Annotated in this window: 52 protein-coding genes and 1 riboswitch (2 of these 53 running past the window's edge); of the genes, 11 read left to right on the top strand and 41 right to left on the bottom strand. The window is 44.0% G+C overall.

Going from position 1 to position 57,671, the window contains the following annotated elements; genetic code table 11:
- The 20 genes from MKX41_RS29335 to MKX41_RS29240 form a co-directional block, all read right to left on the bottom strand.
- Positions 1 to 144, bottom strand: the 5' portion of a protein-coding gene (locus tag MKX41_RS29335; protein WP_340974284.1) for a glycosyl hydrolase. It extends 1,377 nt beyond the left edge of the window; the window shows 144 of its 1,521 coding nt (coding positions 1–144); the start codon lies at positions 142 to 144; its stop codon lies off the left edge, out of view.
- A gap of 153 nt (positions 145 to 297) precedes the next feature.
- A complete protein-coding gene (locus MKX41_RS29330; protein WP_340974283.1) occupies positions 298 to 1,848 on the bottom strand; it encodes a glycosyl hydrolase in 1,551 nt (516 codons plus the stop codon).
- A gap of 12 nt (positions 1,849 to 1,860) precedes the next feature.
- A riboswitch (cyclic di-GMP riboswitch) is annotated at positions 1,861 to 1,940 on the bottom strand.
- A gap of 136 nt (positions 1,941 to 2,076) precedes the next feature.
- On the bottom strand, positions 2,077 to 3,450 hold the full coding sequence (locus MKX41_RS29325) for a sugar phosphate nucleotidyltransferase (RefSeq protein WP_036676586.1): 1,374 nt from the start codon (positions 3,448 to 3,450) through the stop codon (positions 2,077 to 2,079).
- 663 nt (positions 3,451 to 4,113) lie between these two features.
- Positions 4,114 to 5,454 carry a UDP-glucose dehydrogenase family protein gene (locus tag MKX41_RS29320; protein ID WP_339245147.1) on the bottom strand — a complete coding sequence of 447 codons (1,341 nt, stop codon included), beginning with the start codon at positions 5,452 to 5,454 and terminating at the stop codon, positions 4,114 to 4,116.
- 4 nt (positions 5,455 to 5,458) lie between these two features.
- Entirely contained in the window at positions 5,459 to 6,559 is a 1,101-nt protein-coding gene (locus MKX41_RS29315) for a glycosyltransferase (protein WP_036676592.1), read from the bottom strand.
- Positions 6,560 to 6,620: 61 nt separating this feature from the next.
- On the bottom strand, positions 6,621 to 7,760 hold the full coding sequence (locus MKX41_RS29310; protein ID WP_036676593.1) for a glycosyltransferase family 4 protein: 1,140 nt from the start codon (positions 7,758 to 7,760) through the stop codon (positions 6,621 to 6,623).
- Positions 7,760 to 8,947, bottom strand: coding sequence for a glycosyltransferase family 4 protein (locus MKX41_RS29305; RefSeq protein WP_340974281.1), 1,188 nt, complete (start codon positions 8,945 to 8,947; stop codon positions 7,760 to 7,762). Before MKX41_RS29305 ends, MKX41_RS29310 begins: the two co-directional genes overlap by 1 nt.
- Complete coding sequence (locus MKX41_RS29300) at positions 8,934 to 9,791, bottom strand: glycosyltransferase family 2 protein (protein WP_340974279.1); 858 nt, start codon at positions 9,789 to 9,791, stop codon at positions 8,934 to 8,936. Before MKX41_RS29300 ends, MKX41_RS29305 begins: the two co-directional genes overlap by 14 nt.
- A 26-nt stretch (positions 9,792 to 9,817) precedes the next feature.
- Positions 9,818 to 11,203, bottom strand: coding sequence for an oligosaccharide flippase family protein (locus tag MKX41_RS29295; RefSeq protein WP_340974277.1), 1,386 nt, complete (start codon positions 11,201 to 11,203; stop codon positions 9,818 to 9,820).
- Entirely contained in the window at positions 11,169 to 12,647 is a 1,479-nt protein-coding gene (locus MKX41_RS29290; protein ID WP_340974275.1) for an O-antigen ligase family protein, read from the bottom strand. The genes MKX41_RS29295 and MKX41_RS29290 overlap by 35 nt, the downstream gene beginning before the upstream one ends.
- Positions 12,644 to 13,417, bottom strand: a complete 774-nt coding sequence (locus tag MKX41_RS29285; RefSeq protein WP_036676606.1) for a WecB/TagA/CpsF family glycosyltransferase — start codon at positions 13,415 to 13,417, stop codon at positions 12,644 to 12,646. The genes MKX41_RS29290 and MKX41_RS29285 overlap by 4 nt, the downstream gene beginning before the upstream one ends.
- Positions 13,414 to 14,760: an O-antigen ligase family protein gene (locus tag MKX41_RS29280; RefSeq protein ID WP_036676609.1), complete on the bottom strand. Its 1,347-nt coding sequence runs from the start codon at positions 14,758 to 14,760 to the stop codon at positions 13,414 to 13,416. Before MKX41_RS29280 ends, MKX41_RS29285 begins: the two co-directional genes overlap by 4 nt.
- 9 nt (positions 14,761 to 14,769) lie before the next feature.
- Positions 14,770 to 15,705 (bottom strand): glycosyltransferase, encoded by a 936-nt coding sequence (locus MKX41_RS29275; RefSeq protein WP_339268993.1) that lies wholly within the window; start codon positions 15,703 to 15,705, stop codon positions 14,770 to 14,772.
- A gap of 25 nt (positions 15,706 to 15,730) precedes the next feature.
- Positions 15,731 to 16,423 carry a sugar transferase gene (locus tag MKX41_RS29270; protein WP_042124430.1) on the bottom strand — a complete coding sequence of 231 codons (693 nt, stop codon included), beginning with the start codon at positions 16,421 to 16,423 and terminating at the stop codon, positions 15,731 to 15,733.
- 30 nt (positions 16,424 to 16,453) lie between these two features.
- Positions 16,454 to 17,344 carry a UTP--glucose-1-phosphate uridylyltransferase GalU gene (gene galU, locus MKX41_RS29265; RefSeq protein ID WP_042185171.1) on the bottom strand — a complete coding sequence of 297 codons (891 nt, stop codon included), beginning with the start codon at positions 17,342 to 17,344 and terminating at the stop codon, positions 16,454 to 16,456.
- 149 nt (positions 17,345 to 17,493) lie between these two features.
- On the bottom strand, positions 17,494 to 18,135 hold the full coding sequence (locus MKX41_RS29260; RefSeq protein ID WP_042185169.1) for a CpsD/CapB family tyrosine-protein kinase: 642 nt from the start codon (positions 18,133 to 18,135) through the stop codon (positions 17,494 to 17,496).
- A complete protein-coding gene (locus MKX41_RS29255) occupies positions 18,119 to 18,859 on the bottom strand; it encodes a YveK family protein (RefSeq protein ID WP_076283895.1) in 741 nt (246 codons plus the stop codon). Before MKX41_RS29255 ends, MKX41_RS29260 begins: the two co-directional genes overlap by 17 nt.
- Before the next feature lie 265 nt (positions 18,860 to 19,124).
- Positions 19,125 to 19,760 (bottom strand): response regulator, encoded by a 636-nt coding sequence (locus tag MKX41_RS29250; RefSeq protein WP_042185164.1) that lies wholly within the window; start codon positions 19,758 to 19,760, stop codon positions 19,125 to 19,127.
- A gap of 25 nt (positions 19,761 to 19,785) precedes the next feature.
- On the bottom strand, positions 19,786 to 21,432 hold the full coding sequence (locus MKX41_RS29245) for a sensor histidine kinase (protein WP_042185158.1): 1,647 nt from the start codon (positions 21,430 to 21,432) through the stop codon (positions 19,786 to 19,788).
- Positions 21,433 to 21,749: 317 nt separating this feature from the next.
- On the bottom strand, positions 21,750 to 22,604 hold the full coding sequence (locus MKX41_RS29240) for an AraC family transcriptional regulator (RefSeq protein WP_076283894.1): 855 nt from the start codon (positions 22,602 to 22,604) through the stop codon (positions 21,750 to 21,752).
- An 84-nt stretch (positions 22,605 to 22,688) separates the two neighbouring features.
- On the opposite strand from MKX41_RS29240, the gene MKX41_RS29235 reads away from it, so the two are divergent.
- The gene (locus MKX41_RS29235; protein WP_340974270.1) at positions 22,689 to 24,599 is read left to right on the top strand and encodes a family 20 glycosylhydrolase; all 1,911 of its coding nucleotides are present in this window, start codon (positions 22,689 to 22,691) and stop codon (positions 24,597 to 24,599) included.
- Between the two features lie 41 nt (positions 24,600 to 24,640).
- On the opposite strand, the gene MKX41_RS29230 is transcribed toward MKX41_RS29235, so the two are convergent.
- Entirely contained in the window at positions 24,641 to 24,934 is a 294-nt protein-coding gene (locus tag MKX41_RS29230; RefSeq protein WP_076299135.1) for a hypothetical protein, read from the bottom strand.
- 103 nt (positions 24,935 to 25,037) lie between these two features.
- Here MKX41_RS29230 and MKX41_RS29225 point away from each other — a divergent pair, with 103 nt between their 5' ends.
- Positions 25,038 to 25,973: a hypothetical protein gene (locus tag MKX41_RS29225; RefSeq protein WP_340974267.1), complete on the top strand. Its 936-nt coding sequence runs from the start codon at positions 25,038 to 25,040 to the stop codon at positions 25,971 to 25,973.
- 94 nt (positions 25,974 to 26,067) lie between these two features.
- Complete coding sequence (locus MKX41_RS29220) at positions 26,068 to 26,307, top strand: NHLP leader peptide family RiPP precursor (RefSeq protein ID WP_170880314.1); 240 nt, start codon at positions 26,068 to 26,070, stop codon at positions 26,305 to 26,307.
- Positions 26,308 to 26,323: 16 nt separating this feature from the next.
- Here MKX41_RS29220 and MKX41_RS29215 read toward each other — a convergent pair whose 3' ends face one another.
- Positions 26,324 to 28,243, bottom strand: a complete 1,920-nt coding sequence (locus MKX41_RS29215; protein WP_076299133.1) for a sensor histidine kinase — start codon at positions 28,241 to 28,243, stop codon at positions 26,324 to 26,326.
- Between the two features lie 105 nt (positions 28,244 to 28,348).
- The gene (locus MKX41_RS29210; RefSeq protein WP_340974262.1) at positions 28,349 to 30,247 is read right to left on the bottom strand and encodes an ATP-binding protein; all 1,899 of its coding nucleotides are present in this window, start codon (positions 30,245 to 30,247) and stop codon (positions 28,349 to 28,351) included.
- A 224-nt stretch (positions 30,248 to 30,471) separates the two neighbouring features.
- On the opposite strand from MKX41_RS29210, the gene MKX41_RS29205 reads away from it, so the two are divergent.
- Positions 30,472 to 30,870: a hypothetical protein gene (locus tag MKX41_RS29205; protein ID WP_076283888.1), complete on the top strand. Its 399-nt coding sequence runs from the start codon at positions 30,472 to 30,474 to the stop codon at positions 30,868 to 30,870.
- A 92-nt stretch (positions 30,871 to 30,962) separates the two neighbouring features.
- Here the strand turns inward: MKX41_RS29205 and MKX41_RS29200 are convergent, their stop codons facing one another.
- Entirely contained in the window at positions 30,963 to 32,168 is a 1,206-nt protein-coding gene (locus MKX41_RS29200) for an MFS transporter (protein WP_076283887.1), read from the bottom strand.
- 204 nt (positions 32,169 to 32,372) lie between these two features.
- Between MKX41_RS29200 and MKX41_RS29195 the strand changes: the two genes are divergently transcribed.
- Complete coding sequence (locus tag MKX41_RS29195) at positions 32,373 to 33,056, top strand: peptidylprolyl isomerase (protein ID WP_076299216.1); 684 nt, start codon at positions 32,373 to 32,375, stop codon at positions 33,054 to 33,056.
- Positions 33,057 to 33,138: 82 nt separating this feature from the next.
- Here the strand turns inward: MKX41_RS29195 and MKX41_RS29190 are convergent, their stop codons facing one another.
- The 3 genes from MKX41_RS29190 to MKX41_RS29180 all read right to left on the bottom strand — a co-directional run bounded on the left by MKX41_RS29190 (position 33,139) and on the right by MKX41_RS29180 (position 36,276).
- Entirely contained in the window at positions 33,139 to 34,245 is a 1,107-nt protein-coding gene (locus MKX41_RS29190; RefSeq protein WP_340974260.1) for a Glu/Leu/Phe/Val family dehydrogenase, read from the bottom strand.
- Positions 34,246 to 34,428: 183 nt separating this feature from the next.
- Positions 34,429 to 35,361 carry a manganese-dependent inorganic pyrophosphatase gene (locus tag MKX41_RS29185; protein ID WP_076283885.1) on the bottom strand — a complete coding sequence of 311 codons (933 nt, stop codon included), beginning with the start codon at positions 35,359 to 35,361 and terminating at the stop codon, positions 34,429 to 34,431.
- A gap of 117 nt (positions 35,362 to 35,478) precedes the next feature.
- Positions 35,479 to 36,276 (bottom strand): AAC(3) family N-acetyltransferase, encoded by a 798-nt coding sequence (locus MKX41_RS29180; RefSeq protein WP_340974258.1) that lies wholly within the window; start codon positions 36,274 to 36,276, stop codon positions 35,479 to 35,481.
- A gap of 167 nt (positions 36,277 to 36,443) precedes the next feature.
- Between MKX41_RS29180 and MKX41_RS29175 the strand changes: the two genes are divergently transcribed.
- The gene (locus tag MKX41_RS29175) at positions 36,444 to 37,421 is read left to right on the top strand and encodes a ring-cleaving dioxygenase (RefSeq protein WP_340974256.1); all 978 of its coding nucleotides are present in this window, start codon (positions 36,444 to 36,446) and stop codon (positions 37,419 to 37,421) included.
- A gap of 58 nt (positions 37,422 to 37,479) precedes the next feature.
- Here MKX41_RS29175 and MKX41_RS29170 read toward each other — a convergent pair whose 3' ends face one another.
- The gene (locus MKX41_RS29170) at positions 37,480 to 38,181 is read right to left on the bottom strand and encodes a YjjG family noncanonical pyrimidine nucleotidase (protein WP_042185133.1); all 702 of its coding nucleotides are present in this window, start codon (positions 38,179 to 38,181) and stop codon (positions 37,480 to 37,482) included.
- A 168-nt stretch (positions 38,182 to 38,349) separates the two neighbouring features.
- On the opposite strand from MKX41_RS29170, the gene MKX41_RS29165 reads away from it, so the two are divergent.
- Positions 38,350 to 39,285 carry an MraY family glycosyltransferase gene (locus MKX41_RS29165; RefSeq protein WP_042124401.1) on the top strand — a complete coding sequence of 312 codons (936 nt, stop codon included), beginning with the start codon at positions 38,350 to 38,352 and terminating at the stop codon, positions 39,283 to 39,285.
- A 157-nt stretch (positions 39,286 to 39,442) separates the two neighbouring features.
- On the opposite strand, the gene MKX41_RS29160 is transcribed toward MKX41_RS29165, so the two are convergent.
- The 12 genes from MKX41_RS29160 to MKX41_RS29105 all read right to left on the bottom strand — a co-directional run bounded on the left by MKX41_RS29160 (position 39,443) and on the right by MKX41_RS29105 (position 52,829).
- Positions 39,443 to 39,964: a mismatch-specific DNA-glycosylase gene (locus MKX41_RS29160; protein ID WP_042185130.1), complete on the bottom strand. Its 522-nt coding sequence runs from the start codon at positions 39,962 to 39,964 to the stop codon at positions 39,443 to 39,445.
- A 35-nt stretch (positions 39,965 to 39,999) separates the two neighbouring features.
- Positions 40,000 to 40,557 carry an RNA 2'-phosphotransferase gene (locus tag MKX41_RS29155; protein WP_340974255.1) on the bottom strand — a complete coding sequence of 186 codons (558 nt, stop codon included), beginning with the start codon at positions 40,555 to 40,557 and terminating at the stop codon, positions 40,000 to 40,002.
- 42 nt (positions 40,558 to 40,599) lie between these two features.
- Complete coding sequence (locus MKX41_RS29150) at positions 40,600 to 43,221, bottom strand: polynucleotide kinase-phosphatase (protein WP_340974253.1); 2,622 nt, start codon at positions 43,219 to 43,221, stop codon at positions 40,600 to 40,602.
- On the bottom strand, positions 43,221 to 44,603 hold the full coding sequence (locus MKX41_RS29145; RefSeq protein ID WP_340974252.1) for a 3' terminal RNA ribose 2'-O-methyltransferase Hen1: 1,383 nt from the start codon (positions 44,601 to 44,603) through the stop codon (positions 43,221 to 43,223). Before MKX41_RS29145 ends, MKX41_RS29150 begins: the two co-directional genes overlap by 1 nt.
- Before the next feature lie 42 nt (positions 44,604 to 44,645).
- Positions 44,646 to 45,449 carry a nucleotidyltransferase domain-containing protein gene (locus MKX41_RS29140; RefSeq protein ID WP_149646447.1) on the bottom strand — a complete coding sequence of 268 codons (804 nt, stop codon included), beginning with the start codon at positions 45,447 to 45,449 and terminating at the stop codon, positions 44,646 to 44,648.
- Positions 45,450 to 45,816: 367 nt separating this feature from the next.
- On the bottom strand, positions 45,817 to 47,841 hold the full coding sequence (locus MKX41_RS29135) for a hypothetical protein (protein ID WP_340974251.1): 2,025 nt from the start codon (positions 47,839 to 47,841) through the stop codon (positions 45,817 to 45,819).
- Positions 47,816 to 48,718 (bottom strand): ABC transporter ATP-binding protein, encoded by a 903-nt coding sequence (locus MKX41_RS29130; protein WP_340974250.1) that lies wholly within the window; start codon positions 48,716 to 48,718, stop codon positions 47,816 to 47,818. The genes MKX41_RS29135 and MKX41_RS29130 overlap by 26 nt, the downstream gene beginning before the upstream one ends.
- Positions 48,711 to 49,100, bottom strand: a complete 390-nt coding sequence (locus tag MKX41_RS29125) for a GntR family transcriptional regulator (RefSeq protein ID WP_076283874.1) — start codon at positions 49,098 to 49,100, stop codon at positions 48,711 to 48,713. Before MKX41_RS29125 ends, MKX41_RS29130 begins: the two co-directional genes overlap by 8 nt.
- A gap of 168 nt (positions 49,101 to 49,268) precedes the next feature.
- A complete protein-coding gene (locus MKX41_RS29120; protein WP_445671333.1) occupies positions 49,269 to 50,021 on the bottom strand; it encodes an amino acid ABC transporter ATP-binding protein in 753 nt (250 codons plus the stop codon).
- Positions 50,022 to 50,036: 15 nt separating this feature from the next.
- Positions 50,037 to 50,696 carry an amino acid ABC transporter permease gene (locus MKX41_RS29115; RefSeq protein WP_042185116.1) on the bottom strand — a complete coding sequence of 220 codons (660 nt, stop codon included), beginning with the start codon at positions 50,694 to 50,696 and terminating at the stop codon, positions 50,037 to 50,039.
- 29 nt (positions 50,697 to 50,725) lie between these two features.
- Positions 50,726 to 51,496 (bottom strand): amino acid ABC transporter substrate-binding protein, encoded by a 771-nt coding sequence (locus MKX41_RS29110; protein WP_340974247.1) that lies wholly within the window; start codon positions 51,494 to 51,496, stop codon positions 50,726 to 50,728.
- A 211-nt stretch (positions 51,497 to 51,707) separates the two neighbouring features.
- Positions 51,708 to 52,829, bottom strand: coding sequence for a polysaccharide deacetylase (locus MKX41_RS29105; RefSeq protein WP_076283871.1), 1,122 nt, complete (start codon positions 52,827 to 52,829; stop codon positions 51,708 to 51,710).
- Positions 52,830 to 53,313: 484 nt separating this feature from the next.
- On the opposite strand from MKX41_RS29105, the gene qoxA reads away from it, so the two are divergent.
- The 4 genes from qoxA to qoxD are packed head-to-tail and all read left to right on the top strand — an operon-like array spanning position 53,314 to position 57,179.
- Positions 53,314 to 54,309, top strand: coding sequence for a cytochrome aa3 quinol oxidase subunit II (gene qoxA, locus MKX41_RS29100; protein WP_076283870.1), 996 nt, complete (start codon positions 53,314 to 53,316; stop codon positions 54,307 to 54,309).
- A 38-nt stretch (positions 54,310 to 54,347) separates the two neighbouring features.
- Positions 54,348 to 56,291, top strand: a complete 1,944-nt coding sequence (gene qoxB / locus MKX41_RS29095; RefSeq protein WP_042185110.1) for a cytochrome aa3 quinol oxidase subunit I — start codon at positions 54,348 to 54,350, stop codon at positions 56,289 to 56,291.
- Complete coding sequence (gene qoxC, locus MKX41_RS29090; RefSeq protein WP_076283869.1) at positions 56,288 to 56,884, top strand: cytochrome aa3 quinol oxidase subunit III; 597 nt, start codon at positions 56,288 to 56,290, stop codon at positions 56,882 to 56,884. Before qoxB ends, qoxC begins: the two co-directional genes overlap by 4 nt.
- A 1-nt stretch (position 56,885) precedes the next feature.
- A complete protein-coding gene (gene qoxD, locus MKX41_RS29085) occupies positions 56,886 to 57,179 on the top strand; it encodes a cytochrome aa3 quinol oxidase subunit IV (RefSeq protein WP_179085737.1) in 294 nt (97 codons plus the stop codon).
- Between the two features lie 74 nt (positions 57,180 to 57,253).
- Here qoxD and MKX41_RS29080 read toward each other — a convergent pair whose 3' ends face one another.
- Positions 57,254 to 57,671 carry the end of a methyl-accepting chemotaxis protein gene (locus tag MKX41_RS29080; RefSeq protein ID WP_340974243.1) on the bottom strand. Its footprint extends 1,289 nt past the window's final position, so 418 of the gene's 1,707 nt are visible here — the last part of the coding sequence; its start codon lies beyond the right edge, outside the window; it ends in the stop codon at positions 57,254 to 57,256.

Genomic DNA, 57,671 nt, shown 5'->3' with positions numbered 1-57,671 from the left:
GCTTGGTATAGCCGGAGGAAGAGCGGAAGAAACACTCATAGCCTTCGGAAGACCCTTAACCTCTCCCCAAGGCAGCAAGGAAAAAATAATAAACACCGGTAATATAGTAAACAACAATCTGTTTTGCTTATAATATTTACGCAAATAAATCCTCCTTTCGGTAGCTGTACTGCCTCCACAGGTGCTAAATAAACATACCTGTTATCGGACAATCGTCTTCTGACCTAATGAGGACTATAGCTTAGTAGCTCTGCAATAACGCAGAGCCACTAAGGATCGACCTTTAATTTTCATCAATCAGGAGACATCCGGAAGATAAAGTGCACTTGCTGGAACTGTCTCTTTAGCTTGACTAGCACTTTCCCACATCAAGCGGACTCTCGCATCGCCTTCATTTTCGTAATACTCCACCTTGATATCGTATAGCTGGCCAGCCTTCAGCGTTATATTACCCTTACGCTCAGTACCACTTTGCTTAGTCCAACTATCAATCACGGATTGCCCATTCACCCACACACGGATGCCATCATCTGAGGTAGTGTAAAATGTATATTGCTCATCATATAATGGCTTAATTTTACCGCTCCAACGTATGGAGAAACGATCAACCCCGAGGGCGGCATCCGGCGATCCTTGCCGCCAATTGAAATCGATAATTGCATCAGTTCTAGTAAGAGCTGCTGTTCCCGATAGCTGTATGTTGTTGTAATATTCTCCTGCAAGCCCCTTCACAAGAGGAATTGCTGCCTCACCCTCTTCTTCGGGAGGTGCCGGCGCTGGTGCAGCGCTAGGTGTCGGTACCAGACTAGTATTTAATTTATCTCTAGTTAAGGTATAGTTGCTATTCATAAATGTTTTAATTGTATCTGCACTATTATTCTCGTAAAGCATTTTTCCCCAGCTCATCATATACGTCCATTTACTTTGTGATTGCTGAAGCTTCTCCAGATTAGGCATTTCACCATTCTCCCCGATCGCAATCGGTTTGCCTGCGGCTAGACTCAACAAGCTGTCATAGTATTTTTGCTGGTAATCATTTTCGTATATATCTGCTGCCAGAATATCTACTTTATCAGCACCTGGATAAGTTAGCGCATAAGGATCTGACCAAACATTGGGAGCATTCGGACTCCATACCCATAACAAATTATTTAATTTATGAACGTTAACAAAACGGTCATACATAATATTCCAAAGTTTAGAAAAGTTATTTTTCTTCCCCCACCAGAACCAGTTCCCGTTCATTTCATGATAGGGTCTCCAAAGCACCGGAACATTGGCATCGCGCAAGCTTTTTAAAGAGACTGCCACCTTATCAAGTTCAGCGATCAGATTGTTATATTGCTTGGTACCCGGTGTAACGTAACTATCGAACTCATTCTGACTAAGTGTTTTTTTTACATTATCCCAGTCATAAGAGGTGCCCGGCAGGTTAGCATGAAAAGTCATAGCTACGATCCCGCCCGCTTTATTCCAGTTGATGGCGCTGTTCACCACATTTTGACGCTGCCAGGCCATCGTTCCTTCTGACTGACCGCTGATCGCGCCCAGTTCATAACCGTGAAGAGCGGCATATTGTCCGCTGGTTCCCTTCAGCATATTGTTAATTTCATCTGGACTTTCTAAATAGTCATGTTGACCAGCAATAATACCTTTTCCTGAGATCGAGTAAAAATAGTTAAGCAGCTTTACGGCTTCAGGTGAGGCTCCTGGGGTAACTGGCGTTCCAGAATTTGAAGCAGCTATGACAACAGACGGCGAAATTCCAACAGTAAGCGGAAGTGCAGTCAGAAACAAGACGAGTGACAGAAATGCGCCAAATAATCGATACGTACGGTAAGCTTTCAAAATAATCTCCCTTTCGGTAGCCAGGCTGCCACTCTTTCGAAGGCCCTATAGCTTTGCGTCCCTACCTTTCGATAGGTTTGCCTTTTCAATTTAAGAGAAATAATCTCTCTTACCGTAAGTATCGACGACAATTAATGATATATTTAGTGTTTTTATGACTTTTTTTGATAATTGAGTCAATTTACCTGTTTCAAGAAATTTTGGATTGGTTAAATAGATAGGTTAGACCTATGAAATGAATTGTTGTAGTTCTATATCATTCCAGTCTAAAGTAATACGAATGTTATCTTCTTCTACTAATTCAGAACCCGTCTGTACCTCTATAAACTCGACATCCGTCAAAGCAAGGATCGCGTGCTTCGTTCCTTCCGGTATACGTACCACGTCCCCAGCCTTCACATTATGTTTTTTCTCATTCAGAACAATACTTGCTTCGCCGCTGACGATTGTCCAAATTTCACTACGCTTGCGATGTAATTGATAGCTGATATTATTCCCCTCGGATATAAAAATCCGTTTGGTCAGCACTTCATTGCCTTCATCATATTTCACATAATCAATAACTTTGTAATGGCCCCAGCGGCGTTCCTCGTACATCGGTCTTTGTTCAAAGGTCTTCAGCACTTCTTTAATCCGTGGGCTCTCAGCTTTATGGGTAACTAGAATCCCATCCGGGCTAGCCGCAATGATCAGATCCTTCGCACCAATTACCGTAATCGGAATATCCAGCTCATTAATCAAGCAAGTCCCCTCAGAATCCGCCGTCACAAAACCTTTTCCTACATGCTTGCTGCTCATTTCCTCTGTCAGCGTATTCCACGTTCCAAGATCCTTCCAGAATCCATCATACGGCTGTACTACAATATGTTCTTCTTTCTCCACCACTTCATAATCAAAGCTGATGGAAGACAATAGCTTATACTGCTTCTGCAATTCTTCATATCCTAAAGGCAACCCTTTACGCTGCAAAATATCTAACAAGTACCCTAAGCGGAAGGCAAACACTCCACAATTCCACAAGGCATTTTGCTCGATGAGCTGTTCTGCTTGTATACGGTCTGGTTTCTCTTGAAAGTGACTCACCTTCATAAAACCATTTCCCCCCGCCTCTTCGGTGGTAGGAATAATATATCCGTATTTCTCTGAGGCATGTTCAGGAACAACACCCATTAGTGCCAGATTTGCTCCACTTTCCAGCATGGTCCCCTCAAGCATAGCTATGGTATCGAAAAAGGATGCTTCTACATAAGGGTCAACAGGCAATATTGCTACCGTTTCCGCTGGAGAAACACCTGCCACTGAATAAAGATAGGTAGCTGTTAAGGCGATAGCCGGAAAAGTATCCCGACGCTCCGGTTCAACGATAATCGGCACATGACTTCCCAGCTGGCTTTGTATCATTTCTACTTGGCCACGGCCGGTGGCCAGATAAGATGATTCTGCCATCCCTGCTTCCTCCAGCTGTCTCCAGACACGTTGTACCATGGATTCTGGTTCACCCTGAGGGCTTTCAAGTACCTTTAGAAATTGCTTTGAACGTGAGTCGTTGGACAACGGCCATAACCGTTTACCTGAACCGCCTGATAGAAGTACCATTTTCATAGAATGAACCCTCCTTAATATATGGAAATGAGCATAATTGAATTGTTATCAAAACGTATAGCTTCCGCTTAGCCTTAGTTCGAGCGGATGCATTTTTAAAAAAATTTATTAGGTATGAACCACTCCAAGGGATTTTGGACTTCCGATCGCTGTTATCCTCAGATTTCCTGATTTGAACCGCCGCCAGCGGTAGAAATCCGAGGATAAAGGCGAACACTCCGTTTCTACAGTTCCAAATTCCCTTTCCGTTCTTTACCTAACCAACTTCCTCTAAATGCTTGAACCGTACTGCACCGGGCTGTACCAGCCGGAAGGCAGCACGTTTTTCTAAAGATTTGCTTCTGCTCCTATGGAGGCAGCAGCCAACGCAAGTACTACTACAACAACAAGGTTATCTGCTACTGCGATAAACAATCAGAGTACTCTAACTTTATAAATTGCTTAAAACTTATGATAAGGGAACGGAGTGACGGAGGGGAATTTTGGAACTGTAGGAGCGATAGCGTCCGCCTAAAAGCTTTCCGTAGGAAAGCTCACTTCGTAAGCATAAGCTTTTCCGGATTTCATCCGCTATTAAGCGATATAAATCAAGAAATCTGGAAACAAGAGCGGCTGGAAGTCCAAACATTCACCGCAGTTGCGACTGACACTTAACACAAATGATTAAACCGCTCCAGCCACACTAGCAGAATAACCGCTCAAGCCACCCATCTGCGGGCGGCCGACAGAATGATAAACGAGGCCGGTACCCTCGATTTGCTCCTTGGAATACACGTTGCGTCCATCAATCAGCACCCCATTGCGCATGCTTTTCGCCAGCTGATGCAGATCAATCTCCTTCAGTAGGCTCCAATCGGTCAAGAGGCATACGGCATCGCTGCCCTCAGCCGCTTCCTCTGGAAGATTGCACCAGCGAAGCTGCGGATGATCATATTGCTGCCTGAAATTTGTAGCTGCGATTGGATCATATAGTTTGACTGTTGCCCCCTCAGCCACCAGTGCCTCAACAATCTCTCTGGCTGGAGCTTCGCGGACATCATCAGTATTAGGCTTGAAAGCAAGCCCCCATATCCCAATCGTCGAACCGCGCAGGCTGCCAAGTGATTCATGCAGCTTGGAGATGATCATAAACCGTTGTCCCTTGTTCACTTCGACTACAGATTTCAATAATTTGAATTCGTAATCGACGTTGCCCGCAATTTGAATGAGTGCATTAGTGTCTTTCGGGAAACAGGAGCCTCCATAACCGATGCCAGCCTGCAGGAAGGATGACCCGATTCTTTGGTCCATACCCATTCCTTGTGCTACCTCGGTTACATCAGCTCCCACTTTTTCACAAATATTGGCGATCTCGTTAATAAAGGAGATCTTCGTGGCCAAAAATGCATTTGAAGCATATTTGATCATTTCAGCACTGCGTATATCTGTTACAAATACATTTTCAGTGAAACCCTTATGAAGCTCGCGCATGGTTGGTTCCAGCTCTGGATTATCAAGACCAATGACAATTCTGTCGGGATGGAGGGTATCGCGAATCGCTGACCCTTCACGTAAAAACTCGGGAGCAGACACGATATCAAAAGAATGATGGGTAAACTTAGAGAGCATTTTGGAGATTTTCTCATTTGTCCCTACGGGAACTGTAGATTTAGTCATTATAATTTTGTGCCCTTCCATCGCTTTAGCGATTTCAGCAGCTGCACCCTCAATGTAGGTTAAGTCAGCTTCACCATTAGGCAGCGATGGCGTACCTACAGCAAGAATGATAATATCTGAATGCCGCACCGAATCCTGAAGATCTGCAGAAAAAGATAACCGTTCCTCACGAAGATTCAGTTCAATCAGTTCCTCGATTCCCGGCTCATAGATGGGCGATTCCATCTGTTTCAGCTTCTTAATCTTTTCCTCGTCCTTATCCACACAGATGACATGATGTCCGCCCAGTGCAAAGCACACGCCAGATACAAGACCCACATACCCAGTACCGATTACTGTCAGCTTCATACAATCATCCTCCTTTTAGAAAATTGACGTAGGCCTGCTCAACATACTGCTTGAACTTAACCATAAACGCCTGCTCATCGAATTTACGTGCATGCTCCATGATTTGATCGATATCCCAAGCGTAGGACTCTACCTCATAAATAGCCTTAAGCAGATCCTCCACTTCTTGATGCTGAAAGAACACACCATTTACATAAGGAATAATAGTATCCAGTGCCCCACCTGCTTGATAAGCAATTACCGGTCTTCCTGCAGCGTTCGCTTCCAGCGGTGTAATTCCAAAGTCCTCTTCTCCTGGAAAAATGAACGCTCTACACTGTGCCATCATTCCAGTCACTTGCTCATCTTCTAGCCGGCCCAGAAACGATACATTATCCTTAGCCATGCCTTCGAGACGCTTGCGATCTGGTCCATCCCCTACGATATAAAGCTTAAGTCCGTTACGGTTAAAAGCCTCTACTGCCAGATCAATCCGCTTGTAGGAAACAAGCCGGGAGACAATTAAATAATAGTCACCAATGGTTGAAGAGCTTGTAAACCGGGCTGTATTAATCGGTGGAAATATGACATCTGCATCCCGGTGATAATAATTCTGAATCCTCGTCTTCACTACTGATGAATTGGCTACGAACTGATTCACATTTTTGGAAGTCCGTTGGTCCCACGTTTTGAGCTGCTGCATGTATACCTTAAGCATTTTTTTGAACAGCCCGGAATTCGACTGACGTTCCATGTAGGTGTCATAATCCCATGCGAAGCGCATAGGCGTATGGCAGTAACAAAGATGAAACGTATGTTTAGGAACTTGAATACTTTTCATAAAAGCACTGCTGGAACTCAGGACGATATCGAAACCGCGAAAGTCCAAATCACGGATGGCCATTGGATAAAGTGGCAGCACCCCTTTAAAATTGGTCTTTACCCCCGGAATCTTTTGCAGCCAGGAGGCACGGATATCCGCATCTTTGAGATTGTCAGTAAGGCGGCTTCCGTTAAAAACCGTTGTGTAGATTGGAGCCTCGGGATACATGTGATGAAAGACTTCCACCACTCTTTCCGCGCCGCCCATTTGGATTAAGTAATCGTGCGCTATCGCAATTTTCATGTGAATCATCCTCAAAGTTTTATGGAGCATCATCTTCAGAATTACCGCGTCATCTCATCTGTCAGGTGCCCGCCAACAAACCTTTATAGTAGTCAACGATGTCCTTGACCGTATTCTCGATAACAAAATGCTCTTTCACTCGTTTCATCCCATTGTCCGCCATCCGCCGTCTTTCCTCTGGGTGATCCAGCATCCATTTAATGGAGTCTGCCAGTATCGCCGCGTCACCAGGCTCTATCAGTAGCCCTGTCTCACCTTGAACTACAATTTCTACCGGCCCGCCTTCATTGGAGGCGATCACCGGCAATCCCGCTGCCATTCCTTCAACGATAACTTGGCCAAAAGGCTCAGGAGTTACCGAAGTGTGAATCAGTAAATCAGCAGTATTCATAAGGCCTTGGATATCATCCACATGCCCTAGCATGCTTACATTAGTAAGCTCGTCGTTTTTTATCTTTTGCAGCAATTCCTGCTTATAAGCTTCTTCTCCAAACAGAGCGTCTCCGGCCAGCCAGAATTTCACACGAGGTTCGTTCTTAAAGCTTTTTGCGGCTTCCAGCACAATATGCTGACCTTTCCAATGCGCCAATCGACCAACTAGCAGTACGTTAAAATCCTTCTGGTCCCGCATACCGATTCCATTACCAATCGCTTTAGCAAAAGCGGAGTATACGACCAGCGTTTTTTTCGAACGCGGCAACTCCAAAGCATTCAGCGTAGAATGTGAATTTGCGATGACTCCATTTGGGAGCAGACGCGACAGCAAACGAATTCCTTTGGCAACGATTGGCTTTAAATAAGGAGCTCCAATATGATCCCGGATGTGCCAGATCAATGGAACGCCCGCTATTTTTGCAGCGATGGCTCCGTATAATGCAGATTTTAGGGAATTGGTGTGCACGCAATCTACCTTCTCCGCTTTTAAAAGCGGCGCAAGCTTGCGACCATAAGCCAACAGCTTGAAGGCTGCAGCAGGTGCTCCCAAGTTGACTGCATTTCTACCACGACTTCTGATGCTCTCATCCAGCGGAATAATACGGACATCCATTCCTTTTTCACGTAGCCGTTCAGCCAGGGCACCATCCTCAGCCAGGATTACCAGGGGATCGATCTGTTCTCCAATATGGGTAAGGATGTTAAACAGGGCTACTTCTCCACCACTCCATTTAGCAGTGTGATCTATATAGGCCACTCTAAGCATTACGTGGTCACCTCCTCTCCTAAGGCTTGCAGGAACACGGATTCTACTTGATCCGTAACATGCTCCCAGGTATATCTCTCCAGTACATGCTCTCTGCATTCATCCCGGCTCGGAAGCAGCTTTCGATTGCTAAGCATATGGATCATGCCTTCAGCCATGTGGTCGCTACTTGAACTCTTAAATAGCAACTCCGGCCGGAAGCCTTGCAAAATTTCCTTATTGCCGCCAATCGGTGTAGCCATCACTGGCAATCCTGAAGATAAAGCTTCAACGGTAATTAAACCAAAGCCCTCCAATGCCTGTGAGGGAACCACGAACATATCCGCTGCCTGATAATAAGAGGCTAGCTCATGATCGGGAATGTAGCCTAGCAGTCTTACCTTATTGCTTAAGCCATAGTCGGCGATCTTTTCTTCCAGTTCTCCCCGCAACGGCCCTTTACCACCAATCAGCAGAATTGCATTCGGGAAACGCTCCGCAACTTGCTTCCAGGCTTCAAGCAGCTGGAGTAGTCCCATTCGATTGACCAACCGCCGGACAGTCAGCACGGTTGTTGCTCCCTCAGGTAAATTCAAGCTTCGTCGAATCGCCAATCGATTCGTAGCGGGAATAAAACGTTCCACATTAGCTGCGCCTGGAATCACTAAAATTTTGTGTAGAGGCACTCCGTGCAGCTTATGGAGAATGTCCCGGAACGTCTCACTAAGCACGATGAACTTATCCGCTAGTTTATAGGCTCTATGTTCAATGGATTTGGCGATGGTTGTTTTGACCCGGTGCTTAATGCCTTGACCTTCGATTTTCATTTCTTCATTCCATGGGCCATGAAAAGTCATCACTACAGGAATCCCACGTTTCTTTGCTTCCAAGGCTGGACCAATACCATAAGGAGCAAAGTGAGTGTATAAAATATCTATACGGCCACTGCCCTCTCCCATCAGATCGGCCGCCTTACGCTGGAAAGCATCCTTACGTTTCCAGATCCCATCTTTTGGATCTCCGGCATTGTGAATAATCAATTCCTCAGGGGTAGCAGGCGTTTCTTGACTGCAAATCAGCGCATGCACCCGATTACGTGAGGAGAGTTGCTCGCAAACGGATTTGAAATACGTGTTAAGCCCACCCGGCTGTAGCGACGGCCAGCTAAGGCCAGTCGTCATAATGTTCAATCCGTCACTGTACGGCATAGCTTCTCTCTCCTTTATTCTCCTTCTCGGTCTGACTCGTCTTCGCATTGTGCTGAGTCAGCTTTCCCGATCTAATTAATTCGTAATGCTTGAAGCCGACCATGAATTCATACATGACCCAGAATACGGATACACCGAAACCTGACATTCCCTTCTTGAACAAACCGTGTAAGAAATACTTTTGCAGGAAACGGGCTGGCGGTCTTAACAGCAGATGACTGACCCGAAATCGTTTGCCCTTGGCATACGCACTTTCAGCTTCCAAGTCAGTATACTTATTGAAACGTGCCACATGATCGTTAATACTGCGGTAACCATAATGCCAGAGGGTTCCTGTCAAACGTATAGTTCGTTCTTCAGAAACCTCGGGCATCTCGTGCACCAAGCTGTTTCGAATTCCATACGCTTTGCGGTTGTAAAGGCGCACTAGATATTCGCCACGATCCAGCCATCTGCCCATAAAATCACCGATCCGGTAGATAGAATAGGCAACCGATTGATCCTTAAGCCTCGGTTTCAGTTCAAGAATACTTGCGGCCAACTCGTCGCTGACCACTTCGTCAGTATCAATAAGGAAGACCCAATCATGAACCGCGCGTTCTACTCCGAACTCCCTCTGTTTCGCATATCCGGGCCATGGGTTGACGTATACACGACAATTCAAGCTTTCGGAAAGCTGAACTGTCCCGTCTTTGCTGCCTCCGTCAATCACAATCACCTCGTCGGCGAATAACCTGCAGGATTGTATGGCCTTAGATATTCGAACTTCGTCATCCTGAGCGATGATGACAGCCGATATTGGATAATTGCCTTGGCCGCCTACCACGCTTTTTACTGAATCCATGAAGGTTTCCTCCTTTGTCTTTCGCATTATCCATTCATATCCATCGGTTTCTTGCGAATGTAAGAATTCATCGTCGTCTTCATCCACTGGATGTCCTCCCGGGTAATGAGCAGCCGGGGTAGTTTAACTTTTAAGGTGTACTTTATATTGAGAACAATGAAGAAGAATCGCAGGATTGCTGATGACAGCATCGCTATCCCTGCTCCGAGTAAGCCAAACTTAGGGATGAGCAGGAACAACATTGGGATAACCAAGAGTAAGCCAAAACCTTGAAGCATCGAAACAATTTTCGGCTTGCCTAACGCCATAAAGGCCTGCGCCAGAATGATCGTCCCCCCGCTAATAGTCACTTCAAGGAGCAACAAGCGAAACACGGTTAATGCCGCATTGAAGTCTTTGCCGTACATCAACGGAATTACTAAAGGGGCTAAGAGCATCAGGACTACTCCGCCAAGCATGGTGAAAGTCGTACTTATGCGAAAGGCTTTGAATGTTAACTCAACTGCCTGTTCTTTTGACAGCTCAGAGGCCTTGGGAAACAGTACGATAGTAATCGAGCTTGAGAAAAAATTAACCATCCGCGATAGACTCACAGCCACTACATACAGCCCCAGATCAGCAGGTCTTAACAAACCGGCAATTAGGATCTGATCGATATAATAAGAGAAATTGCCAAGCAAGTCATTGCCGTAGGAACCAAGCCCGTAAGTAAACAATCTTTTTAAATTCTGATAGGCCCCTCTCATCTTCACCTTATAGGTGCGAAGCAAGGAAATCGTCATTCCGATAAATACCGGCGCTCCAGGAAGGAGATAGGCAACTGCAGTTGTAAAAGGATTCATCTGATCCAGCGCGATCAATATCCCAATCATCGTCAGTGTAAGCAACGGCACTAGATAGCGAATCCAATTAAACCTCTTGTATTCACCTCTGAATTGAAAAGCTGCATTGTTAATTTGAGAGATCACTATAATCGGACACAGAATCATAGACCACTGAGCAAAGGTCACGACCTCCGGACTGAAGGATTTCAGCCAATAAGGCAAGACCACGATACCAATAATCATCGCTATGACCCCAAAAATGATACCCAGCAGCAATGCCATTCGATAAAGCACTCCGGCATCCTCCGGGTTTTTCTTAGCGTTATAAATCAGAGCTGATGGAATCCCAAAGCTCATGCTAAAGGCCAGAAACTGTGACCAGTTAATCATTGCCGTCTGTTCCCCACGTCCTGTCGGTCCAAGATAACGGGCGGTCAGTACACCCGTTAACATGTTAATCAGTAGGATCATGACACTGACAAACATTGTCTTCACGGCTGCCGAGCTATTATCCTTACTCTTCGCGAACAATCTAAAAGATGACCAGATTGTTCTAGCGGGGAGAGATTTTGCATTCAATTGCTGCATACGGTGTTCCCTTCCTTCTACTTTGTGTAATCTCCCTTGCGCTGAGGCCAAGACCGATCAGCATCCAGATTAAGTATCCCTTGAGTCCGGGAAACCCATTATCTGATACCAAACTGACTATCGCACCGGTCCAAGTAGCAAGAGCAAGTCGGGCGTATGGCTGCAATTGGTCCCTGCTGATTACTCTAGCGAATATCTGTTTGACAACTGCGCCTAAAGCTCCGAAGAAGAAAACAGCACCCAGAATACCAAAGGTAAGCAGTAAGGCGATAACTCCGTTATCCATAATTCCGTACTCTCCAAGCTCGCCGTCATTACCAAGCTTAGTCCCTTGGCCTACACTACCGATTCCCTGACCTACTGGATTGGCGGCGACCATCGGCAACATGTTTTGCCATAAGCTTAGCCGTTCATTATAAGAGTGATCTTCCTGAACAGAAGAAAGTGTCTCTACCCGAGCAACCAGTCCTTCGGCGCCAGGCAATTTTGGCACAACCCAGAACAACGCAGCAGCCACAAAAACTAATTGGATCAAGGTTTTCCACTTTCCCTTAGAAGGAGAGGTTCCAATATACATGAGCAGCATCACCAGGAGTATCAGCCATGCCGCACGTACCAAAGTAGTCAGCAGGCAGATTACAACTAGCAGAACGCCGATCCAGCGCAATGTTCCCCGCCATTTTTTCTCCAGTATCATCGGAACTAAAGCAAACGCTAAGAATGTTGCAGCTGGTCCAGGCGAATTCAGCGTAGAGAACACTCGGATTTCCAATGGATATGGATTTCCGATGGACATCATATCCGCATGTTTCATCCAGAACACATCCCAAGGTGGCACCGTTAAATACTGAACAATCCCGTAAATGGCAACTAGGACTGCAATATTGGCAAAAGCGGTAAGCAGTCGATCGATATCCTTCGGCTTGAACTTCGTGACGGCAAAGTACGGCAATAACAGCAGTGGCACAATATAACTCGCTAAGTCATAAACTGAACCCATGCCATTCTTAGCCAAACCGATTAAAGCACCATAACCCAGTGCTACTGCGAACATTAACATGATCCGCGTGGAGGCTTTTTGAATATTATGAATCTCCTTCAGCAGCGGAATAATCAAGGTTACACCGGTTAACAAGGGAGCTAAGCTCAGCAAGGATACAGAGTGATACACTCCTTCTGACCAGTCAGCAATGCGGCGCAGCTCTGGAGCTACGGCCCAGATTAGCAAGGTATAAGCAACCAGCATTTTCGGTCTAAGTATGGCTAACAAGAAAGCCGGGAATAGGATGGCTGAGAGAATGACTCCCTGCAGACTGTTCGATGAACTCAGCATCGCACTGGAGAAGCCGATGATCAGCGGAAGAGAGACACCTGCAGCAGCAGTCCCCCCTATTAATCCAGCTGTCTTGATGAACCTAAGTGATGGGGGCGTAAATACACTCATTCCAAGCCTCCTTCCTTCACCTTATCCCGCTTACGCAGTTCCTTAAGTAATAAAAGTAGAAATTGTGCATCATCCACAAGATATCTTTTCCAGAGCCGGCCCGGCTCCTGGCTTAGCCGCCAGAACCATTCGAACCCTGTTTTTTGCATAAAGCTAGGCGCTCGTTTCACTGAGCCTGACAGAAAATCAAAGGTCGCTCCCACTCCGATCGATATCGGAGCTTGATAAGAGGTATAGTGGCGGTAAATCCACTTTTCCTGCTTAGGCGCTCCTACACCAACAAACACGATATCTGGCTGGCACTCTGTCAGCATTTCTATAATGCGTTCATTCTCCTCCTCATTGTGCTCGAATCCATAGGATGGAGAATAACAGCCAACCACATTTATTCCGGGATGCGCTGTTTTCAAATTCATCGCTGCCCGTTCCGCCACGCCTTCAGCTGAGCCTAAGAAGAACAGCCGGTATTTCCTTTGCTCAAAGGCGTTGCCCAATCGATTAAATAGATCCGCGCCGGATACCTTCTGCTTAAGCGGCTTGCCTAGCATTTTGGATGCCCAGATCAGTGGCATTCCGTCAGCAACAACTGCGCCTGCCTTCGAATATACCGTTTGAAATTCTTTATCCTTACGAAGCTTGATCACATGATCTACATTGCAAGTGAGGATATAAGACTGATTCCTCTCCTGAATGGTTTTATCAATGTAATCAAGCAAATCCATGAAATCATAGTTATCAAAATTGACATCGAACATGTTCACTTGACTCATCGTATCACTTCTTTTTGTGGGGAATCGGTTGGCTGTGAAGATCGATACAGGCAGTTCAGGTACCAACAGAACGGAATAATAAATTGGACCGTCGACAGCGTGTTATCGGAGAATGAGTAGATTAAAAACGCTGCAATAAATAACAGATAATAAGGTTTGATCGGCGGAGCCAATGCTCTGTACACCAGAATAAATACAGCCAATAAAGAGAACATCAACAGAATAGCGCCAATATATCCCCCATCGAAGTAAAAGCGGATATACTCGTTGTGCGGAACTACAAAACCCTTATACAATGTTCCATCATTTGCTACCGTCACTGCTCCAAGCCCTCTACCAGACCAAGGAGAGTCCGCAGCCTTGTTTAAGAAATACTCCCATGCCTCTGACCTTCCTGATAAATCAACAGCCGTATCTGTCTGTCTCTCAAAGGAACGTTTCTCAAAATTATCGAGCTGCCAGAAAACGGCGACCATAATCAGGAAAAATGCACCCATCAACGGAATTAGCAGATAGGTTCTGCCCTTCAAATATTGGCGGAGAATATCATAGAAGTAATAGAGAACGGTAAGTCCAAGTGCCAATATAGGCCCTCTTGTTCCTGTTCCAATCAAGATAAAGAAATTTAGAACTAACATGATATAGAAAAAGCGTGCTTGCTGCGGATTCCGCTTCACCTCTATAAATGGAATCGCTACTCCCATAAAGGCCAGCATCGCTAGATGCGCAGGAATATTAGCCCCCTGAATCCGTACAGCGCCTGTATACTCGATGTTGAGAAAATTATGAACATGCGCAAGCTGCAGCAACAAACCAACCACTACACTAACAAGGGGAAGCATACAGATAATTTTGATTTGCAGCTCAGCTACATTCTTTTTCCAGTTGATTAATAAAAATACGAATGGAATGGATAGACCGATAAAAGCTTTAACTGCAATGGATGAGGTCATTTCCGGCAGCCAGATCGAAGACCCAAAGGTAATCACCAGCAGCGCTACCATTGCCCACAAGGGGTGACTCAGACGAAACCGCAAGCCATTGACCAGAATACAAGGAACAAGCAGCATCACGATAACCAATTTATAAAGGGACAGTATCTCCATTCCGAACATGCTGCCATCATATAAAAAGTTAATCGATATTGCCGTCGTGATTAGAACGAAATAACTGATCAGTTCAGGCCGTGAAATTGAGATTCCCAGCAAAATAATCAGAAGCACGGCAGCTATCGCAATCATCGGCTGGTAGATGACCGCCGTTCCAAAGAACAGGGCCGACATGAGATAGAGCATCCCGTATGGCAAAACATTTAATTTGGAGCCCCACTCAAAATTTGTCATATTAATCCCTCACCCCGCTGCGGAATGCCTCTCCCGATTGAGAATCATATGAAGCGTTCCACGAATACTCTCCAGCCTGCATTTGTTCAAAAGCCTTCTTCCTTTACTTCTTGAGAGGATAGAATCAGCCAGGATATACACGAGCTTAGCGGCTGTCTTTCCCACTAGAAGCAGCTTGCCTTTTAGTCCTTCGCTTTTCATAGCGTTAGAGATGCCTTGGCTATAATAGCGCCTCATAATCCAATCTTCCGTTAAACGGGCCGCCGGAACGAAATGGTCAACCGCCATTTCCGGATGGTAGAGGATGGAATGCCCTTCTTTTTGAATCTGTCCGAATAACCAGGTCTCTTCACCGGAGAGCAGAGAATCACCCTTTCTTCCGAGATCTAGGGGAAAAAGACTGATGTCGAATACGAGCTTCCGCATCGCCATATTGGCCCCACAAGGATGAAGTTGCTTGGGATATTCCTTAATCCGGCTACCTAAATCAACAATCGTGTACGGAAGCTCAAAGGGTTTAATCAACCATTCCGGACGTTTACTTTCAAATATCGGAGCGATTTTGCCTCCCATAGCCATGACCTCCGGTTTACTCTCGAAAGTACTGACAATCGTTGTTATCCATCGCTGGCAAGGTATCGCATCATCATCGAGAAAGGCAATCAGCGGCGATTTGGAAGCCAGAATTCCTGTATTTCTAGCCGCTGAAAGCCCCTGCATCGGCTCCATCATGTAGCGGATATTCACATCAGCTCCATGCTTTCCTATAAACTTTTTGACGCAAGCTTCAGTATCATCCTTGGAACAGTTATCCACAACAATGATCTCCGCCTGCTCTAAGTGATCTAGCTTTAAAAGTGACTGAAGCGTCTTGATCAATAAAGGTGCTCTGTTGTAGGTACAGATGATAATGGAAAGCTTAGGAACGTCTCCGTATTCACGCATCGGCATTCACCTAATTTCCACATTATTAATAAGCATCTTTTGAACCGAGTAACATCAGTCCGGTTTTAGCAATGATTTTTAGATCCAGCATGGTGCTCCGAATATGGATGTAGGTTAAGTCCAGCTGTACCATTTCGTCGAAGCCGACACTATTTCGGGCATTTACTTGCCAATATCCGGTACAGCCTGGTGTAACCGTCAAACGCTGTTTGTCATATTCCGTATACTGAGCCACCTCTTCAGGCAGCGGAGGACGAGGACCGACCAGACTCATTTGACCTATCAGCACATTCCACAGCTGAGGTAGCTCATCGATGCTCGTCTTGCGCAGGAATCTCCCTATCTGTGTGATCCGTGGATCGTTCTTAATCTTGAACATGGCACCGCTCACTTCGTTATAGGCCATCAGGTTTTCTTTTAACTCCTCAGCGTTACTAACCATGGATCTGAACTTATACATCGGGAACTGCTTTTCATTCTTCCCAACCCTGTTTTGCCGAAAGAACACCTTTCCTTTCGGATCCTCCAGCTTGATCAGAATCGCCACGACAACAAATAATGGCATTAACACGAGAAGACCAAGAGCGGAAAAAAAGATATCGATCATCCGTTTCATTATCAAATAGGACTCCGCTTCTTTCCTTCTCTCATCGGTATGCAGCATGTAAAGTTTCGGCAGGACCGCCTCGTAGTCTTCCGGCAGTTTTTGCATGCTCATCCTCCTCATCTAAAATTTTGCGAACTCAACTTAACTACTCAAGCTGGTTTGTCCCATTTTATTCAGCCATTCCGCCATTGCATCCATCACCGGATAGCGCAAATCTTCACTTTGCAGTGCAAATTCAAGTGTTGTCAAAATATATCCAAGCCGCTCGCCGACATCATATCTTGTTCCGTCAAAATTATAGGCATATACCCGTTCGCTCTGATTCAGCTTTTGAATGGCATCTGTCAACTGGATCTCTCCGCCAGCGCCTTCTTCCATCAAATCGAGATACTTAAAGATCTTCGGAGTAAACACATAACGGCCCATGATCGCCAGATTGGAAGGTGCCGTACCTAGTGGCGGCTTCTCTACAAAATTGTTAACCCGATACAATTTACCGTCCTGCAAATCCGGTTCAATAATACCGTAGCGATTCGTGAATTCATCAGGAATCTCTTGAACTCCGATAACCGAGTTTTGTGTTTCTTCATATTGATCGATCAGCTGCTTAAGGCAAGGTACAGCTCCTGTGACGATATCATCGCCTAACATGACACCGAATGGCTCATCTCCGATAAACCGTCTTGCACACCATACGGCATGCCCCAGACCCTTCGGTTCTTTCTGGCGGATATAGTGAATTTCTACCTTGGCTGAACGCTGAACCTCTTTAAGCAGATCCAGCTTTCCATCTTCCAGAAGCCTAGACTCCAGCTCAAACGCATTGTCAAAATGATCCTCAATGGCTCTTTTACCTTTACCGGTAACAATGATGATATCTTCAATACCGGAAGCAATAGCCTCCTCAACAATGTATTGAATGGTCGGTTTATTGATAATCGGAAGCATTTCTTTAGGCATGGCTTTCGTTGCAGGAAGAAAGCGCGTACCTAGTCCTGCCGCGGGTATGATTACTTTTTTTACCTTTTTCATCGCACTTTACCTCCTAAAAGTTTTGTGAGCATTAGCTTCAATGATTTGACTTCGTACAAAACTCACTTCGAAAGCCTAAACTTAAGTTTTGTGAGCATTAGCTTCAATGATTTGACTTCGAGCAAAACTTACTTCGAAAGCATAAACATTTACTTCGCCTGGTTCATGGCAATTCCGATTAGATTAGAGCCGGTCTGTTCAAGCAGCGTCTTCGCTTTGCGAATCGATTCCCGTTTAGACTTTCCGTATCTGGCCACCAGGATCACACCATCCGCTTGAGGCGCCAATATCCGAGCATCACTGAAGTCGACTGCCGAAGGAGAATCCAGCAGGATCAGATCGTAGTTTTCTTTTAGTTCCTCGAGCAAAGCGGTCATTTTAGGGTTACCTAGCAAATCCGGCGGACTAACATGCGTTTTACCCGCCGGGATGACCGAAAGATTGGCCAAATTTCCGAGGACAGCGATGTTATCCGCCTCCTCTTGCCCACTTAAATAAGCCGCAAGCCCGTCACTACCCTCTACTTCAAACACTGTATGAAGACCGGGATGTCGCAGATTGCAGTCCACCACCGCTACCTTCTTGCCATCCTGGACGAAAGACACCGCTAGATTTGACAAAATCGTCGTCTTGCCTGCTCCAGCTTCTGCTGACGTAAAGAGTAGCACTTTTCCTCCGCTACCCTGCGCTATTCCAAGCTGGCGTATATATGTGCGTAGCGATCGGAACGATTCCGAGATATGCGAGGATGGATTAACATCCGTAACCAGACTCTTATTTAGCCGCAACATAAGCACCCTCCTTCACTCTTGTGTTGCCGCCTGCTGCCTTACCCAAATCGCGTTTACGAATGGTTGCGATCGAAGCAATTACCGGAAGACCAAGGTCATATTCCGCTTCCTTTTCAGACCTTAATGTGCCGTTAAGAGTTTCCATCAGCAAAATAATTCCTAGGGCTGCCATAAGCGATACAACAAAGCTGATGATGAGATTCATCGCAAACCCGCCGTTCGAGGGCCCTGGAACATCAGTCGGATCGGCCGGTGTCAGCAAGGTCACATTGTCTACCCTCATCAGCGATGGCAATTCACGAATGAATGTCTGCGAAACCGCATTTACGATCCCGGCAGCTTTGGTGTAGTTTTCATCCTGAACATTGAGGTTGATCACCTGGCTCTTCTCTGAAGTTTTAATCTCAAGCTTCTGACTTAGTTCATCAGCCGTCAGACCAAACTCCGGGTGATTTTCTATTACGCTTTTCATGATGGTCGGTGATTTCATAATTTCCTTGTAACTCTCAATTAAATTCAGGCTAAAGCTCAAATCGTTAAGATTGTTGCTCTCGGGAGCCTTGGCAATATTGTTGACAAGCAGCTGTCCGGAAGCGGAATAGACGGGTTCAACGAAGTTTTTACTAACGTAGTAAGTCGTAGCACAGGAGATCAAAACGAACACCATGATGAGCCAAAACCTTTTTTTAATCAGGTTAATGTAATCCAGAATCGTCTTTTCCACAGTAACCCTCCTTCCGCTAAAATTACATTCTGAAAGCATTCATGAAAGTTTCAGTTGTTGCTTTAATTCTATCAATCCACACCATTCGCCACATGGCTCATATCATCACTTTCCTCTTCACTTTGGAGTAAGACGTTGTACTCCTTAAGAGGGGGGTGAGGTATACTTTAGCGCCATATTTAGGGCTAATTTAAGTTTTGACGCACAAAAAAACACGGACATCGAGTCCGTGTTTATGTACAATGCTTATAAATTAGTTCAACTTTCACTCATAAGACATTTCATATTTGGTCAATCCGACAGCATTTGCGTAAAGCGCTGCCTGTGTACGATCTGCCACCTGTAATTTCGCTAAAATCTGACTGACATGCTTTTTCACTGTAAATTCACTAATAAAAAGACGTGAGGCAATTTCTCTGTTGCAAGCGCCCTGTCCTAGTTCGATTAAGACTTCCTTCTCTTTCGGGGTCAATTCATCTGTCGGACTGCTTTCACTCATTCGCATCTTATCTTCCATCAGACCAGGATCATAATACTTTCTTCCTTTATGGACCAACTGGATAGCAAATAGTAACTCTTCTGGCAATGCCTCTTTCAGTACATATCCGTCTACCAGCACTTCCTCAGCTTTCAGAAAATCCTCTCTGCTTGCAGATGATGTCAGCAGAATAAACTTACTAACGATTCCACGAGCACGCGCTTTCTTGATGACATCAAGTCCTGATTCATCCGCTAGCTTAAGATCAATGAGTACAAGGTCAGGCTGCGTCTCCTCAATCACAAGAAGCGCTTCTTGGCCGTTCGTCGCCTCTCCAGCAAACTTCACATTCGGTTGCATCGAAATAACGGATGCCAGCCCTCTTCTAACTAGAGGATGATCATCTACAATGACGATTTTCATTAGAAACGACCTCCCGCCCTAAAGTTTATGCATTCTTTAATTCAGCTACACCCACAGGAATGGAAATCAAGATTCTCGTTCCCATATTTTCATTACTGGACAGCTGGAAGTCGCCACCTAGCGACTGCGTCAAATATTGCATATTCTTCATGCCAAGCCCACTCGCACTATCTTCGGATTCAATCCATAACAAATCAGTATCAAAACCAACACCATTATCACAAATCAATAATCGAATCCAAGTCGGCTTCAGAGACAGTTCTACATCCACTCGACTGGCAGCACCATGCCTGATGGCATTACCAGTGGCTTCGGAGATAATCCGAAAAAGCGCTTTGTGGTAAGGATAAGGGAGACTGAAATCATCTCCCGTTATTTTTAATTCAATATCAACATCATTTAATCTAGATAAGCTCTTTAAATGTGATCTTACCATACCGAGCCATGTAGGCCCGCCACTCTTCTTGGAGCTAAGACTGTAGATCGTGATCCGCAGTTCTTTAGCAACCTTTGTAGCAGAGTCATGAATAAGCTCAATTTGTTCTTCTAGCTCATGATCTGACATTCTCTTCCACGATTCCTTCAGCGAATGCGTCGCATACACAATACCAAAAAGGCTTTGGGATACACTGTCGTGCATTTCATCCGCAATCCGGTTCTGTTCGTTCGTGATGATCAACCGGTTCTCAATCACACCAAGCTCATGCCTTTCAAGAATATTCGCACTTAGCTCAGATAAGAATATCAATTGTTGAATATACCATCTGCGGCCTTCCAGCCCCTCTGTAGACTCCAGCTTGAGTCCAATCATCCCTACAAATCGGGTGCTCATCCGTACAGGCATCAGCAGGAAATCTCCTAATCCCGGAAGATTTCTAAAAATAGGCTCTCGCTGCAATCTCCATTCATGTTCATGTTTGCCCAGTTCTGAGAATAAGAACTGTTCCTCTTCCTGCTGCCAGCCGGTCTGCCTGCTCTGCGGTGCTGGTTCTCCGCTTTTCTTGGCGAACCAAAACAAAGCCTTATCTAGCTTCGTTAGCTTAACAACATAATCGGTGATCACTTGACCGATATTCATGAAATCATGTTGGCTTGAGGTTTCCACGATATGGTACAGCGATTTGATATGCTCCATCGTCTCTTTCGTGCGAGCATTCGATTCTTCACGTTGCCGCTTCATCCGATTAACGATCTGCATTATTATAACCGTAAGTACCAGTGTTAGAAACAGATTCCCATTTACAAATACAATTTCCAAAAAAGTTTTGTTCGCAGAATTGATAAAAAAATAACAGAGCACCGCAAAAATACTGATGTAACTTAAAAGCAGCGACCATCCAAAATAAATGGACAATGAGCCTGCAGCAATCAATACAGGGTTTAGCACATAGAGCCTAAAGGAACTCTCGTACCCACCGGTAAACAAAGTCAATGCAATAATTCCCACCATCTCTATACTAACAGCCAGGACGAGAGTCTTTGGCCTGCTTCGTAACCTCCGATAAAAAAATGAGAACGTTTGTGCAAACAGAAAGAGTATGGCAATAACAAGGGATTTATAAATTACGGAAGGTCCCGTTTTATCTAGAAGATACATGAGCGATGTGAGGGACAAAGAGAAGTACCTGTAATACTCAATCAGTTTGTCTTCTGCAGTTGGTTTGATTTTCATCCCACCACCCTATTCTCCAGTTTTTTTGGAAAATGCGAGATTGTACTGTGCTCGATAAAAGCATCATACATGAGAAAAATCACAATAACAAGCTGACATTTCCCATGTTTGCGCTTCCATTTGAAAAATAGTTACAAAAAATTTATTATTTTTTTAGAAGATTTTATACCTAAAATTTGTCATTTTATCCACTATAGTTATAAAGAACTAACGTATTTATGTAATATTAATCCATAATTTTTAACATATCTCATAAAACGACAACAATTATATAATTATAACAATTCACATTGGGACTCTAGTAGTATGATGTCGATTTAAATGTTACTACGACAAAGCTGTGGCGCAATCCCCATATATTTTTTAAATAAACGTGAAAAATAGAATGGATCATTATAATGAAGCATGCCCGATATTTCTTTTACTTGTAATGGGGTATTTAGAAGCAGCTTTTTGGCCTCAGCCATTTTAAGACGGTGAATATATTCATGAAGCGGATACCCGCTACTACGCCGAACAAGACGACGAAGGGTAGACATCGAGATATGATGTTTTGCCGCAATTTGCTCTAGGTCCATTTCACCATAAATGCATAAATTCAGGTCCTCCCGAATCTGACGCATATAATCTGCCTGAGCATTCCAACTTTTTTCTTCTATTATAAAAGAACACTCCAATAGCATCCTTTCAACGAGTAGTGCGGCCCGATCCGCATCTGCAGGTTCTCCACTCTCCATTCGTTGTAGTACCTCTTCAAATAAGGTCGAAAGACCCATGATCGAATTCGCTTGGAACACATTCCCGCCAGCGATTAGACCCGACTCTAGCCATTCCGATACACGTGTCCCATTAAAATTAATATAATATTCATCCCAGCTCCCTCCAGGTGGCGGGCCGAAATTGTAACTGTATCCGGGGCGAAAAAAGAATAAGCTGCCTTCACGCACCTGCTGTTCTTTCCCCGAAGTCTCCATATAGGTGCCACCACCAGATACTATGTAAACAATAGCCCAGTGTTCAAAAACTACGCCTGAACGGAATAACGTTCTTCCAGGCAAATGGCCGGCTTGTCCTACTCTAATATTTTTAAGCTTCAGCTTAGAGGACTCAACCTTCGGATCAATAATTCGTATTGGATATGGACTGATCATATAATCCATGCGCTTGGACATTATAGACATTCCCCCCTCTGTTTAGTAGTGATAAGGTTATTGTGAAGTTGATCATATTCTACATGAATAAGAGGTGTCCACGCTATGCTTAATCATTCTACACTACTGCTTCTGCCTAATCCGCGTGAAATCACATTGTCACAGGACTCATACCGTTTCCCAATAAGCGGAAGCATTGTGCTTCCTAGTACGGGAGAGGAAAGTTCAATGCCTGCTGCACAAAAGCTGCAAGCTGTGATTAAACAAGCCTTAAATCTTCATTTGACCTTATCTATTGGCACACGTCCAACGGTCGTATCCGCTTGTATCTTTAGCTATGTGCCGTCATTATCTGAGCAGGCATACGAAATAGTTGTTGATCAGAACGGTATCGTTGTCTCCTATAGCTCACCTGTCGGTGCCTTCTACGCAGTAGCCACTCTGAAACAAATCATTGAACAAAGCGGCAGATCTATTCCTCATCTGCATATTCGCGATGAACCTGATTTTGGAGCTAGAGGGATAACCGTTGATATCAGCCGCAATAAAATTCCAAAGCAAGAAACCTTGTACCGAATCATTGACCTTATGGCCGATCTGAAGATGAACCAGCTTCAGCTATATATAGAAGGTACGCCGTTCGCGTACGAATCTTTCCCTCAAGTGTGGGAGCTTGAGACTCCAATCACAGGAGAGGAAATCTTGCTTCTAGATGCCTACTGTAAGGCGCGTTATATTGAGCTTGTTCCAAACCAGAACAGCTTTGGACATATGGAAGGCTGGCTTTCCCGTCCTGAATTCAATGCTTTAGCCGAAATTCCAGAGGGATTTATGCTTCCCAAGGAATTGTACATGGGGGATGTATATCCAGAAGGACTATTCATGCATCCCGGTACGTTTGATACCGAAGATCCTGCCGTGCTCCCTCTGCTAGAAAAAATGTTCGATGATCTGCTTCCTTACTTCTCCTCTAATCAATTTAATGTAGGCTGTGATGAGACGTATGAGCTTGGTCTTGGCAAAAGCAAAGCGCTGGCTGAATCACAAGGCAAAGGTCAGATCTATTTATCTTTTCTTCAGAAGATTTATGAGCTTGTTACGAAACGCGGCAAGACGATGCAATTCTGGGGCGATATTATTATCCAACATCCCGAACTGATCCCTCACCTGCCTAAAGATATTATTGCTATGGAATGGGGTTACAGTGCGGAACATCCTTTTGAGTCGGATACCCTAAAATTCCGTGAAGCAGGCATTCCTTTCTATGTCTGCCCAGGTACCAGCTCATGGAACTCCATTACAGGGCGCAGCGACAATATGTTTGCCAATCTGCGTAGTGCAGCTATTCATGGCAAAAATAATGGTTCTATCGGCTATCTCATTACCGATTGGGGTGATCACGGGCATTGGCAGCATCTCCCAATCAGCTACACTGGATATGTTTATGGTGCTGCGCTTTCCTGGAATGTAGATAACAATCTAGATGTAGACACTGCAAAATATTTAAATACATTCATCTTCGCGGATCGTTCCGAGGGTATTGGTCAATTACTTCTCGATCTCGGCAATTACTATCAGCTTGAGTCCGAGATTATTCGTTCAAATGATACGGAAATGTCCCTGCTTCTTCGTACTAATCTCGACAATTTGTTAATTGTAGAGAAACTTACCGAAGAGCATTTCAACAATCTCGAAGAATACATGCTCTCTATCGAGGCACGTCTCTCGGGGCTTGATCTTCAATGTGCTGATGCTGATCTTGTTCTTAAGGAACTGAGTAACGGAATCCATTTTGTGAAGCACGCTGTGCAGCTTGGAAGAATTAAACTGCAGCTGGCATCCGCGCCAGATTCGATTGACCCTAATCTGATTACGGAGCAAATCAATGATTTGAATGTTCTACTTCATCAATATCGTCTATTGTGGACCGAGCGCAACCGACTCGGTGGCTTAGATCAAAGTATTTGGAGACTTCTACGTCTTAGAGGTCAATACGAAGCATTGAAATCGAAGTAATTTCCTCATCCTAGCTGCAATTGGCGAGTCGAACGTTGAATTTAATGTTTCCGACTCGCTATGCGCAGCTCTTCATATTGATTTTCAAGCATTTCCCGCTCCCGCTTTTCATGCTTTTCTCTGCCGATTCCCTCTTTCATGCTTTCCTCATCCTCATAGATTTGCCACAGATCAGAGAACAAATAATCTTTGATTTCTACTGTTTTTCCATTCAATATCCCATTGGTCCAAATAAGTCCCGCAGAGGTACGCATCACAATGCGGCCGTCTGGCGTTTCAGCCTTTTGCCCCATTCGAATAGTCATAAGCATTTGTCCAAAAGTATAACACTCCATTCGTCCTTAAACCTCCTAAATTTTAGTTGTAATGGAATAAAGAGAAGGATATAATCAGGGCGAAAGAACCAGTTTTTTGCAATTTTATTGTAGGAGGGATGCAATGGATTGGCTAAATGATTACGAAAAAGAACTCCGCTTAGTATTTCAAGAAAGTAGAAAGATTATCTCCGAATTTCCTGAGCCTCTAAATTCACAAGGCATGTCCTATCTTGAACATTTTAACGTATTCAATGCGGAAAGCCACAAAAATTACATATGTTATCTATTACCCTTTTGGCTTCAGAAAAGCTGTGGGCTCTCAGCAGAAATTACCCGTCAAATGTCGATGGGCAATGTCTTCTTCATGCTATATTTTTTCATACAGGATGACCTGATGGACAGCAAAGAATCCTCTACATACGAAAGATTACCTTTAGCGAACCTACTCTATGTTGAATTTTTGAATATCTACAGACTTTTATTTCCGAATGACTCCTCTTTCTGGACATCGTTCAATCGTTATATCGCTCAATGGGCAGACAGTGTTAGTAATGAAACCACCAGTGATTATTTTCTTAATGATCGGATCAAGATCCCTTATAAAGCCAGTCCACTCAAACTATCCAGTACCGCTGCCCTTCTGCTATCTGGTAAGGATTCTCTTGTACCGCAGTCTGAGGAAGTGATCGACTCTGTTCTACTTACACTGCAAATGCTTGACGACTATGAAGACTGGAACGTAGATTTATCAGAAGGCAGCTATAATTGTCTCCTCTCACTCACACGAAGCTATCTATCCACTGATAAAGCAACCACACTCACATCAAAAGAGGTCGAATTCTTCCTGTTTACAGCAAACGGACTACGTACCTATGCTGAGCTAGCGCAGGATACGCATCGCAAAGTAATGGCTTCCAGCTTAGATATACCTCATCTCCTAGCATTCCACTCCATGTTGGTGACGAACTTACAACAGATCTCAGATTCTATCGAAGCAGAAAAGCAGCTTTTACAAGGTGGAGGCTTGTTTTATTATTTGTCAAAAAATATACAATAAATCTATTATTTTGTAATAAAAAGAATAGATTTAGCACAATTGCTATGTTATATTATTAAAGGTAAATATATACATTTTGGAAAGGGTGATTATTATGTCAGAAGCAGTTCTTAGAAATCAAGTCATTCAAAAGGCATGGGAAGATCCAAGTTTTAAGCAAAGACTACTCGCAGATCCAAAAGCAGCTCTCCAAGAAGCGCTAGGCGTAATCATTCCCGACAGCGTTACCTTGAAAGCCGTTGAAGAAGGTTCAAATGAATTCTATCTTGTAATCCCACCAAGTCCATCATCAGATGTATTGAAAGCAACCGCAGCACCACGCGGTTCTTGGTAAGACAGCAGGATTAACCTCATAGGGAGTAGGAATCATCCGGAGCTTCTGCCAATGGCAGTATGGTAATGGATTCGGTTCCTACTCCTTTTTTGCTTGTAAATCTCACTTCACCTTGCATAGCTTCAATGATGCGGAAGGTGACCATCAATCCTAAACCTGTTCCTTTATTTTTCTTGGTGAAATATGGTTCTCCGAGTCGGTGCAGAACATCAGGGTCCATTCCTTCCCCGTTATCTTTGATGTGAATAATCACTTTATTATCTTCACCGTACACCGACATATAAATGAACCCTTCTTCACTGAATGATTCAATGCTGTTCTTGATAATGTTAATGAACGCCTGCTTAAATTTCGAGGAATTTCCTTTTACCCATAATTGGCCGGATACATCCAGAATCATTTTTCCTCCATTGATGTGACACAAGGGCTGCATAATACTCTCAATATGCTTGAATTCATCATATAAATTCAGACTAGAGATTGTCTCAAATTCTGGTTTAGCAAAGGTTAAGAAATCTGTAATAATATTGGATGCACGATCTAGTTCACTTAGGGCCATTGACATATAAATTTGCTCTTCGTTAACGGACTTCTCGCTAAGCAGCTGAAGAAATCCCCGGGTGACTTGTAGTGGGTTTCTTACTTCATGAGCTACGGATGCAGCAAGCTCGCTAATGATCTCCATTTTTTCCGAACGCTCCAATTCATTGTTGAAACGCTCTAGTTCTCTAGAGTAATTAACAACCTGTTGATGGTTATAGGCTAATCTTCGTTCCAGAATTACGATCAAGGAAATAATGAAAGCAACCAGCCCCCACTTCCACAAGAACAAATCATAATTCCCTTTTTGGATGTAATACCATAATAGCTCTGCAACTACAGTAAACGCAGCGGTTCCAAATCCAATGGCAAACACAATAGCATCTTTATTTCCTTTAAGAGAGAACATAACCACACATGCGATCAGCAGGATGAATTGGAGGATAAGGATAACCCCTATAATGGTGGTAGAAATAAAATAATAGAACTCAATATAGCGATTATTTGAAAGGAGATTGATTAAAAGACATAACAAACAAAAAGAAGAGTAAAGCACTTGAAATTGACGAAATTTTCGAATGATACTGAATTTACCACTACCGAATAATTTCTCAAATAAAAAGGTAAGCGCTGGGAGAAGTGAAAAAAGGGCTAAGTCTAGGCAAACGTTACTAATTGGCCCCAATTTATTGTAAAAGGTATAGATGAAGGGGGAGTAGGTTATAGAAAGGATTCCGGTAGCCGCTATAACCACTGCTAGTGAAGCAACACTGGAGAAATAATCTCTGTTTATGTATAGAGCACTTATAAATAGAACGATAGCCACCAGAAAAAAAGCGCAGCCCAAAATCACATCACTTAGTCCATTCTCAATATATTCATTAATTAATTGACTATGTTCACCGATCATTACACTTTTTTTAATTCCAATTCTGTCTTGCATGGTTTCTGTCCAGATATATAGTGTTTTCCCGTTATCTTCTTTACTTAAAGGCAACAGCAGAGAATAGTTATCCTTGATATATTTACGATTTTCCTCGAAGATCAAACGATCCTCCACATACACTCTCACATGAAGAGCATATAAAGTATCGATATACACCGAAGGAGACACATAACTTAAATCGGGTAAGGAAATGCGGGTCCAAGAAGAGGATACTCCTGAAGGTAACTCTGGGAGTTCCTTCTTAGAATCTACGTTCATCCAGCTTTGCTGGCCTTCACTCCACGGAATCTCTTGTCCTGCATTTCCTGTTTCATCCCCCCATTTCATTTGCCACTTTGTAATTTCTTGGGATGGATTTGGGTTCGCTGCCGATACAATAATAGAGCCACAACCTATCAGGAGGAGTGAAAGGGTGATTGTAATGTGGAGTATTCTAACCATCAAGCGCATATAGGCACCTCAGAAGGAAGTTTCAGAAACAATATTCTGTGTGTTACTACTTCGCTCACTATGCTACCCTTTCCTTCTAAAAAACGGAATAATCATTAAATTCTCCTAATTTTTTCTAGCCGTTGGCAATTTAATGATAATCTCCGTTCCTTCCCCCTTCTCACTATGAAACTCAGTTGTCCCTTCCATCGCCTCAATTATTCGGAAGGTTACCATAAGTCCAAGTCCTGTTCCTTTTGTTTTATTAGAGTAATAGGGCTCACCCAATCGGGCCAGTTCACTACCATTCATCCCTTCTCCATTATCACGTACACTAATCATTACATGGGCTTCGGATTTCCAGGCAGTAACTCTAATAAGTCCATTATCCTGCAAAGCTTCGATGCTATTTTTTATAATATTAATAAACGCTTGTTTAAATTTGGCAGATGATCCAATTACGCAGAGTTCCGACTGCAGGTTGAGTTCAATGACTCCCCCTTGCAAATTCGCAAGCGGAGCGAGAATACCCGACACATGCCGTAACTCCTCGGATACATTAAGCCTCTCAATGGTCTCTAGCCCTGGCTTAGCAAAGGTAAGGAAGTCTGAGATAATAACCGTAGCTCTATCCAGTTCTGCGATAGCCATCTGCATATACTCCCTCTCCTTATAATCTGAGCGTTCTCCTAGGATCTGAAGGAAACCACGGGTTACCTGTAAAGGATTCCGTACCTCATGCGCTACAGAAGCTGCCAATTCACTTATAATCTCCATTTTCTCGGAACGCTGTAAATCATTATTAAACGTCTCAAGCTTACGAGAATATTCAACGAGTTGTTCATGGTTTCTCGTAAACCTTCTCCCCAGAATGACGATTAAGGATAATACGAAAACCATCATCCCCCACTTCCACCAATATAATTGATAGGATTCTCTGGATATGTAGTATACGATCAATTCGACAAGAGATATAAATGCAAAGATTGTAAATCCTGTAGTAAAAACAATAGCATCCCCATTGCCGCGATAAGTATGAATAAACGCTAAGCTTACCAATAATATAAATTGCACAATCATAATGATGCCTAGAATATCAGCAGTCATGAATCTATAAAAGTCTTCCAGCTGATACGACAGAAGGATATTAATAACCATTAGTGAAAGACAGAATATAGAATAAACCAATTGAAACTTACGGAATCGGGTGACGATTTGTTTTTTCCCTGAACCGAATATTTTCTCAAAATAAAAGGTTACTGATGGCAACAAGGTGTACAATGCTAAATCAAAGAATACAAGCACGATTTTCCCATAATCTCCGAGGATGATCGGCAAAAACGAAGAATACGTAACCACTATGACTCCAATGGATAAGAGAATTAACACCAACAAAAATCCGGCCGTAAAAAATCCTTTTCTCAAGAATAATGAACAAATAAACAGGACAATAGCTATAAAGATAAACGTCATCCCAATGATGATATCCATTAAGCCCTGCTTCACATAAATGGACAACAGCTCACTGTAGCGATCTACTCTTATTTCGCCTTCTATTCCTAAATCTTTGCTTCCTCCGTGTGTCCATATGTATAGTTCCTTTCCTCCATCTTCTGTGGATAAAGGAATTAGAATTTTGCTGCCGTTGAAATTGTATTTATTCTCAGAATCATATACTAACGCGTTATTCACATAAGCTTTGACGCTATTTCCATATACCTTATTAATGAATAACGCGGATTTCTCGCTCATTTGCGGCAAAGAAAACCGGAGCCACGCTGAGGATGTACCTTTTGGCATCTCTGGTTTGTGATTATGAGGCGTTACGCGAATCCATTCATCATCTGAAGCTGCTACAGCTTCTTCGACAGTCTCTGCTTCTGTATTTCCAAATCTAATCTCCCAACTTGGCAGCGCAGAGTCTGATGATCCAGCACTCACTATCGCCGCACCGTAAGGCACTATTGCTGTTAGCAATAGAAATAATAGCAAAGTAGCCGCTATCTTTGGTTTTGGCAACTTCATCGTAGCACCTCAGTAATTCATTAGTTGTTTAAATGATCATATATGATTCTTAATTTCGACAACCTTCGCACTATCCCTGCCTATTCTTGTAAATTTTCTCGAAAAAAGACGTTATTTATCGGCGTTATTTCCCTGATTATTTATAAAACGATTCGATCATAGGCAATCGGGTAAAGATACATATGAGAAGTCCAAATCTTAACCTACCGAGGGAGTGAACGGCTATGGAAGATACACCTAATAAAACTGAAGCCGATTTTGCATATGAACGTTATATACAAGCTGATATTGATGTAGAGGATGTTGTCAATGAAGATGCCGACCCCGTGTTGGTTGGCGATAAATATTTGGCGGCGGATATTGGTTTAAACCAACCTGAGGAAACACTCGAAAGAAATGACTTACTGGAATCCGATGCATTCCTCGCCGCTGAAACGGCAGGACTAACAAGTAGCGATAATGCTGAGGACGAGGAGCTGCTAGAAATGGAAGAGGAGGATCCGCCATTGGAAGATATTCCTGATGCAGATGAGGTGTATCCTGGATCCATCATCGACCCTGCTTCACCACCAGTAGATGGCATGCCTGGAACGGACGTCTTAAATGGATCACAGGGAGATTAGACTATATAAAGCCGCCGGGCTAGGATCCGGCGGCTTTATTTGTTTTTCAATATGAGCACTTTCCTCCGTAAGGGTTACTCTTGAGCTGCCGGTTATTCTGCTGAACGCGCTGCTGCAATTTGGGAATCCAGCTTACGGGTCTTAACCAATACCGCTGCTACAAGCAGCATCACCCCATTGATCACAAACACCCAGCGGATCTGGATAAAAGCCCCAAGTAAACCGCCTATAATAGGCCCGGCCATTGTCGCGAGTTGAGATGCCGCTTGGTTGAGACCAAAAGCACGTCCGCGAAACCCAGGCTCAATCACTTGTACAATCATTGCATTTACAGATGGAAGCACACCTGCATAGAACAAGCCGTAGGCAAAACGAAGAACGGCGAATTCCACATACCCTGTAACAAAGAATTGCAGAATATTACCGATACCTCCACCGATTAATCCAATGAACAAGATCATCCCGAAGCCCTTCCGGCTTCCGATTCTCCCCCACTGCGGAGCCATTAGCACAGTAGCAATACCCACAGCGGAGAATACAATTCCTGAGCTTAGCGAGGCGCTGCTTTTGGCGATTCCCATGTCTAGCAGATGTATCGGAATAAGCGGCTCCAGAATCATAACAGAAAAGGTGCTTATCCCCGCCAGCGATAGCAAAGTCATAAATGCGCGATTGCTTCGCGCTTCCTTGATATCATCACTTACATGAGACCTCGGAGCAGATCGGTCAAAATTCTCTTCTTTAGCAAAAAAAGTAGCAATAAGTGCCGAAACGAGTACAATACCTGCTGAGAATAAAAAAGCAACCCGATTGCTTGTGTAAAAGCTCACTACACCGCCGATCAATGGACCAATGATACTGCCCGTTGCTCCGGCTGTAGACATAATACTCAGCGCATAACCGGTCTTATCCTCAGGTGTGTTCGTAGCCACCATGGCTATCGCAGCCGGAACAAATCCAGCAAGCAATCCTTGTAGTACGCGCACGATCAGAAAGACGTAAGGATCATGCACGAAGTAATTAATCAGATATAAGGCTGCCAAACTGAAGCCCGAGCGAATAAGCATCGGCTTCCGACCATATTTGTCGGCGAGGGAACCCCAGTAGGGAGAAATTAAAGCGCTGGCTAGAAAGGTTATGCCAAAGCTAACCCCAGACCAAATTTCCAAATGATTCGTAACCCCAAGCTCGTCACTCAAAAAAATAGAGAGGAACGGAATAGAGATCGAATACGCCGTACTACAAAAAAAGACACCCACCCAAAGCACGATCAAGTTCCGTTTCCATGAAAAGCGCATGATCTACACATCCTTTCTTGATGTTCTCGCGGAAACATTCCTATTATTGTAAACCTCTTTTGAGAATGTGCCAATCCCACATGTCATAACTGACCTTTGCATGTAAAGGGACAAAGAGGTTATTATGAGAAGTACCTACGAGATTATTCAAGAAAAAGGAGAGATTGATTAGTGAAGTCTACACGAGCAAGATCTGCTATCCTAATGGTCATGTTATGCCTGGTGATGGTTATTGCAGCAGGTTGCGGTAATAAGCCTACCAATAACAATGCCAGCAGTAATAATGGAAGCAGCAGTGGAGCAGCAGGAAATAACGCAAGCAGCGAGACAAATGCTGGCGCTAACGAAGGACTCCCTTCAGCTACAGCAAGCCACCCCATTGTGACTATTGAGATGGATAACGGAGGCATCATCAAAGCCGAGCTTTATCCTGAAGTTGCCCCTAACACTGTTAACAACTTCATCTCACTGATTCAAAAAGGATTTTATGACGGCACCATATTCCATAGAGTGATCCCTGACTTCATGATTCAGGGCGGTGACCCTGATGGTACCGGTATGGGTGGCCCAGGATATAGCATCGCTGGAGAATTCTCTGGAAACGGGTTTACTAATAACCTGTTGCATACGGAAGGTGTTCTGTCCATGGCAAGATCGCAGGCTCCAGATTCTGCCGGCTCCCAGTTCTTTATTATGGATGCAGCTTATCCTAGTCTAGATGGAAGCTATGCCGCTTTTGGTAAAGTTACCGAAGGCATGGACGTGGTTAAATCCATTGTTGGCTTGAAAACAGACAGTTCAGATCGTCCAGAAGAGCCACCAGTGATGAAGAAAGTAACCGTCGACACCCTGGGCGTCACTTACCCAGAACCACAAAAGGTACAATAACAAGCAAAAACGCCGTTGGCGTCCTTAAAGGACGCCAACGGCGTTTTTGCTTGTGAAAGACTAATTTAAGTACCTATGCACCTTATCCCCGTAGTGATCTTCTGCTAAGAGCATGTTGACCGTTACGCAAGAAAGTACTACGAGTATTTCTTAATAAGGAAATCCGCTCCTCTGCAAGCTGATTTGCCGCAACAGAAGTAGGAATTCCATTTAGACGTGAGATTTCAAGCACGCGGGTGATGTTATCGTAAATTTTTGCAACCTGTTTAAACGCACGTTCCTTATTATAACCATTTAGTTCATCCGCAATATTAATAACGCCACCAGCATTAATCACATAATCAGGAGCATACACAATGCCCATTTCGTGCAGAGTATCGCCATGATAGGCCTCTTTTAACTGATTGTTGGCTGCGCCTGCGATCACCTTCGCCTTAATTACCCGGAGGGACTCATCATTGATCGTTGCTCCGAGTGCGCATGGAGCATAGATATCACAGTCTGTACTGATAATATCTACGGGATCGACTGCTTTGGCGCCGTAAGCCTCTACTGCGCGCCCCACTGCTTCTTTATGAATATCGGTTACGATAAGCCGAGCGCCCTCTTCATGAAGATGCTTACACAGCGAAAAAGCCACATTCCCAACGCCTTGAACGGCTACAGTCTTTCCTTCGAGCGAATCACTGCCAAACGCTGCTTTGGCCGCTGCCTTCATCCCTTGGTATACGCCGTAAGCCGTCGCTGGTGACGGATTGCCCGATGAACCATAAGTAGGAGATGTACCTGTAACATAATCTGTCTCCTGATAAATAATGTTCATATCTTCTTCTGTAGTGCCAACATCCTCGGCTGTTATGTAACGTCCATTCAAGCCCTGTATGTATCTTCCAAAAGCACGGAACATCGCTTCATTCTTATCCTTCTTGGGATCCCCTATAATTACTGTTTTCCCACCGCCTAAATTTAGGCCAGATACTGCATTTTTGTACGTCATCCCTTTCGCTAATCGAAGCGCGTCAACAATCGCTTCCTCTTCTGTAGCATAGGTCCACATCCGTGTTCCACCCAGCGCCGGCCCTAATGTAGTGTCATGAATGGCGATGATTGCCTTTAATCCTGATGCTTTATCCTGACAAAATAACAGTTCCTCGTAATCGTCCTGCTCGAGTGTTGCAAACAATTCCATTCTTAATATCCCCTATCTCTTTGTTATATTCCAGATGTTGGTTGTTACTCTTACCTCTCAAAGTATTGTAGCAGAATGTGTCGTAAAACAAAAAGAACCACGTCACCCTTAAAACTTTCAATGGATGACGTGGCTCTTATATGAATGCTACTGCACCGAACAGAGTGCAATTGTCAAAATGCGTTACAGCTTAGCAATTGTTTCTGTAAGAACAGGAACGATTTGCGATTTACGGGATACTACACCTCTGAGAAGTGCTTTATTGTCATCAAGCTTAACATTGTACGCCGTTTCTACTGCACCTGCAACACGACCCAGAGCCAGACCCACAGAATCGTTATTGAGGATATCTGTAACTACAAACAAAAACAGATCCAATTCTTTTTCAGCAATAATGGAAGTAAGTGCAGTTTCCAGTTCAGCTTGTTTGGAGAGAACATCATTAACATCCACCGCGTTCACTTGAGCGATTTCAACTTTGTATTCACCCATTTTGAATTCCTTTGCATCCAAGGAAATTAGTTGAGCGATACTCTTGTCGCTAAGATCAGCTCCAGCCTTCAGCATGTCGAGACCGTAGCTTTCAGCATCTACACCAGCGATTTCAGCAAGCTCACGTGCTGCAGCTACATCTTCCGCAGTGCAAGTTGGTGATTTAAACAGCAAGGAATCAGAAATGATCGCAGACAGCATCAATCCGGCGATTTCTTTAGGAATAGCAACTCCGTTTTCTTTATACAACTTGTTAAGAATAGTAGCTGTACAGCCTACTGGCTCAGCACGATAGTATAACGGATGTGCAGTCTCAAAGTTTGCGATCCGGTGATGGTCGATAACTTCAACCACGCGCACTTGATCAATGTCATTCGCACTTTGTTGGCGTTCGTTATGGTCAACAAGAATAACCTGATTTGCTTCACCAGCTACGTTCTCTACCAGACGAGGAGCAGCGACTCCGAAATGATCAAGCGCAAATTGCGTTTCACCACTAACCTCGCCCAGACGAACGGCCTCAGCATCCCAGCCCAATTCCTTTTTGAGTGCAGCATAAGCAATTGCAGAACAAATGGTATCCGTATCCGGATTTTTGTGTCCAAAAACCAAAGTTTTTTCCATTTCCAATCTCCTTACTATGTTTTAGTGAGATTAATATACCATACATTGATAGCGGCTTCCAGATTGTGTGGTTTGAAAAATGCTTTATCGGCATTCAATTAGCCTCTTCTAAGTTGTTCACGCCCTAGTCTTTGGAAGTGGTACCGGCTTGTCCTCCCCATGCAGTGGCTCATTATCCGAGAAAAGGTCCGGATTCTCTGTCAGCATCTGGCTTAGAATATCCGTCGTTTCTACCGTCCCACATACCCTGACTAACGCGTCTCCAAAGTTACCCTTGCGCATGGCACCGCCCTCTTCAAGCTCACGCTCCACCTTCCAAAAATGCTCCGACCAAGAGAGGCCACAATGTCTGCGAGAAGGCACCATGATTTCATCTCCTCCCGGCGTCACCGTATATAGCTCCTCATGGGTATCCGTCATTCTGCCTGGAATATCGACCCACTCTTCAATGCCATGGATGAACGTATTCCGCCGAAGATCGACTCCCAGCAGTACAATTTCCGCTTTTCGATCAAGTAGCTTGCCCCATGCTGAACCACGGGCGCACGGCGTATCCCAGCGTTCATCCCCCGTAGTGAACTCCTCAGCATCTGCACCTAAAGCCGCTACAGAATGCGTCGGATGCCAAGAGCGAATAACACCTGGACGTTTACGGAATAACTCCGGTAATATCCCTACACAAGATGGGGAATCTTGAACAGAGAACCTTGGATTGTCTGCATTAATATAAGCCCATGTATGAGTTGGCAATACGAGCAGTCCGTCCTTCATATATTCACTGAGTACATCCAGTACTGTGTTCGCGCCTCCATCTACTTCCCCAATGCTTTTTAAAGAGGAATGGACCAGAATAGTCCCGTATGGATCAAGCTTTAGCTCCTGCAATTGTTTCATCAAGCTAGTTGTTGTGTGCATTGTACGCTCTCCTTATGTATGAACTGGATTTTATGATGCATAAACATCTACTTGCAAAAATCGTATTTTACTATTAAAATTATAGCAACTTAATAATACTCACTAAATCTTTTAAAGATCACAATATAACTTACTCACATTTAGCATTAACACGGAGGTAATTACACATGACATTAACATTAAAAGGACTACATCACGTATCCGCAATTACAGGTAAAGCGCAAGAAAACTTTAGGTTCTATACCGAAGTACTTGGACTGCGTCTCATTAAAAAGACAGTAAACCAGGATGATATTTCAGTGTATCATTTATTCTATGGTGATGAGAAGGGTAATCCCGGAACCGAATTAACTTTCTTCGAACTCCCGATGGCGGGCCGCAACCGTGCAGGCAATAACAGCATCTCCGCGCTCTCCCTTCGAGTGCCAAATGATGCTGCACTTACCTATTGGGAGCAGCGTTTCACCGAGCTTAACGTAGAGCATGAAACGATTCAAACAATCGGTGGCCGCCAGGCTTTAGCCTTCCGTGATCACGAAGGGCAACGTTTCATTCTAGTATCCGACGAAAATGATAATGGTGTTGCCGGTGGCATCCCTTGGGCTAAAAGCCCGGTACCTGCTGAATATGGGATTGTTGGTCTAGGTCCCGCACATCTTACAGTAGAAAGTGCAGAACATACGGCGGTTGTACTGGAGCAATTGCTTGGCTTCCGCCGCAAAGGCACTTATCCTTCAACCATTGCGGGCCAGCCAGATGTGATTGTATTTGAGACTGGAGAAGGCGGATCAGGTGCAGAGGTTCACCTAGAGGAACGTAATGATCTAGAGCAGGAACATTTAGGACGAGGTGGTGTGCACCATGTCGCATTCCGCGTGGATAACGAGGAGGAATTGAAGCAATGGGTCGAGCATATACGCACAGCTCAGCTTCCTAACTCCGGATTCGTGGATCGTTTCTACTTCCGCTCCCTTTATTTCCGTGAGCCTAACGGCATTCTTTTTGAGCTAGCTACAGACGGACCAGGCTTTGCAACAGATGAGCCAATGGAAAGTTTGGGCGAATCTCTTGCACTGCCACCATTTCTGGAATCGAAACGCCAGCAAATCGAAGCTTATCTGAAGCCGCTGGATACTCGGCAATAAGATTCTTCAGCTCACTTAATAAAAGGTGTGAGTCGCTGATGCGCTCACACCTTATTTTTTATTGAAGATCCGTTGTCTTGCCTACAATGTCTAAGAGCTCCGACAGAACTCGAATTTCGTATTTCGGTTGAACACCCGACGTATTCTCTTTACCGAGCGGGTTAAACCAGCAAGTATCGATCCCATAATTGATTCCGCCTTGAATATCAGAGGTTAAGGAGTCCCCTACAATCAGTACTTTTTCCTTATCCGAAATCCCCAATTTGGCAAAAGCATAATCAAAAATCCCTGTCTCCGGCTTCTGACAACCAGCCTCCTCTGAAATAATGATCTGCTCAAATGTTTCACTAAGCGGTGATCCTTGGATTCTGGAAGTTTGCACTTCTTTAATTCCGTTCGTAATAATCGCTAATCGACAGCCGGCAAGCTCCTCGCACAGCTCGATCGCTCCCTGGATCAGAAAGGTTCCCTCGCCTAAGAAACGTAGATACGCTTCACTAAACGCCTCAGGATCTAGCTCCAGCGCATTCGCAGCGAATAACCGATTAAACCGTTCCACGCGTAATGCAGCAGAACTAATCTTCCCCTGCTCCAAATCACGCCACAGCGCATGATTAATCTCCTGATAACTGGCAGCATAATCCTCAGCACCTGTGGGCATCCCAACATGTAGAAATGCGTTAGATAACGCGTGACTTTCTGCCATTCCGTAATCAAACAGTGTATCGTCAGCATCGAATAAAATAACGTCGTATTTCATAAATATCCCCCAAAACTCTTTTCTCAAAAAGGTACTACAGTGATACAATCAAGTCAACTTATCAGTCAGACGACAAAAATTTACTTTTTTAAGGTAGTTTTAAGCGAATTGTGTTATTTTAAAAAGAAAACGGTGGTGAGCGTCATATTATACGTTTTATCGTTTCTAATGTCTTTTTCTATCGTCTACTTTCTAATTCCGCCGCTCGGCAGACTAGCTTTCCGACTCGATTTTGTGGACAAGCCTCGTCAGGACGTTGAGCGTAAAATTCATAGAGAGCCTATACCGCTTACGGCCAGTTACGCCATATTCATTGGATTCTTCATTACCTATCTGGTATTTGCCCGTGAATTCTCCATGGAAACCGTCGCGCTGTTTGCAGGGGGCGTACTACTGCTGACCATAGGTACCATAGATGATTGGTACAAAACAAAAGGTAAGGATTTCCCGGCACTGCCCAAAATGATTGTGCAGGTTAGTGCGGCTGTTCTTGTTTATCTTTCCGGCAACGCATTTACAGGCTTCTACAACCCATTCTCAGGGGATTATATCGTTCTACCCGTTGTATTACAGTTTCTATTGACGATTATCTGGATCTTCGGCGTAACCACTGTCATTAATTTCTCGGATGGTATGGATGGTTTGGCTGGCGCCTTAACTGCTATTTCGGCCATAACACTATTTATTGTCGCATTAACTAAGGGGCAATCCTCTTCTGCGATTATGGCGATTGCACTCGTCGGTGTCACCATTGCTTATCTGCGCTATAACAAACCGCCTGCCAAAATCTTTATGGGCGACGCCGGGGCTACCTTTCTAGGTTTCATCCTTGCGGTGATCGCACTCGACGGTGCGTTTAAGCAAGCTACGGCCCTGTCGCTGTTCATCCCGATTCTGGCGCTGGGCGTTCCGATCTTCGACAATATTTTTGTCGTCGTCAAACGCTTTATCCAAGGCAAGTCCATTTATCAGGCCGACGCTACCCAGGCTCATTACCGCCTGCTTCGTGCAGGTTTGAGCCAGAAGCAAGTCGTTGCCGTGTTATGCTTGATCAGCGTTTGTCTATCCTTATCCTCTATCATTCTGTTGTTGATCGAGACTTGATGTATTATTTGCGGATTAGTATCGTACAAGAACAATCGCATCGGCTAGTCCATTGAAGTAATAAAAACGAGCAAGTTTCCAATCTGGAAACTTGCTCGTTTCTTGTTTGAAGTTCATACTTCTTCAAGCCCATAACTCTGCAACCAAACACATCATCTCATCTGTCGCTTTCTTGCGTAAACTCGGCTAACCTACGGTAAATTCCTATAATTTCCTCCATAGGCATCCTCACTAATCCACTGGAAGAGGGAGCTACAAATTCACGTACACCGTCTACCTTCGGAGGTACATCCCCTTGAAATCCCCAGTTTGCTTTAGTCCTACGACTAAACTCTGTATATACACCTTTTCCTACAAAACAGGCGACCTGTGGGCGATACAATTCCAGCTTGGAGCGAAGCAATTCGCGGCCCTCATTATATTCCTCACGGGTAATATCGTCGATTCCGCGTGTAGGCCTGGAAACAATATTCGTAAAACCATAACCCAGCTTAAGTAGTTCCCCGTCCTCAGACGCGTCGTATAGCCGAGGAGTAAGTCCTGAATTGTGCAAGATTCTCCAGAAATTATTTCGTGGATTCGCGTAATGGTGCCCCACTTCACCTGAACGAATACTCGGGTTAAAACCAATAAATACAATCTGTAATCCGTGATCTAGGTGATCTGAAATTCCATCCATGTGAGTATGCCTCCTAACCAAACGTTGTTCTAATTCTACAATGGGGTATACACATTAAGACAGGAAGCCGGAATTGGGTCCGCCAGCCATACCTCATTACCCGCACAATAAAAAGTTACACCCATTTGACCAGCGCTAATCGTATCAACAGTCAGTAGAATCAATTTCCCTCTGCGGCTTCCGGCCAGACTGGCAAAATGTGTCCCTTCGGATAAATGAACATATTGGCGTCCCATTGATTGGAGTCCCTCTTCCAAAATAACTGAGAGAACGCCAGTATGAGTTCCGTGATAAAGCGTAGATGGCGGAGTTCCCGGATCATAGGAAATTTTGGTATGACTATGCCCGTACCGAGCTTTGATTCGATCTCCATTGATTTCAAATCGTTGCTTCTCGCAGCCTGCAACCACTTGCTGAATATCTCCCACAGTCACCTCAGACCATCTAGGAGCTTTCACAAGTACGGACAACAAATCGTCCAATGTACAGGAACCATCCTCAGGATCCAAAATAAGGCCATACTGCTCTGGAGTATGCCGGAGCAATTTAGTCATAAATTTACTTAACGACACTTCTGTAGCATTGCTTAACATTATATTTCTACCTCAATTCATAACTCATTTCTATTCTATTCTCTACAGCCGTGGATCTACAGGATCAGACTCCAAAGACAGCGCAGCAAGCACACATTCATGTACGCGTTCTATCGGCTCTTTACGAATAAAACGTTCCACCGATTCCCGGCTAAGCGCACATTCCATTAAGGCATTTCGCTCTTTTTTGCTTGTTTTGCGCTGCTTGAAGCGTTCAAGATTGTCCGGCTGTAAATAATCTATTCCATAGATAATATGCAAATATTTACGCCCTCTCACCTTGAGTGCAGGCTGAACCAGTTTATCTCCATTACGTGTTATAAACGTTTCCGGTTTGATAACAATCCCTTCATGCCCATCCTCCGTCATCTCTTCCCACCAACGGATTATCTGTTCCTCGTCCGCTTCATTACAAACCGTGCGGTATTCAGTCTCCATAAATAAAGGTGACAACTCCGCTAGTTCACGATTATGCTCCATATGCCAAAGATGGCTGTGCTCAAAGAAAGTTTGTCCGCTATGCGCAAGCGTGTGGAAGGGAGCAATCTTAATCCCCTCTAATCCACTTACGTCCCAGCAATACTTTTGGAAAGCTTCCTTAAAAAGATGAGCATTCTGGAGCTTCTCCTCCATTTCCTGTATCCACGAGGTAACATCTCGCCCTGATCTTTCAGCCTCACGCAGCTTCTCCAAAAGATGCTCCCGATCTAACAGTGCTGCTTCAGCCACATGTGCATATTGGGAGGAAATCAGCTCACGCGCTTTCAAGTTCCACGGTACGATCTCCGCATCTAGGAGCAGCAAATCCGTGTTATTTTTCGCAAAATAATTCGCCTGCACGAGATCCGCGTTCAGCCTACGTAACACTTCAGATTCAGTATCCCTGTCAAAAAAAGCTCGGCCAGTACGTGTATAAATCGTGCCTAACGACGGCCTGCCCACATATGGTAATGCCGCCTCTTCATCCCGGAATAACAATAGGATGGCCCGGCTGCCCATATGCTTTTTCTCCGCGATCATTGTCTTCACACCTTGTGCGCGGAAATAAGCAAAAGCTTCACGCGGATGCTCCAGATAGTTCTCATCTATAGACACTGAAGGCGGCGGACTCATGGTCGGTGGGATATATACCAGTTCCTCAAGTGGAACCGTAAAGTGGGAGACCGTGTCTATGGCCGCTTTAACGAATTCTCCGCGCGCAGTTATTTCACCATAAAGGTCAGTCTGGACTGAGTAGCCTTCCACGAATTTACGCAGGTTAGGCGGTGAGAATCTCCCCCGCTCCCAACGTATTAACGGACTGTCCGGATCACCTGCATAATCGCGTTTCGCTTTAACACTAACAAATTTTCCTTCAGGGTAACGGTACGCAGTTAAAGATCCGCCAAATACAGCACCCTGGTCGATGTTCACTGTATTTTTTACTACGGTTGGGAAAGGTCTAGGATCATGCCCCCAGACGATGATCTCCCCAGATTCGTGTTCGACATACCATTCTTTCCTTACAGGAGCACCCTTGCCATCCATTCCATCAGTGTCCCCATATCGGCAGAAGTCCTGAATCCGTTTGGACTGCTTGCCGATAAATTCATCGCTAATTCCGGCATGGGTAACTACGACCCGCCGCACGCCATTGCGGCCAAACAACAAGTGGCTAGGCGCGGACAAAAGAAACTGTTTAAGTTCATCCCTAAGCCTTTTTGCTTCCTCATCGCCTGCTTCTAGCGCAAACGCCTCCAGCTCAGCGGCGATATTCTCGTCTCCGTGACTTAATGTAACTTTGCGACCATCCAGGTAGCGGGCGATTTTCCAGCCATGGTTGCTGTCGATCATGCGGGCGATTCCAGCATCTACATGCTTTTTCCAAAACCTCATCGTCTTCAGCGATTCCGGGCCCCGGCTCATCACATCCCCCACAGAAATTAACTGCCTACCCTCGGGGTGTTTGTACAATCCTTTCTCGTCTTCCTTATATTCCAATCTTTCGAGTAGCTCGATCATCTCTTCATAACAACCATGAATGTCGCCGATTATATCAAGTCCTTTATCGATTTCAACCCAAAGCGGGTTCTGCTTACGTTCAAAAAGTACTGACTCCGTATTTTTCAAAAAATAAGTCGAGGCAAAGCCCTCGTCCTTAACACTCCGTAGCGAACGCTTGAACTGTCCATATTGTTGCTTGACCCGCTGGCGTCCTCGTGGATGCTCACGCTGTACATCCCGCTCCAGCAGCGTTTCCTCTGTAACATCGAGCACCCAGGCCATACATGGAACATTATACTTATCTGCTAAATCTAAATATTGCTTACGGTATTCCTCTTGCAGATGTGTAGCATCCACCACCGTCAGTTTTCCAAGTCGGCAGCGCATGGCAATGACTGAATTCATTGCTTCAAAGGCTAGACTTGAGAGCAACTGATAATCATTAAAAATAATATCTGCTTCTTCGCGGGGACGATTCTTCCAATCCATAAAATCAGTGTCGCCAAGCATGCTACGGAAATCATCCGATGAGACGATTTCTGTCTGCAACAACGTGCCTTCATCTACTAATCTACGCAGTAAAGTACTTTTGCCGCTATTGGAGGGACCCACCAATACAATAATTCCTGCATGCGGAAAAAGAATGGTTCGTTGCTTTTCTTTTTGCTCTTCTGTAGTCATTACACTGCTCCCTCCTTCCTAAATATCGCCATCTGCGTCGGGTATCCAAAAGCGTCAGAACCCTCGCCAATTCCTTTAAAATCAACCGAATAATCAAAGGAGCTCGTCCAGCGCATACACCACTCGGAGAACTCTGCTCGTCCCCATTCAAAACGGTGATCACTATGCCGCATTTCTTCCGATTCCATCTCATACACCTCGTTATACTCCTTGTTCGGTGTAGTCAGGATCAATACCTTAGGACTATATTCCGCCAGAATAGTCTCCATCACTCGAGCCAGCCTATATTCGTCGATATGCTCAATAACCTCACATAGAATCATAATATCCTTGTTCCGCAGCGATTCATCGAAGTAGAACAAAGAACCTGTAACAGGCGTCGGCACGGTAACTCCTTCTCGGTCTTCAAGCTTCGAGAAGCGGTCTATTGCGCGTAACTGTGAGTTTGCCGAAGGCTCAACCGCCCAAATCTGCTTAACGCCCGGCACACTTCCGAGTCTTGCCGAAAGTTTTCCTTCACCGGAACCAAAGTCAACAATACTACTCTTGAAGGCCAACCCTTCTACTGTTTCTGCAATCGCCGCATAACGCAGATCATTTAATCTAATTTTAGGCTCAGCTGAAATCTCAGCAGGAGTAATAGCCACTTTTTCAGAAGAAGGGGTGGATTCCTCACCATCAAATTGCTTAATAAGATTAGCAAATCGTAGTGACCGCTTGAGAATTAACGCACGCAACGGATGACTATCCAACCAACCTTCGCCATAACGCCTGATTTTTTCAATCTCATCATCACTGATAAAATAATGCTTATCATCATCTAATGCCGGAATCAGAATGAACAGTTGACGAAGGGCCGTTTGCAGCGTCTGTTCTCCCCGCAGCCTAATGTATCGTGCAGAACTGCGGCTTTTTAAATCAAAAGAATACACTGCATCTCCTCTTTCAAGCTCAAGCTCGTAGCCAAGTACATGAAACAGTTCCTCAATCGTGTGATCAGGCAGGTTCGATGCTACTGGGCCAAAGGACAGCTCCAATTGAAATTTGTGATCTACCCAAGGCAAAAATACTTCCTTAGGCTTTCCATTAAGAGCTGTACCTAGCGCTGGACGGATATAAGAGCAGAACCGGCTGCTCGTAACAAACTCCCGATCGTTAATATATTGTGTGATGTCATTATGAGCTGTATTTCCTTTAACTAGAGCTATTGGATCTGGTGTGACATAGATAACGGCCTCTGTCTCTTCGTCGGAAGCTGCAGTGAATACTATACGCACTCTAGCTTCTTTATCGCTCCTGTCATATAAATTATGCGGGTTTTTAGCCAGCAGATGGGACAACATCCCTGCTCCTGACCCCGTCGCCTTGATAATCAAATGCATAGGCTTCATCTCTCCTTAATTAACAATTATTGAATTGTGAACTTACCAGTTCCATTGCCCCGTTTCTCCCCAGACCTCTATCAGTGCTGATCGGAACAAGACATCTAACGCTTCATCCATAACACCAACACTCTGTTCAAAAGCAGAAGCAACCGCCTCGTAATGAGCAATTCTCTCCTCCAAATAAGTATTGATAACATCCAAGCGCGGCTCCAGATTTAGTTCATCACCGGACATTTTACGAGATAACAGGTTCTGCACGGCTTCCTGTAATTCTGAACCTTGTGGAATCAAATCCTGTACAAGCACATTAAAATCGAGCGGAGGCACTTCGTTGTATTTTTCAATCCAAGCGCATGCTAAGAGTGGTCTTAATACGTAAAAATATTTCTTAATTTTAACCTCACTGCCTTGCAGATAATCCCGGTAATTTCCTCGCGCCATGTTCAAATAGTGGTAAATGCATGATTTTGGCGAAAAGCTTTGTGGCGAGAGTTCACGGATACTTTCGGCTACAGCGTATTTTTCTTCATAGCGAATCGGTGATTCTAACCATTCCAGCAGAGGCGGATTAGATTTCCGAAATAGATTAAGCCCCTTCTTCAAGTCCCAACCGTTAATATCAAGCATGTCACTGATCGGCCGTTCTATTACATCCCTGTGCTCAAAAATAGATAAATATGCCTCAGGTCTTCGTATGTATAAGAATCTAACATCATAATCACTATCTTTGGATGGAAATCCCCAAGCCCGGCTCCCCGATTCACACGCATACAAAATGCGGACTTGTTCTTCAGATTCAATGGTCCGAAGCTGCTGAATGATCGATTGATGTATTTCCGACATATTAACCCCTCCCTTAAACCTTCTAAATATGCAAAAAAGGCCATGGACTCCATCGTCCATGGCCGGGCTTCACCTAAATACAGAACTCCTTACCGGTTAATATAGCGTTGTTGATTCACCGGAAATGAATACACTGATTCTAAGGCTGACCTGTAAGCCAAGGTAACAGATGGACGCAAATATGGATAAGCATTATACGATGGCTGATTATTCATATTGTTATTCATCTGTCCTTACCCCCAAGTCAAATTATATTTTATTCAGTACCATTTCATCCTTAACCTATCTCCAAAAGCATAATCCAACTATCCAGTTTCTGTCAACCAGTAGTCTTTTTCTGTAATCTTTTACTTACCTTATTTTTAGCTTATTTCAGCAACGCTTTCAATTCAGGCGTCATATCGGACGCTTTTAACATAACGAAATCACTATAACCCTCCTTATACAGCAGCTTCACAATGTAGTTGCCATTCTCAACTCCATAATTGAAACGATGATCTAAAATATCCGTTAATAGTGCCTTATCCTTCGTAACAACTGTACGATTCTTTTCACGTGCAAGCACTACTCTTTGTTCAGGACTCGTAGGATTCTTAGGTGTTTGCTTATCCATAAAGTCGTCTTTTACAATCTCTGCCGATTGGATATCTTCAGCTGTTATTCGTATTTTATCGGCATAGCCTTTTTCGTTCATCCACTTTTCAAGCTCATGGAAAGAAGACTTCCACGGAAAATAATAACCATAATCTGTAGAAACTTGATTACTGTTCTCTTTTACCTTTACCTCTACTTGGATATTAGCCACATCAGGTTTTCCGTCCTTATCTATCTGTACTTCGTAGGACATATTCGAAATTTCGCGTTTGATAATCTCTTTTAGCTCTGAAATTTCCTGAGGATCAGAGATGGCTACTTTTTTATTCCTGTTAGTAACCCACATATAATCCAGGTCTTTGTCTAAGAGAGCTAAATTATACTTTTCATACTTGTAAGCTTCGGTATCCTTAACCGCCTTGAGCTCTGATTCAAACCCCTTATTAGGGATCCAGTATTCCCTCACTAGCTTGTGACCGTTCTCCAATTGATAGGCGATGGTAAAATATTCATAAGCGTATTGTTGTGAAGTATGTTCTGGACGTACCGCAATTACCGCTTGATGAAGTTTACGGACAGCTTCTATATAATCTTTATCATCGGAAAAAGGGTCCTGCCCCATATAGGGTGTAGTAGTGTACAAATCATCCGTGGGGGTATACCAACGGTAGTTAGATCCCATATACACACCACTAATCTTATCACCGGAAGGTAATCTAGCTTCATACCCGGTAACACTTGATATCGGGATATACAGAAGTAACCCCAGCATTACTGCATAAACCGCAAACTCTGCTAACACTTTACGCGTCATAATCTGCCATGTTTTCCGAATAATCATTTCCGCAGCAACATAGCCGATAATGGCTCCAATGGCATATCCACTAATTACCCAGCCCATTTGCTGTTGCTTCATTTGTGCAAAATAATTCCCGGAAATAAGCATAGTACATAACATAACCCCTGCTTTAAACAGCGGGTTGAAATATCCAAAAGCAATAGCCTGACCCGCTTTTTCCGTATTACGTTTACGGTATAACAGGTAGGATAATCCAATAAATAAAAGGGACAATACTCCATAAATCCACAATTCTGTATTGGTAAATGGTTTGCCGGTAAAATAATACACGATATGAACAAACGGAGACCACATCTGCAAACTAGAATCACGGAAGTTTACATTTGCATTTGCATAACCATAAAGATACATGACTAAATGGCTATTGATTAATGAGATCAGTACAACAGGAAGAATAAGCAAAATATAAATGATAATTCCCTGAAGAATAGATTGGCCCGTGCATATTCCCACAAAAACACTAAAGCAGAAGAGGAACAAAGTCAGAATACTAACTGTGATACACCATTGCCAAATATCTGCGCCCTGAAAAATATAAAAATTACCACTCCATCGCTTAACAACCGCAACCACCCCTGCAGTTAACCAAACCGGCACCAACAGTAAGGTAAGTCCACTTGTCAGATGAGCCGTAAATAAATGCTCTCTGCGTAAAGGCAGGCTATGCCATAGATCTGATGGAGATTTTGCCTGAAGGTATCGGAATAAAAAGAGTCCAGCAGCAACAGGGATCGTAATAATGAACAATGCTTGCACATTACCAGAGATGCGGAATAAATGATCGATTTCCTGCGGTTTTGCATTTGGATCGATACTCATAAACAGCTGCAATGGAAGTGCGAACATTAGGCCAAGTGCATATATAATCCCTATCCAGCCATGCTGGCGGAAATTCTGGCGAATAATACTGCTATTAAAGTAGTATCGGCTGCGCGTCATATCCGACATCCCCCATTTCATAAATAAAGATCTCTTCTAACGTTAATGGAAGCAAATCGAATACGTATGGCTCGTACACTTGAAAAGCCGCTTTAATTCGCTCACGATCCCCTTTTACTATGTACAGGTTCACGCTCCCCCGGCGTTCTTGATGTAATATTTGCAGCTTCGCTGCTAACGGAATTTCATGCCGTTCATCCCGGAAGGCCACTTGAATCTTATGTGTATCCGCCTTAAGATCATCCAGATCCTTCTCAATCAGCATCTTCCCACCATGCATAATCCCAACATGATCACACAGATCTTCGATCTCACGAAGATTATGTGAAGAAATGATTACCGTCAGCTCGCGTTCAGCAACCTCCTGAAATAGCAGGTTTTTGATCTGGCGTCGCATTACCGGATCTAACCCGTCAATCGGCTCATCCATAATAAGCACATCCGGCATACAGCTTAAACATAACCAGAATGACGCTTGCCGCTGCATCCCTTTGGAGAAACGACTAAGCTTGCGCTTCTTATCGAGCTGAAAGACGTTCCCCAAATCATCAAAACGCTTCTGATTCCAGCTCGGATAGATCGAGCGATAGAAGGCTGCCATTTGCAGCATGGTGGATTGCGGAAAAAAGTAAGGAGAATCCGGCATAAAAATAACCCTTTGCTTAGTCGTCGGATGTTCGAATACCGCTTCACCATCCACCTTCACGGTCCCTTTATCTGGAGAGAAAATGCCTGCCAAGGTCTTCAGCAGCGTAGTTTTACCCGCGCCATTAGAGCCGAGCAGCCCATAAATCGTCCCTTTACGTACCGTTAAAGAGATATCGTCTACTGCCTTCTCCCCTTGAAATAACTTACTGACGCCTCGAATCTCAATCATCACTTTTCCCTCCTTCTCTCTGCTTCTCCACTTGCTCATACAATGAACTAATCTCAGCTGCGGTGAACCCAAGGTATACCGCTTCCGCCATCAGTCTAAGCAACTCAGCACGTACTTCGGCTTTTTTAATCTCATTCTGTTCTTTTTTCATTGGGGCTACAAAACTCCCTTTCCCCTGCAGTGAATAGATATACCCCTCACGTTCCAATTCACGGTAAGCCTTCTGAATCGTATTGGGATTCACGGTTAGCTGTTGGGATAATGTCCTTACCGAAGGCAGTTGTTCATCAGTCTGCAAAATACCATGTAAAATCATCTCCTTGACCTTATCGGTCAGCTGCTCATAAATCGGCTTGCGACTGCGAACGTCCAATTCGAACATAACCATCCTCCTTTCACTGTCTTCCCTTAGTTCATGATGATGTGTATTAACTGTACTACTATTATTAATACAGTTCAATCTTTATGTCAACGCAAAAACCCCCACAGTTATAAAAAACTGTGGGGGTTTTTTCTCATGAATAGACACTTTATTAGCCTGAGGCGGTATTCATACTCTCGTCTCTTGATTCAGAAAAATTCGAGTGCGCTCCTGCTGTGGATGATCAAAAATCTGCTCTGGTGTTCCAGACTCCGTAATCTCACCATTGTCCATGAAAATCACACGATCAGCCACATCACGAGCAAAGTTCATCTCATGAGTGACAACAATCATCGTCATATTCTCCTCAGCAAGTTGACGGATGACGCGTAGTACCTCACCCGTGAGTTCAGGATCAAGCGCGGAAGTAGGTTCATCGAACAATAGAATATCAGGATTGAGCATTAATGCTCTCGCAATAGCAACCCGTTGCTTTTGTCCACCCGACAGCTTTGCAGGATACACATCCGCTTTTTCAGCAAGTCCAACCTTAGAAAGTAAGTTCTCGCTTCTAGCCGTAATCTCCTTCACGCCCTCCCGTTTCAACATCCTTGGAGCTAGCTCTAGATTGCCTCGCACCGTTAAATGTGGAAATAGGTTAAAGTGTTGAAACACCATTCCCATGGACGCCGTGATCTCACGAATACTTGCTCCATTAGCGTATTTTCCATTCTCCACGAGCGGCTTGCCTTGGATGAAGATGCTTCCACCCGTAATTTCCTCTAGATGTACTAGACTACGCAGCATCGTACTCTTACCTGAACCTGAAGGCCCGATAACAGCGACGGCTTCTCCCGCCTGGATATTGAAACTAACCTTCTTCAACACATCCAATTTGCCGAAGGATTTCTGTAAATCACTTACTTCTATCATGTTACTCATATTCAGACAGTCCCTCTACTCGAATTTAAAACGTTTCTCCAGTGCTTTGAAGAATAAAGTGAGCACCAGCGTCATCAGTAAGTAAATCACTCCCGCCACTACAAAGGGGGTTACAGTAAAGTCTCGATTTACTGCTGTTTTGGCATAGTTCAGTAGCTCAGGTACAGCAACGGCATACAGCAGAGCCGTATCTTTGACCAAGGAAATCGATTCATTGGCCACGGCTGGCAAAGCTACCCTAAACATTTGAGCTAGAATTACCTTGCGCAGCGTTTGCCATTTACTCAGTCCGAGTACTTTGGCTGCTTCATGCTGCCCTTTATCAATGGAGAGCATACCCCCACGGAAGATCTCCGCGAAATAAGCCCCATAGTTAAGAATAAACCCAAGACTCGCCGCAACGAAGCGGTCCATGACCAGATATTCCCCGATGACCGGAATCTGTGGTAAACCAAAGCAAAAAAATAACAATTGCAGTAAAAGTGGTGTTCCCCGCATGACATAGATATAGGTATGTGCAATCCAAGCCACGGGCTTGATCACACTCTTCGCCATCAAAGTGACTAGGAACCCGAGCGGAATCGACACCAAAATAACGATAAGAAACAATAAAATAGTTGTACGCGCGCCTTCTAACATCGGCCCGGAAATTTGTATTATATAATCCATTTTCATTTCTCCAATAAACTCTATATATTGACCTTCTATTTCAATACCTTATTCTCACCAAACCACTTCGTGGAGATCTTCTCAGCCGTTCCGTCGTTGTTCATTTCATCCAAAGCCTTTTGAAGTTCTTCCAGTAGTGCCTCATTGCCTTTCTTAATTCCAATACCGTACTGCTCAGGAGCAAGCGATTCATCTAGTAGCTTAAAGGTATTAGGCTCTTTTGACATATAATATCTGGCTACCACTTCATCAATGACTACACCGTCCAGGCGCTTAGTCTTCAAATCTGTGAGCGCTAGCACATTATCCGGAAATTCCGAAAGATTAGCAATTTGGTCTTTAATCGGATTAGCATTTAATGCATCGGCAGCGGAGGATAGACTTTGAAGTCCTACCTCTTTACCAGCCAAATCTTCAAGCTTGGAAATAGAGGAATCCGCTAATACGACTACAACCTGACTATTCTCAAGATAGGGCTTAGTGAACACTACCTTTTCCTTACGCTCATCTGTGATGGTATAACCATTCCAAATCATATCAATGCGCCCACTATTCAGTTCTGACTCCTTAGCTGACCAGTCAATAGGCTGAAAAGTGATTTCTTTGCCCATTTTCTCAGCTGCAGCTCTTGCATAGTCAATATCAAACCCAACAATTTCATTACTCTCATCTCTAAAGCCCATCGGAGCGAACTTATCATCAATCCCGATCACCAGCTTTCCATCCTTGCTCCCAGAAGACGAACAGCCTGATAAAGCTGCAATAACCATGATCATAAATAAAACTAAAAGTGCATTTTTCTTCATCTCTTTTATCCCCCATCGTTGACACAGTGCTGTGTGCTTTAGTTCGCTAATACGTTATCAGAGTATCATGATAACATGACAAATTAACTACGTCGATAGATTAGAGAAGCCTACATGTGTCAAATCTACAAAGATTTCAGACAACAAAAAAAAGACGACAGATCAAATCTGCCGTCTCAACAATATGAATGATTTAATTTCACTATCAGATTTAGCGCTTATCGTTCCAAAAATTGTTAGGCTCCATATCTGAAGTAATAATATGAAACGCATAGCCTTCTTTCTTCAGCGCCGCTAGGATGCGTGGAAGAACTTTAAGTGTAGCCTTTTGATCATGCATTAGAATCACCGGGCTACTCTTCTTCAGACTATGAACTTCTCTCATAACCGTATTATAAATGGAATTACTATCGTTCTTATATCTCCAATCCTCAGAGTCAACGTTCCAATCCCACAGATGGTACCCTTGAGTTAGTATCTTATCTCTATAAGCTTTTGTTAAATAAGGTTTACTACCATAAGGTGTACGAATCAGTGTTGTACTTTGACCTGTAATCTTCTTCAGAATTGCATTATCGTCATTCATCTCTTTCAACGCAGAAGCTGGAGAAGCATAAAATTTATCTTTCACATGTGTCATGCCGTGCAAAGCAGGTGCATGTCCATCTTTCACTAAGCGTTTCACTTGAGACGCGTGTGCGTTCATGTTATTTCCTAACATGAAGAAGGTTGCCTTCGCATCATACTTCGCCAAGATATCAAGTAGTTGAGAGGTTGTAGCGGATGGGCCATCATCAAAGCTAAGATATACAACTTTCCCCTTTGTGCCTGTCGTCCCTGTAGGTACATTTTGTTGCAAAGCCTTTTTATGTTGATTCACGAATGCAGCATCGTCTAATTTAGCCCCGGAATTGTACACTCTTAATAAAGATTGAGCTGGCTTAAACGAAATTGAAAATCCAAGATGAGAGGTCATCTTCACAGGAACCATCGTTCTACCATTTTCCACAAATGTTTTCAGCGGAATAGTCTTTCCATTAGGGAGAAGAGCTGTTGCATGATCATTCAGCAGTTCGATGGAACCGTTGTTCCCTTGAACATGAATGCCAACACCCTGAAGGGTAAGATTCAGATTCAGTTCTAGGGACAAATCACGCAGTGAAACATAATATGTATCCTTTATCGACACTGCATCAATTTTAGTTAATTTATCGTTCACCCCTAATTTCAGGGATCCTGCTGCACCCGCTGCATTCACTGTATCTATCTCTCGTACCAAACCCGTACATACGAATAATACTACAAATAATAGCCACACTTTCTTTTTAAACATCTCAAAAAATCTCCCATCTCGTATATTTACCTATAACATTATCATAGATTAATAGGTAGAAATTTGAGAGATTGTAACTTAATACAGAATAATTTGTTACCCTTTTTAAGACTTGCAGATATTTCGACAAAATTCGCCAAATACGGATTTCGGCCAAATCCTGTCACACCAACAAAAAATGGTTAAATTCCAATCCTTTTGCACAAAATAGATGTGTCCAAATTAGCAACTTTAGTAAATTATTGAACAAAGTTTGAACAGAAATAAATAACCATTAAACAGCGTGGCTACAGTGATCTTTATCATATCATTAGGAACTTGTAACAAATTGATCACACATATTTAACTTGATCGCCATTATTAAGGTCTATTATGGATTATATGGAAAAATAAGTCTTTTGCTTTCTTTCTCATTAGTTCTTACTATATATGAAGGTAATGATGAGGGTTAATTAATAGAAGTATTGAAGGAAGGAGCTTAAGCATGAACAAAAAGGGACCGTTATACGCTTTATTTCTCAGCCTAATTTTACTCTTGCCAGGATGCAGTTCAATCGCTGTTCTGAATCCGAAGGGGCCGGCTGCGAGAACTCTGTCTGACACGATCATCCTCTCCATTGTTATGATGCTCGGTGTTCTAGCAGTTGTCTACATCTTATATGTCTTTGTACTTTTGAAGTACCGCGCTAAGAAAAGTAATGAAGATTATATTCCTCCTCACGAGGAAGGAAACAAATGGTTGGAGGCCATCTGGATTACAATCCCGATTATTATCGTGGCCTTCCTCTCCGTGGTCACTGTCAAAACGACAGTAGATGTAGAAAACGTTGCAGCGGATTATAAAGATCAGAAACCGCTTGTAATCTACGCTTCCTCCTCCAACTGGAAATGGCATTTCAGCTATCCTGAGGAAGGTATTGAAACCGTAAACTACGTGAACATTCCAGTTCACCGCGCTGTCGAGTTCAGATTGTACTCTTTCGGTACGATCTCAAGTCTCTGGATCCCTCAATTGGGAGGACAGAAATATGCGATGAGTGACATGCTTACCACTCTGCATCTTTCAGCGGATACTGTAGGTTCTTATACCGGAAGAAATGCGAACTTTAATGGTAAGGGTTTTGCCCACATGGAGTTCGAAGCCCTTGCGATGACTGATAAGGACTATCAAGAATGGGTAAAAGATGTTAAAGAAACAGCAGGTCCATTAACTGAAGACGAATTCAAAAATCTTTTGAAAATGGAATATGTCGGACGCAAAACATACACCAACACTCACTTATCCTTTAGCCCTCCTCCGGGAGAACATGGCGACCATATGAGTAATAATGGTAAAGAAATGGATATGGATAATGGAACTATGGAACATCAGGATAATAAAGAAATTCATCCGTCTCCTGCACCATCTAGCGAGACAGAATTTAACAGCGAACCTAATCCAGAACTGGATGAACAGAGCACTACACATGAAGGACATTAGTCCATGTTAATTGAGCAACTTGAAAGGAGCGTTTCCTAATGGATTGGGATAAATTTAAGGTCCATGGCGAACCCCTGATTTACGGGGCTATGGCAAGTATTGTTTTAGCTACAATCGGGATTATCGTCGGCCTAACCTATTTTAAAAAATGGGGATATTTATGGCGCGAATGGTTAACTACCGTTGACCACAAACGTATCGGGGTTATGTATATCCTTGCTGCGCTACTAATGCTTTTCCGCGGCGGCGTTGACGCTATTATGATGAAGCTGCAAACCGCAGCCCCAGACATGAAATTTCTTGACGCACAGCATTACAACGAGGTATTTACAACACACGGCTTGATCATGATCCTCTTTATGGCCATGCCGTTTATTATCGGTCTGATGAACGTTATCGTACCGCTACAAATCGGTGCCAGAGACGTTGCCTTCCCACGTCTTAACGCTGTCAGCTTCTGGCTCTTCTTCTTCGGAGCAATGCTGCTTAACATTTCGTTTGTTATCGGGGGATCACCAGATGCTGGTTGGTCTGCATACTTCCCACTAGCAAGTATAGAGTTCAGCCCAACGGTGGGTAACAACTACTACTCGCTCGCGCTACAAATATCGGGTATCGGTACACTCCTCACAGGCGTTAACTTTATTGTAACGATTCTGAAGATGCGTGCTCCTGGTATGAAGCTGATGAAAATGCCAATGTTTACATGGTCCGTTCTAATCACGAACGTAATTATCGTATTCGCTTTCCCAGTGCTTACGGTTGCGCTCGCTTTGATGATGTTCGACCGGTTATTCGGCTCTCAATTCTTCACGATGGCCAACGGCGGTATGGATATGTTATGGGCCAACCTTTTCTGGGTATGGGGACATCCAGAAGTATATATCGTTGTACTACCCGCCTTCGGTATTTATAGTGAAATTATCGCCACCTTCTCCAAAAAGAACCTGTATGGATATACATCCATGGTCTTTAGTATGTTGATCATCTCCCTCTTGTCCTTCTTAGTATGGGCTCACCATTTCTATACAATGGGTCAAGGCGCTATGGTTAACAGTTTCTTCTCGATTACTACAATGGCCATTGCCGTTCCAACAGGTGTGAAAATATTCAACTGGCTATTCACCTTACGAAAAGGGCGAATATCATTTACGACGCCGATGCTATATTCGCTCGCGTTTATCCCGATCTTTACGATTGGTGGGGTAACAGGTGTCATGCTGGCCATGGCCAGCGCCGATTATCAGTACCATAATACAATGTTCCTGGTAGCACATTTCCACTACGTTCTCATTCCAGGTGCTGTATTCGCCGTTATCGCAGGTTTCCACTACTGGTTCCCTAAAGTATTCGGCTTCCGTTTGAACGAACGTCTTGGTAAACATGCCTTCTGGTGGATTATTATTTCCTTTAACGTATCGTTCTTCCCACTGTTCCTTCTCGGACTTAAGGGAATGACACGTCGACAATACACTTATTCTGCGGATACCGGATTTGGTCCGCTCAGTATGGTCTCGTTCATAGGGGCGATAGGTCTTACAGTCGGATTTGTAATTCTGGTGTATAACATCTACTGGAGTACACGTTATGAACCAAGAGATACAAATGGAGATCCATGGGATGCACGTACACTGGAGTGGGCAACGAAAAGTCCGATTCCAGCTTACAACTTCGCAGTGGTTCCAACCGTAAAAACACGCGATGCCTACTGGTTCTCTAAACAAGACAACGTACCTCTATACGAAGACAAGATTACTAAGATTCATATGCCTAGCAATTCAGGCAAACCATTTATTCTGGGTGTTATCTTCTTCATTGCAGGATTCTCTCTGGTATTCAGTCTCTGGATTCCAGCCATTCTCTCTGGAGTAGGTATCCTCATCGTTCTAGCTGCTATGTCCTTCGATCGGGATCATGGATTCTACATCCCTGCAGAAGAAGTTATTGCTACTGAAAAGAAATTGCGGGGTGAGACAATATGAAAATAGATGCGTCTAAGCCGCTTGAATACTCAACAGAAGAGAATAGTAATAAAATCTTTGGCTTCTGGGTCTTTCTAGGAGCAGAGATTGCACTGTTCGCTACGTTGTTCACTGTTTACTTTGTAATGGTTGACCGTTTTGCCAGCGGCCCTAGCGGGCCGGACCTTTTTGAAATTGGTCCCGTGATGATCGAAACATTACTGCTGTTGACAAGCTCATTTACGATCGGTCTTGCAGTTCATGCTATGCGGCATGGTTACCAGAAAGCTATGATGGTCTTTTTCGGACTAACCCTACTCATGGGTCTCGGCTTCCTTGGTATTGAAATCATGGAGTTTGTCACTTATGTTCACGAAGGGGCTACACTTCAAACCAGCGGATTCCTATCCAGTCTCTTTGTACTGCTGGGAACACACGGAGCTCACGTATCGTTCGGGTTCCTGTGGGGTGCGGCTATCTTAATCCAGTTGAAGCGTCAAGGTATTACTCCGGCTACGGCCAATAAATCCTTTATCTTCTCGCTGTACTGGCATTTCTTGGACGTTGTCTGGATCTTTATTTTCAGCTTCGTCTATCTGAAAGGACTGATGTAGCATGATGAAGCAACTGTTTCCAATTCGCCATGTGATGGGTTTCTTAGCCTCTCTTGTCCTTTCTGTGGCTGCACTTGCTGTAATCTACCTTGATCTATCTAATAGTGCGAACATGGCTATCCTGCTTATTACAGCGCTCATTCAGGCTTCCCTGCAGCTCTTCCTGTTCATGCATATTGGAGAATCAGCTGATACCAAGAAAGAACTCTACCTCAATATCGCCTATGCCTTATTCGTTGGCTTAGTTACGATCTTTGGTACGCTCTTCATCTTCGTATGGGGCTGGTATGCTTAACTCCATTCAATAACACACAAAAGGACGTCTCCAAAGCCTAAATGGCTCTGGGACGTCCTTTTTTTCATTTCGCGTTATAATTTAAATCGCGCTAAAGTCTTCTGCAGATCTTCCGCCAGCACCGCTAAATACTGAGCTGATGCGGACATTTCCTCCATAGCAGACAGTTGCTGCTGACTAGCTGCGCTGGTGTCCTGAACACCCACTGCCCCTTTATTGGATATTGCATTGACCTGTTCCATTGCTGCCGCTACACCTTGTGACTCTAAGGAGACATGTGCAACTGCCTCTCTAATCTCTTCCGTCTGCAGCGTAGCTTCTTTAATAGAACTTTGAATCTCATGAAACGCTTGAGATACGAGCTGACTTTGAGCTACGCCGTGAGAGACTAGCTCGGAGCCGAAAGCCATTGATTCTACTGCTCTTTCAGTTTGCTTTTGAATATGCGTAATAATATCCGTTACTTTCAGTGAACTGTTTCGTGTCGCTTCT

Source organism: Paenibacillus sp. FSL R5-0475, assembly GCF_038004585.1.
GTDB lineage: Bacteria > Bacillota > Bacilli > Paenibacillales > Paenibacillaceae > Paenibacillus_AQ.
Note: the sequence above shows the minus strand (reverse complement) of the source record. Positions and strands in the feature narration are given on the sequence as shown.

Bases quoted from the DNA above. Each gene is read 5' to 3' on its own strand.
- MKX41_RS29290 (WP_340974275.1), bottom strand. From the start codon at position 12,647: ATGAGTGTATTTACGCCCCCATCACTTAGGTTCATCAAGACAGCTGGA.
- MKX41_RS29150 (WP_340974253.1), bottom strand. From the start codon at position 43,221: ATGACTACAGAAGAGCAAAAAGAAAAGCAACGAACCATTCTTTTTCCG.
- MKX41_RS29145 (WP_340974252.1), bottom strand. From the start codon at position 44,603: ATGCATTTGATTATCAAGGCGACGGGGTCAGGAGCAGGGATGTTGTCC.
- MKX41_RS29140 (WP_149646447.1), bottom strand. From the start codon at position 45,449: ATGTCGGAAATACATCAATCGATCATTCAGCAGCTTCGGACCATTGAA.
- MKX41_RS29320 (WP_339245147.1), bottom strand. From the start codon at position 5,454: ATGAAGCTGACAGTAATCGGTACTGGGTATGTGGGTCTTGTATCTGGC.
- qoxB (WP_042185110.1), top strand. From the start codon at position 54,348: ATGGATTGGGATAAATTTAAGGTCCATGGCGAACCCCTGATTTACGGG.
- MKX41_RS29275 (WP_339268993.1), bottom strand. From the start codon at position 15,705: ATGCGTGAATACGGAGACGTTCCTAAGCTTTCCATTATCATCTGTACC.
- MKX41_RS29285 (WP_036676606.1), bottom strand. From the start codon at position 13,417: ATGAGTCAAGTGAACATGTTCGATGTCAATTTTGATAACTATGATTTC.
- MKX41_RS29215 (WP_076299133.1), bottom strand. From the start codon at position 28,243: ATGCGCTTGATGGTTAGAATACTCCACATTACAATCACCCTTTCACTC.
- MKX41_RS29325 (WP_036676586.1), bottom strand. From the start codon at position 3,450: ATGAAAATGGTACTTCTATCAGGCGGTTCAGGTAAACGGTTATGGCCG.
- MKX41_RS29230 (WP_076299135.1), bottom strand. From the start codon at position 24,934: ATGGAGTGTTATACTTTTGGACAAATGCTTATGACTATTCGAATGGGG.
- MKX41_RS29300 (WP_340974279.1), bottom strand. From the start codon at position 9,791: ATGGATTCAGTAAAAAGCGTGGTAGGCGGCCAAGGCAATTATCCAATA.
- qoxD (WP_179085737.1), top strand. From the start codon at position 56,886: ATGATGAAGCAACTGTTTCCAATTCGCCATGTGATGGGTTTCTTAGCC.
- MKX41_RS29155 (WP_340974255.1), bottom strand. From the start codon at position 40,557: ATGTTAAGCAATGCTACAGAAGTGTCGTTAAGTAAATTTATGACTAAA.
- MKX41_RS29235 (WP_340974270.1), top strand. From the start codon at position 22,689: ATGCTTAATCATTCTACACTACTGCTTCTGCCTAATCCGCGTGAAATC.
- MKX41_RS29295 (WP_340974277.1), bottom strand. From the start codon at position 11,203: ATGCAGCAATTGAATGCAAAATCTCTCCCCGCTAGAACAATCTGGTCA.
- qoxC (WP_076283869.1), top strand. From the start codon at position 56,288: ATGAAAATAGATGCGTCTAAGCCGCTTGAATACTCAACAGAAGAGAAT.
- MKX41_RS29105 (WP_076283871.1), bottom strand. From the start codon at position 52,829: ATGTTTAAAAAGAAAGTGTGGCTATTATTTGTAGTATTATTCGTATGT.
- MKX41_RS29200 (WP_076283887.1), bottom strand. From the start codon at position 32,168: ATGCGCTTTTCATGGAAACGGAACTTGATCGTGCTTTGGGTGGGTGTC.
- MKX41_RS29125 (WP_076283874.1), bottom strand. From the start codon at position 49,100: ATGTTCGAATTGGACGTTCGCAGTCGCAAGCCGATTTATGAGCAGCTG.
- MKX41_RS29190 (WP_340974260.1), bottom strand. From the start codon at position 34,245: ATGGAATTGTTTGCAACACTCGAGCAGGACGATTACGAGGAACTGTTA.
- MKX41_RS29305 (WP_340974281.1), bottom strand. From the start codon at position 8,947: ATGCCGTACAGTGACGGATTGAACATTATGACGACTGGCCTTAGCTGG.
- MKX41_RS29270 (WP_042124430.1), bottom strand. From the start codon at position 16,423: ATGAGCATGCAAAAACTGCCGGAAGACTACGAGGCGGTCCTGCCGAAA.
- MKX41_RS29165 (WP_042124401.1), top strand. From the start codon at position 38,350: ATGTCTTTTTCTATCGTCTACTTTCTAATTCCGCCGCTCGGCAGACTA.
- MKX41_RS29280 (WP_036676609.1), bottom strand. From the start codon at position 14,760: ATGACAAATTTTGAGTGGGGCTCCAAATTAAATGTTTTGCCATACGGG.
- MKX41_RS29120 (WP_445671333.1), bottom strand. From the start codon at position 50,021: ATGAGTAACATGATAGAAGTAAGTGATTTACAGAAATCCTTCGGCAAA.
- MKX41_RS29195 (WP_076299216.1), top strand. From the start codon at position 32,373: ATGGTCATGTTATGCCTGGTGATGGTTATTGCAGCAGGTTGCGGTAAT.
- MKX41_RS29240 (WP_076283894.1), bottom strand. From the start codon at position 22,604: ATGTCCAAGCGCATGGATTATATGATCAGTCCATATCCAATACGAATT.
- MKX41_RS29205 (WP_076283888.1), top strand. From the start codon at position 30,472: ATGGAAGATACACCTAATAAAACTGAAGCCGATTTTGCATATGAACGT.
- MKX41_RS29110 (WP_340974247.1), bottom strand. From the start codon at position 51,496: ATGAAGAAAAATGCACTTTTAGTTTTATTTATGATCATGGTTATTGCA.
- MKX41_RS29130 (WP_340974250.1), bottom strand. From the start codon at position 48,718: ATGATTGAGATTCGAGGCGTCAGTAAGTTATTTCAAGGGGAGAAGGCA.
- MKX41_RS29180 (WP_340974258.1), bottom strand. From the start codon at position 36,276: ATGCACACAACAACTAGCTTGATGAAACAATTGCAGGAGCTAAAGCTT.
- MKX41_RS29310 (WP_036676593.1), bottom strand. From the start codon at position 7,760: ATGCTTAGAGTGGCCTATATAGATCACACTGCTAAATGGAGTGGTGGA.
- galU (WP_042185171.1), bottom strand. From the start codon at position 17,344: ATGAAAAAGGTAAAAAAAGTAATCATACCCGCGGCAGGACTAGGTACG.
- MKX41_RS29210 (WP_340974262.1), bottom strand. From the start codon at position 30,247: ATGAAGTTGCCAAAACCAAAGATAGCGGCTACTTTGCTATTATTTCTA.
- MKX41_RS29170 (WP_042185133.1), bottom strand. From the start codon at position 38,181: ATGAAATACGACGTTATTTTATTCGATGCTGACGATACACTGTTTGAT.
- MKX41_RS29175 (WP_340974256.1), top strand. From the start codon at position 36,444: ATGACATTAACATTAAAAGGACTACATCACGTATCCGCAATTACAGGT.
- MKX41_RS29225 (WP_340974267.1), top strand. From the start codon at position 25,038: ATGGATTGGCTAAATGATTACGAAAAAGAACTCCGCTTAGTATTTCAA.
- qoxA (WP_076283870.1), top strand. From the start codon at position 53,314: ATGAACAAAAAGGGACCGTTATACGCTTTATTTCTCAGCCTAATTTTA.
- MKX41_RS29135 (WP_340974251.1), bottom strand. From the start codon at position 47,841: ATGACGCGCAGCCGATACTACTTTAATAGCAGTATTATTCGCCAGAAT.
- MKX41_RS29185 (WP_076283885.1), bottom strand. From the start codon at position 35,361: ATGGAAAAAACTTTGGTTTTTGGACACAAAAATCCGGATACGGATACC.
- MKX41_RS29220 (WP_170880314.1), top strand. From the start codon at position 26,068: ATGTCAGAAGCAGTTCTTAGAAATCAAGTCATTCAAAAGGCATGGGAA.
- MKX41_RS29260 (WP_042185169.1), bottom strand. From the start codon at position 18,135: ATGTTGCGGCTAAATAAGAGTCTGGTTACGGATGTTAATCCATCCTCG.
- MKX41_RS29250 (WP_042185164.1), bottom strand. From the start codon at position 19,760: ATGAAAATCGTCATTGTAGATGATCATCCTCTAGTTAGAAGAGGGCTG.
- MKX41_RS29245 (WP_042185158.1), bottom strand. From the start codon at position 21,432: ATGAAAATCAAACCAACTGCAGAAGACAAACTGATTGAGTATTACAGG.
- MKX41_RS29315 (WP_036676592.1), bottom strand. From the start codon at position 6,559: ATGAAAATTGCGATAGCGCACGATTACTTAATCCAAATGGGCGGCGCG.
- MKX41_RS29115 (WP_042185116.1), bottom strand. From the start codon at position 50,696: ATGAAAATGGATTATATAATACAAATTTCCGGGCCGATGTTAGAAGGC.
- MKX41_RS29160 (WP_042185130.1), bottom strand. From the start codon at position 39,964: ATGGATGGAATTTCAGATCACCTAGATCACGGATTACAGATTGTATTT.